This window comes from Streptomyces sp. NA02950 (assembly GCF_013364155.1).
GTDB lineage: Bacteria > Actinomycetota > Actinomycetes > Streptomycetales > Streptomycetaceae > Streptomyces.
In genome coordinates this window covers 9218362-9276032 of sequence record NZ_CP054916.1, presented here as the reverse complement: position 1 = coordinate 9276032, position 57671 = coordinate 9218362, and the positions used below count along the sequence as shown (strand labels likewise).

At 67.8% G+C, this 57671-nt stretch carries 47 protein-coding genes and 1 pseudogene; 30 read left to right on the top strand and 18 right to left on the bottom strand.

Annotation, left to right across the window (positions count from 1 at the left end; genetic code table 11):
* Positions 1–864 precede the first annotated feature (864 nt).
* Positions 865–1431, bottom strand: coding sequence for an Lrp/AsnC family transcriptional regulator (locus tag HUT19_RS39880; RefSeq protein ID WP_176186022.1), 567 nt, complete (start codon positions 1429–1431; stop codon positions 865–867).
* 131 nt (positions 1432–1562) lie between these two features.
* Here HUT19_RS39880 and hppD point away from each other — a divergent pair, with 131 nt between their 5' ends.
* Genes hppD through HUT19_RS39850 form a run of 6 tightly spaced genes read left to right on the top strand, consistent with a single transcriptional unit; the run spans position 1563 to position 7529 of the window.
* Complete coding sequence (gene hppD / locus HUT19_RS39875) at positions 1563–2720, top strand: 4-hydroxyphenylpyruvate dioxygenase (protein WP_176186020.1); 1158 nt, start codon at positions 1563–1565, stop codon at positions 2718–2720.
* 10 nt (positions 2721–2730) lie between these two features.
* Positions 2731–3927, top strand: coding sequence for a homogentisate 1,2-dioxygenase (locus HUT19_RS39870; protein ID WP_176186018.1), 1197 nt, complete (start codon positions 2731–2733; stop codon positions 3925–3927).
* Positions 3924–4820: a hypothetical protein gene (locus HUT19_RS39865; RefSeq protein ID WP_176186016.1), complete on the top strand. Its 897-nt coding sequence runs from the start codon at positions 3924–3926 to the stop codon at positions 4818–4820. Before HUT19_RS39870 ends, HUT19_RS39865 begins: the two co-directional genes overlap by 4 nt.
* Positions 4817–6043 carry a fumarylacetoacetase gene (fahA, locus tag HUT19_RS39860; RefSeq protein WP_176186014.1) on the top strand — a complete coding sequence of 409 codons (1227 nt, stop codon included), beginning with the start codon at positions 4817–4819 and terminating at the stop codon, positions 6041–6043. The genes HUT19_RS39865 and fahA overlap by 4 nt, the downstream gene beginning before the upstream one ends.
* 47 nt (positions 6044–6090) lie before the next feature.
* Complete coding sequence (locus HUT19_RS39855; RefSeq protein ID WP_176186012.1) at positions 6091–6885, top strand: CoA transferase subunit A; 795 nt, start codon at positions 6091–6093, stop codon at positions 6883–6885.
* Entirely contained in the window at positions 6885–7529 is a 645-nt protein-coding gene (locus tag HUT19_RS39850) for a 3-oxoacid CoA-transferase subunit B (RefSeq protein WP_176186010.1), read from the top strand. Before HUT19_RS39855 ends, HUT19_RS39850 begins: the two co-directional genes overlap by 1 nt.
* Positions 7530–7671: 142 nt before the next feature.
* Here the strand turns inward: HUT19_RS39850 and HUT19_RS39845 are convergent, their stop codons facing one another.
* The 5 genes from HUT19_RS39845 to HUT19_RS39825 form a co-directional block, all read right to left on the bottom strand.
* The gene (locus HUT19_RS39845) at positions 7672–8637 is read right to left on the bottom strand and encodes a hypothetical protein (protein WP_254886069.1); all 966 of its coding nucleotides are present in this window, start codon (positions 8635–8637) and stop codon (positions 7672–7674) included.
* A 96-nt stretch (positions 8638–8733) separates the two neighbouring features.
* Entirely contained in the window at positions 8734–9651 is a 918-nt protein-coding gene (locus HUT19_RS39840; protein ID WP_254886068.1) for a GNAT family N-acetyltransferase, read from the bottom strand.
* Positions 9648–11201 (bottom strand): APC family permease, encoded by a 1554-nt coding sequence (locus tag HUT19_RS39835; protein ID WP_254886067.1) that lies wholly within the window; start codon positions 11199–11201, stop codon positions 9648–9650. The genes HUT19_RS39840 and HUT19_RS39835 overlap by 4 nt, the downstream gene beginning before the upstream one ends.
* The gene (locus tag HUT19_RS39830; protein ID WP_176186006.1) at positions 11167–12165 is read right to left on the bottom strand and encodes a fumarylacetoacetate hydrolase family protein; all 999 of its coding nucleotides are present in this window, start codon (positions 12163–12165) and stop codon (positions 11167–11169) included. The genes HUT19_RS39835 and HUT19_RS39830 overlap by 35 nt, the downstream gene beginning before the upstream one ends.
* Before the next feature lie 4 nt (positions 12166–12169).
* Positions 12170–13126, bottom strand: coding sequence for an MBL fold metallo-hydrolase (locus HUT19_RS39825; RefSeq protein WP_176186004.1), 957 nt, complete (start codon positions 13124–13126; stop codon positions 12170–12172).
* Between the two features lie 209 nt (positions 13127–13335).
* On the opposite strand from HUT19_RS39825, the gene HUT19_RS39820 reads away from it, so the two are divergent.
* From HUT19_RS39820 to hisC, 3 genes are read left to right on the top strand one after another with little or no spacing between them, the layout of a single operon-like run.
* Positions 13336–14310 carry a GAF domain-containing protein gene (locus HUT19_RS39820; protein WP_176186002.1) on the top strand — a complete coding sequence of 325 codons (975 nt, stop codon included), beginning with the start codon at positions 13336–13338 and terminating at the stop codon, positions 14308–14310.
* Positions 14311–14338: 28 nt separating this feature from the next.
* Positions 14339–15571 (top strand): amidohydrolase family protein, encoded by a 1233-nt coding sequence (locus tag HUT19_RS39815; RefSeq protein ID WP_176186000.1) that lies wholly within the window; start codon positions 14339–14341, stop codon positions 15569–15571.
* Positions 15568–16695: a histidinol-phosphate transaminase gene (gene hisC, locus HUT19_RS39810; RefSeq protein WP_176185998.1), complete on the top strand. Its 1128-nt coding sequence runs from the start codon at positions 15568–15570 to the stop codon at positions 16693–16695. Before HUT19_RS39815 ends, hisC begins: the two co-directional genes overlap by 4 nt.
* 502 nt (positions 16696–17197) lie before the next feature.
* Here the strand turns inward: hisC and HUT19_RS39805 are convergent.
* The 7 genes from HUT19_RS39805 to HUT19_RS39775 form a co-directional block, all read right to left on the bottom strand.
* Positions 17198–18055: an ABC transporter substrate-binding protein gene (locus tag HUT19_RS39805; RefSeq protein WP_176185996.1), complete on the bottom strand. Its 858-nt coding sequence runs from the start codon at positions 18053–18055 to the stop codon at positions 17198–17200.
* A gap of 36 nt (positions 18056–18091) precedes the next feature.
* Entirely contained in the window at positions 18092–18787 is a 696-nt protein-coding gene (locus HUT19_RS39800) for an amino acid ABC transporter permease (RefSeq protein ID WP_176185994.1), read from the bottom strand.
* Positions 18787–19410: an amino acid ABC transporter permease gene (locus tag HUT19_RS39795; RefSeq protein ID WP_176185992.1), complete on the bottom strand. Its 624-nt coding sequence runs from the start codon at positions 19408–19410 to the stop codon at positions 18787–18789. Before HUT19_RS39795 ends, HUT19_RS39800 begins: the two co-directional genes overlap by 1 nt.
* Positions 19403–20191 (bottom strand): amino acid ABC transporter ATP-binding protein, encoded by a 789-nt coding sequence (locus tag HUT19_RS39790; protein ID WP_254886295.1) that lies wholly within the window; start codon positions 20189–20191, stop codon positions 19403–19405. Before HUT19_RS39790 ends, HUT19_RS39795 begins: the two co-directional genes overlap by 8 nt.
* Before the next feature lie 247 nt (positions 20192–20438).
* Complete coding sequence (locus tag HUT19_RS39785; protein WP_176185990.1) at positions 20439–21635, bottom strand: NAD(P)/FAD-dependent oxidoreductase; 1197 nt, start codon at positions 21633–21635, stop codon at positions 20439–20441.
* Entirely contained in the window at positions 21632–21976 is a 345-nt protein-coding gene (locus HUT19_RS39780) for a bifunctional 3-phenylpropionate/cinnamic acid dioxygenase ferredoxin subunit (protein ID WP_254886066.1), read from the bottom strand. Before HUT19_RS39780 ends, HUT19_RS39785 begins: the two co-directional genes overlap by 4 nt.
* On the bottom strand, positions 21973–23106 hold the full coding sequence (locus HUT19_RS39775) for an aromatic ring-hydroxylating dioxygenase subunit alpha (protein ID WP_176185988.1): 1134 nt from the start codon (positions 23104–23106) through the stop codon (positions 21973–21975). The genes HUT19_RS39780 and HUT19_RS39775 overlap by 4 nt, the downstream gene beginning before the upstream one ends.
* Before the next feature lie 300 nt (positions 23107–23406).
* Between HUT19_RS39775 and HUT19_RS39770 the strand changes: the two genes are divergently transcribed.
* Positions 23407–24636 (top strand): CdaR family transcriptional regulator, encoded by a 1230-nt coding sequence (locus tag HUT19_RS39770; protein WP_176185986.1) that lies wholly within the window; start codon positions 23407–23409, stop codon positions 24634–24636.
* A 142-nt stretch (positions 24637–24778) separates the two neighbouring features.
* Positions 24779–25957, top strand: a complete 1179-nt coding sequence (locus HUT19_RS39765; RefSeq protein ID WP_176185984.1) for an FAD-dependent oxidoreductase — start codon at positions 24779–24781, stop codon at positions 25955–25957.
* Positions 25958–25965: 8 nt separating this feature from the next.
* Here the strand turns inward: HUT19_RS39765 and HUT19_RS39760 are convergent, their stop codons facing one another.
* Genes HUT19_RS39760 through HUT19_RS39750 form a run of 3 tightly spaced genes read right to left on the bottom strand, consistent with a single transcriptional unit; the run spans position 25966 to position 28204 of the window.
* Complete coding sequence (locus HUT19_RS39760) at positions 25966–26820, bottom strand: PaaX family transcriptional regulator C-terminal domain-containing protein (protein ID WP_176185982.1); 855 nt, start codon at positions 26818–26820, stop codon at positions 25966–25968.
* Between the two features lie 54 nt (positions 26821–26874).
* The gene (locus HUT19_RS39755; protein ID WP_176185980.1) at positions 26875–27765 is read right to left on the bottom strand and encodes a fumarylacetoacetate hydrolase family protein; all 891 of its coding nucleotides are present in this window, start codon (positions 27763–27765) and stop codon (positions 26875–26877) included.
* Positions 27766–27784: 19 nt separating this feature from the next.
* A complete protein-coding gene (locus tag HUT19_RS39750; RefSeq protein WP_176185978.1) occupies positions 27785–28204 on the bottom strand; it encodes a RidA family protein in 420 nt (139 codons plus the stop codon).
* A gap of 124 nt (positions 28205–28328) precedes the next feature.
* On the opposite strand from HUT19_RS39750, the gene HUT19_RS39745 reads away from it, so the two are divergent.
* The 7 genes from HUT19_RS39745 to HUT19_RS39715 all read left to right on the top strand — a co-directional run bounded on the left by HUT19_RS39745 (position 28329) and on the right by HUT19_RS39715 (position 36173).
* Entirely contained in the window at positions 28329–28814 is a 486-nt protein-coding gene (locus HUT19_RS39745) for a cupin domain-containing protein (protein WP_176185976.1), read from the top strand.
* Complete coding sequence (locus HUT19_RS39740) at positions 28811–29713, top strand: acyl-CoA thioesterase II (protein WP_176185974.1); 903 nt, start codon at positions 28811–28813, stop codon at positions 29711–29713. The genes HUT19_RS39745 and HUT19_RS39740 overlap by 4 nt, the downstream gene beginning before the upstream one ends.
* 41 nt (positions 29714–29754) lie before the next feature.
* Positions 29755–31425 (top strand): AMP-binding protein, encoded by a 1671-nt coding sequence (locus HUT19_RS39735; RefSeq protein WP_176185972.1) that lies wholly within the window; start codon positions 29755–29757, stop codon positions 31423–31425.
* A gap of 11 nt (positions 31426–31436) precedes the next feature.
* Positions 31437–33818: a bifunctional salicylyl-CoA 5-hydroxylase/oxidoreductase gene (locus tag HUT19_RS39730; RefSeq protein WP_176185970.1), complete on the top strand. Its 2382-nt coding sequence runs from the start codon at positions 31437–31439 to the stop codon at positions 33816–33818.
* On the top strand, positions 33796–34296 hold the full coding sequence (locus HUT19_RS39725; RefSeq protein ID WP_176185968.1) for a thioesterase family protein: 501 nt from the start codon (positions 33796–33798) through the stop codon (positions 34294–34296). The genes HUT19_RS39730 and HUT19_RS39725 overlap by 23 nt, the downstream gene beginning before the upstream one ends.
* Positions 34266–35072, top strand: coding sequence for an electron transfer flavoprotein subunit beta/FixA family protein (locus HUT19_RS39720; protein WP_176185966.1), 807 nt, complete (start codon positions 34266–34268; stop codon positions 35070–35072). Before HUT19_RS39725 ends, HUT19_RS39720 begins: the two co-directional genes overlap by 31 nt.
* 138 nt (positions 35073–35210) lie before the next feature.
* Positions 35211–36173 carry an electron transfer flavoprotein subunit alpha/FixB family protein gene (locus HUT19_RS39715; RefSeq protein ID WP_176185964.1) on the top strand — a complete coding sequence of 321 codons (963 nt, stop codon included), beginning with the start codon at positions 35211–35213 and terminating at the stop codon, positions 36171–36173.
* A gap of 191 nt (positions 36174–36364) precedes the next feature.
* Here the strand turns inward: HUT19_RS39715 and HUT19_RS39710 are convergent, their stop codons facing one another.
* Positions 36365–38986 carry a SpoIIE family protein phosphatase/ATP-binding protein gene (locus HUT19_RS39710; RefSeq protein ID WP_254886064.1) on the bottom strand — a complete coding sequence of 874 codons (2622 nt, stop codon included), beginning with the start codon at positions 38984–38986 and terminating at the stop codon, positions 36365–36367.
* Between the two features lie 705 nt (positions 38987–39691).
* Here HUT19_RS39710 and HUT19_RS39705 point away from each other — a divergent pair.
* The 11 genes and pseudogenes from HUT19_RS39705 to HUT19_RS39655 form a co-directional block, all read left to right on the top strand.
* Entirely contained in the window at positions 39692–40996 is a 1305-nt protein-coding gene (locus HUT19_RS39705; RefSeq protein ID WP_176185959.1) for an FAD-binding oxidoreductase, read from the top strand.
* Positions 40997–41046: 50 nt separating this feature from the next.
* Positions 41047–41916 (top strand): tryptophan 2,3-dioxygenase, encoded by an 870-nt coding sequence (locus tag HUT19_RS39700; RefSeq protein WP_176185957.1) that lies wholly within the window; start codon positions 41047–41049, stop codon positions 41914–41916.
* Positions 41917–41983: 67 nt separating this feature from the next.
* On the top strand, positions 41984–42346 hold the full coding sequence (locus HUT19_RS39695) for a cupin domain-containing protein (RefSeq protein ID WP_176185955.1): 363 nt from the start codon (positions 41984–41986) through the stop codon (positions 42344–42346).
* A 41-nt stretch (positions 42347–42387) separates the two neighbouring features.
* The gene (locus tag HUT19_RS39690; protein WP_176187887.1) at positions 42388–43476 is read left to right on the top strand and encodes an S-(hydroxymethyl)mycothiol dehydrogenase; all 1089 of its coding nucleotides are present in this window, start codon (positions 42388–42390) and stop codon (positions 43474–43476) included.
* Positions 43476–44099 carry an MBL fold metallo-hydrolase gene (locus tag HUT19_RS39685; protein ID WP_176185953.1) on the top strand — a complete coding sequence of 208 codons (624 nt, stop codon included), beginning with the start codon at positions 43476–43478 and terminating at the stop codon, positions 44097–44099. The genes HUT19_RS39690 and HUT19_RS39685 overlap by 1 nt, the downstream gene beginning before the upstream one ends.
* The gene (gene kynU, locus HUT19_RS39680; RefSeq protein WP_176185951.1) at positions 44096–45325 is read left to right on the top strand and encodes a kynureninase; all 1230 of its coding nucleotides are present in this window, start codon (positions 44096–44098) and stop codon (positions 45323–45325) included. Before HUT19_RS39685 ends, kynU begins: the two co-directional genes overlap by 4 nt.
* Before the next feature lie 458 nt (positions 45326–45783).
* Positions 45784–48075, top strand: a complete 2292-nt coding sequence (locus HUT19_RS39675; RefSeq protein ID WP_254886294.1) for an FdhF/YdeP family oxidoreductase — start codon at positions 45784–45786, stop codon at positions 48073–48075.
* 1509 nt (positions 48076–49584) lie between these two features.
* Positions 49585–51774, top strand: a complete 2190-nt coding sequence (locus HUT19_RS39670; RefSeq protein ID WP_176185949.1) for an MMPL family transporter — start codon at positions 49585–49587, stop codon at positions 51772–51774.
* Positions 51775–51893: 119 nt separating this feature from the next.
* Positions 51894–53132, top strand: coding sequence for a sensor histidine kinase (locus tag HUT19_RS39665; RefSeq protein ID WP_176185947.1), 1239 nt, complete (start codon positions 51894–51896; stop codon positions 53130–53132).
* Positions 53129–53809 carry a response regulator transcription factor gene (locus HUT19_RS39660; RefSeq protein ID WP_176185945.1) on the top strand — a complete coding sequence of 227 codons (681 nt, stop codon included), beginning with the start codon at positions 53129–53131 and terminating at the stop codon, positions 53807–53809. Before HUT19_RS39665 ends, HUT19_RS39660 begins: the two co-directional genes overlap by 4 nt.
* A gap of 242 nt (positions 53810–54051) precedes the next feature.
* Positions 54052–54536: pseudogene (locus tag HUT19_RS39655) on the top strand (transposase); the annotation flags it as partial.
* Between the two features lie 619 nt (positions 54537–55155).
* On the opposite strand, the gene HUT19_RS39650 reads toward HUT19_RS39655, so the two are convergent.
* Positions 55156–56499 carry an MFS transporter gene (locus HUT19_RS39650; RefSeq protein WP_176185943.1) on the bottom strand — a complete coding sequence of 448 codons (1344 nt, stop codon included), beginning with the start codon at positions 56497–56499 and terminating at the stop codon, positions 55156–55158.
* Between the two features lie 47 nt (positions 56500–56546).
* Here HUT19_RS39650 and HUT19_RS39645 point away from each other — a divergent pair, with 47 nt between their 5' ends.
* On the top strand, positions 56547–57587 hold the full coding sequence (locus tag HUT19_RS39645) for an asparaginase (RefSeq protein WP_217712338.1): 1041 nt from the start codon (positions 56547–56549) through the stop codon (positions 57585–57587).
* Positions 57588–57671: the final 84 nt, after the last annotated feature.

Below are 57671 nucleotides of genomic sequence, written 5' to 3'. Positions count from 1 at the left end.
GACATGATTCTCCTCGCACTCTCGTAGTGGGGACTGTCTCGGCCACAGTGGAGACAGAAGCTGAAACCGATGTACCGATCATGCGGTGAGCGCGCTCAGAGCTAACTCGCAGAGAACACGCGCCCCGCTCCCCCGGCGGTCCCAGCACGCTGCCCCTCTATCTGACCGGCCGAGCCCCCCGGGCGCACGGTAGTCCGACGCTCTCGCGCTCACCGGCCTCACCGATGGCCGACGGGCCGACGGCGGGATTCCCACGGCTTCCAGCAAGAGGCCGACCACCCGCGGCGTGCTGTCGGCGTTCCCCTTCGGCTGGCACCGCCACCGGATCCGGCGCGCCAATGTTGGTCACACAGCGGATCCCCCGTAGCCCCCGTAGCCCCCGTAGCCCCCGTACGGCATCTCGCAGCTCGGCGGCTCGCTCGCCTTGGCTCTTGCTCGTCGGGGCCTGCACGCCAGTGCATACCTGGAAGCTACTGACGACTTTGCCGTCGTTGTGATCATTCCTCGCCCTCAAGGACCGACGACCACACAGCCACAAGATCAGTAAACTCCCAGCACATTGCCCTGCCATCGGTTCACCATGATCGCCGTACGGTCGATGGCCGCTCCCCTTCGATGGCGGATGGCCTCGGGTGTGGCCGCGTGTGAGAGCGCCTGACGGACGGCGTCGCCTCGCTGGCTGGCCGACAGGATCCATGTCTGGGTGCCACACACATGCTCTGAAGAGCAGTTCTGCAGCGTAGGAACGGTGACGATCCAGCGCGCCAGGGGCTCGACGGACGGAGCAGGCGTCCAGCGTGCAATGCTTCGATCTTCCACTTTCCTCACCCGTTCTCCAATGCTGACCGACCCCCCATATCGGCCTCATGTATCCGAATATCGTCCTTCACGCTCATCATTGCTCCGATTTCCGGGAGCGTCAAGAGACGATTTCGGGACACGGGTCGGCCGTGGTCGTTGCACAGCCTCGAGGAGGGACAGGTATCGGGGAGCTACGACCTCGGACAGGGCCATCACGCTGGTGGACCGCACGACCGCCGGAATCTCGTTGATGCGCAGCAGGGTGCGTTGGAGCCCCTCGTGCGAGGTCGCAGCAACCCGGCACAGCACGTCGCTTGCACCGGTAGTGCCGTAGGCCTCGAGCACGTCGGGGATGCGCGCGAGTTCCGTGGCGATCTGCGCCAGGTCGCCCTGGGCGATCTGAAGACTGACGAAGGCGAGGACGGGATAGCCGGCCGCGGGCAGGTCGATGTTCGGGCCATGCCCGGTGATCACCCCAGATGCCTCAAGGCGCTGCACCCGCGATTGCACGGTGGCCCGGGAGACCCCCGTGACCCGGGAGAGCTCAAGGAAGCCTGTGCGCGGGTTTTCCGCGAGTGCCTTGATGAGCAAGACGTCGAGCTGATCCAGCTTCCTAGGCGCTTCTGCCATCTGAAGACCCCTGATCTTAGTTGAGCTAGGCAGATTGCATAGCTCATGTGACGGAGCTTGTCAGATCATGATGCTAGTGCTTCTACTGCTGCGCACCAACCAATCAGGGCAGATGAAGGGATCAAGGCCTCATGACTCAGTCCCTGCAAAACGACGACGACCTGATCGGCGCGGTCGAGCACGACGATGCAGCCGACCCGTTTCCGGTCATCGGCATGGACCATGTGCGCTTCTACGTCGGCAACGCCAAGCAGGCCGCGCACTACTACTCTTCGGCCTTCGGCATGACCTGCGTCGCCTACCGCGGCCCGGAGACCGGCAGCCGCGATGTTGTCGAGTACGTGCTGACCTCCGGAAAGGCTCGCTTCCGCATCACCGGCGAGGTACATGCAGGCACCCGGGTCGGTGCTTCGGTCTCTGCTCACGGAGACGGCGTCGTCGACCTGGCGATCGAGGTCCCGGACGTTGACAAGGCTGTGGAATACGCGCGCGCCCAGGGAGCTACGGTGCTGGCGGATCCGTACGACATGGGCGACAGGCATGGCACCGTTCGGCTCGCCGCGCTTGCCACCTACGGCGACACACGCCACACGCTGGTGGACCGCAGCCGTTACAACGGCCCGTTCCTGCCGGGGTTCACGGCTTCCAAGCCCCTGTTCCACGGCAAGCCGGCCTGCCACCCGAAGCGCTACTTCCAAGCCATCGACCACTGCGTCGGCAACGTGGAACGCATGGACGAATGGGTCGGTTTCTACAACCGCGTCATGGGTTTCACGAACATGAAGGAATTCATCGGTGACGACATCGCCACCGAGTACTCCGCCCTGATGTCGAAGGTGGTCGCGAGCGGCAACCACCGCGTCAAGTTCCCGATCAACGAACCGGCCATCTCCAAGAAGAAGTCGCAGATCGACGAGTACCTGGAGTTCTATGGCGGACCCGGGGTGCAGCACCTGGCGCTGGCCACGAATGACATCGTGGCCAGCGTGCGGGCCATGCGAGAGATGGGCGTGGAGTTCCTCGACACGCCGGATGCCTACTACGACACGCTCGGCGAGTGGGTGGGTGACACCCGTGTTCCGGTCGACACTCTGCGGGAACTGAAGATCCTCGCGGACCGCGACGAGGACGGCTACCTCCTGCAGATCTTCACCAAACCGCTGCAGGACCGGCCCACGGTCTTCTTCGAACTCATCGAGCGCCACGGCTCTCTCGGTTTCGGCAAGGGCAACTTCAAGGCTCTCTTCGAAGCCATCGAGCGCGAGCAGGCCCGACGCGGGAACCTGTGAGGAGGCCGCCATGGCGTACTACCGGCAGGCGGGTGACGTCCCGCCCAAACGTCATACGCAACACCGTGATCGTCATGGTGCGCTGTACTACGAAGAGCTCATGGGCGAGGAAGGCTTCGCCAGTGACTCATCCCTGCTCTACCACCGGCATATCCCTTCCGCGATCACCAGCGCGACGCCGTGGCAGCTTCACGATCAGTCGCTGAGACCGAACCATCCCCTGCTCCCACGGCACGTCCGCTTGCATGACCTCTTCGGTGTTCAGTGGACCAGTTCCGACCCTGTCACTGCGCGACGACTCGTGGTCGGCAACCCGGATGTGCGCATCTCCTACGTCGTGGCGGGCCGGCCGTCGCCGCTGTACCGCAACGCGCTCGGCGACGAGTGCGTGTACATCGAATCCGGCGCCGCCGTGGTGGAGACGGTCTTCGGGTCGCTACAGGCTCGCCAGGGCGACTACGTGCTCATCCCGAGAGCCACCACGCACCGGTGGCTTCCCGCACCTGGGCAACCGCTCAGGGCCTATGCCATCGAGGCGGCCTCGCACATCCTCCCGGCCCGTCGATATCTGTCCAAGCACGGCCAGCTGCTGGAACACGCGCCCTTCTGCGAACGGGACCTGCGCGGGCCTGAAGGTCCACTGCTCACTGACGGCGCCGACGTCGAGGTGCTGGTCAAGCACCGCGGCCCTGAGGGTGTGACCGGCACCCGGTACGCCTACCGCCATCATCCGTTCGACGTGGTGGGCTGGGACGGCTGTTTGTACCCCTACACCTTCAACATCGAGGATTTCGAGCCGATCACCGGCCGCATTCACCAGCCTCCGCCAGCCCACCAGGTCTTCGAGGGCGAGAACTTCGTCATCTGCAACTTCGTGCCCCGCAAGGTCGATTACCACCCGCGGGCCATCCCGGTGCCGTACTACCACTCGAACGTGGACAGCGACGAGGTCATGTTCTATTGCGGGGGCGACTACGAGGCGCGCAGTGGCTCGGGCGTTGGTCAGGGATCGTTGTCCCTGCATCCGGGCGGGCACGCCCACGGCCCGCAGCCAGGGTCCTACGAGCGCAGCATCGGAGCGGAGTTCTTCAACGAACTGGCCGTCATGGTCGACACCTTTCGGCCACTCGAGCTCGGTGCGGCCGTGTTCAGCAGTGAGGACCCCGACTATGCGTGGAGTTGGGTCACCGAGGAGGCCTCATCGTGACCGGCTGCACGCTGCCACCTCTGTTTGCCGCCCTGTGCGATGACGCGGCGATGTTCCCGCCGGGCAGCTGGCCTGCGACCGAGGCAGTCTCCACCCACCGGTGGCACCACGGCGCCGCCCACGCCCACCTGGTCGGCCCTTTTGTCGTCGATGCCGGGCACATGGGCGCCGTAGCTGAGCAGGCTCGCTTGACGGCCACGGAAGGCCCCTTGCGTGTGGTTCTCGTGGCAACCGGCGCCCCGGACGGCCTGCTGCGCTCCGTCCAAGCTGCCCTGTCCGCAACGGAACTACAGCTCGTGGGAGTCGAGGTCACTCCAGACCCGAACACCTCCGCAAGGAAGGCAGTGCTGGAGACGGTGGCGGCGCTGGACGCGGCGGTTCCCCGAACCATTCCTGCCGCGATGGAAATCCCACGAGGCATCGAGCCAGGCACCGTGTTGGACATCCTCGCCGCCAGCAGGTACAGCGCCAAGTTCCGCACCGGCGGAACAACCTCTCAGGCCTTCCCCAGCGAGGCTGAGCTGGCTCGAGTTGTGACCGCCTGCGTGAACCGGAGCCTGCCGTTCAAGTGCACCGCCGGTCTGCATCATGCCGTGCGGCACACCGACCCGGAGACCGGCTTCGAACACCATGGCTTCCTCAACGTCCTGGCGGCCACTCATGTGGCTGGCCGTGGCGGCGACACGACCTCGGTCACCGAGATACTCAGGGAACGCTCCGGTCACGTTCTGACATCCATCGCACGGCAGTGGACAGCCGCCGACGCGCAGGCCGTCCGTGGGGCCTTCACCTCCTACGGCACATGCAGCATCGCGGAGCCCCTGGCCGACCTGGTCAGTCTCGGGCTCCTTCCCGCCGCGTGTGCCGACCCAGTGCTGAGGGAGACCGCATGACCTTGCGCAGCTGGCTTGCTGGTGCCGACGACTCCGCGTTCAGCGTGCACAACCTGCCCTACGGTATCTTCACCACCGCAGACCGTCCTGGTGAGCGCAGGATCGGGGTGGCCATAGGCGACCACGTACTTGACGCCGGTGCAGCCGCGCGCGCCGTCGGCGTGTCGTGCGCCGTGCTGGAGGCGCCCACACTCGGCCCCTTGATGGCGGCGGGACGGCCCACGTGGAGGTCCGTACGCCATGCGCTGACCTCCTGGCTCACACAAAGCGGGTACGCCAAGGCGGTTGCTGCTCGTCTCGTGCCGCGCTCGGAGGCAACACTGCATATGCCTTTCGACGTCGCCGACTACGTCGACTTCTACGCCTCGGAGCACCATGCAACCAATCTCGGTCGCCTCTTCCGCCCGGGGCAGGAACCGCTCACGCCCAACTGGAAACACCTTCCGATCGGGTATCACGGACGGGCCGGCACGATCGTGGTCTCCGGGACTCCGATCGTACGTCCCGCGGGACAGCGCAGGCCAACGGATGCGGCCGAACCGGTATTCGGGGCATCGCATCGCCTCGACATCGAGGCAGAGGTCGGTTTCGTAGTCGGCACACCGTCGGCACTGGGTACCCCCGTGGGACTCAAGGGGTTCACCGAACATGTCTTCGGCGTCTGCCTCGTCAATGACTGGTCCGCTCGCGACCTTCAGGCATGGGAGTACGTGCCACTGGGCCCCTTCTTGGGAAAATCCTTCGCCACGTCCGTCTCACCGTGGATCGTGCCGCTTGAAGCCCTCGAATACGCGCGGACTGCTCCGCCGCCCAGAGACGTCGAACCCCTGCCCTACCTTGACGATCGCGGCGAGGAGCCCTGGGGGTTGGACATCACTTTGGAGATACGGCTCAACGGGCAGCCCGTGTCCATGCCCCCCTTTGCCGCGATGTACTGGACAGCCGCGCAGCAGCTGGCGCATCTCACGGCCAATGGCGCAAGCCTGCGCACCGGGGATTTCTTCGCATCGGGCACGGTAAGTGGCCCTGGTCCTGGTAGCCGCGGCTCGCTGATCGAACTGACGTGGAACGGACAGCACCCGGTCAAGATGGCTGACGGCAGCGAGCGCACCTTCCTGCAGGACGGCGACGAAGTGCTGATCACGGCCACAGCCCCGGGCCCCTGCGGAAGCCGCATCGGCCTTGGAGAAGTGATCGGCCGAATCAGCCCGGCACAGGACTGAGCCATGTCATCGATACCCAGTTGACTGCAGGTGAGAAGGGCAAACGCATGGACAAGGTGGTCAATTCCGCGGCTGAAGCCGTCGCGGACATCAGGGACGGCGCCAGCCTGGCCGTCGGGGGGTTCGGGCTGTGCGGGATCCCCGCCGTCCTGATCCAGGCCCTCCTGGAACAGGGCGCGGGAGAGCTGCACGTGGTGTCAAACAATTGCGGAGTGGACGGCTGGGGTCTCGGGCTCCTGCTCGACGCAGGGCGCATCGCACGTGCTACCAGCAGCTACGTCGGCGAGAACAAGGAGTTCGCCCGGCAGTATCTGTCCGGAGAGATCGAGCTGGAGCTGACACCGCAGGGCACGCTCTCCGAGCGGTTGCGCGCCGGCGGATGCGGCATACCTGCCTTCTACACGCCTGCCGGGGTGGGGACGCAGGTGGCCGAGGGAGGGCTTCCCTGGCGATACGCCCGCGGAGGCGGCGTGGCGGTGGCATCCCCCGCCAAGGAAGTGCGTCGTTTCGGAAAGGTGGATTACGTCCTGGAGAGGGGGATCACCACTGAGTACGCGCTCGTCCGCGCGGCCCTCGGAGACCGGCACGGCAATCTTGTGTTCGACGCCTCGGCACGCAATTTCAATCCGTTGGCCGCGATGGCAGGCCGCATCACGGTCGCTGAAGTCGAGGAGTTGGTGCCGGCCGGCGCGATACGGCCCGAAGACGTGCACCTGCCAGGAGTGTTTGTACAGCGCGTAGTGGAGCTGACACCGCGGCAGGCCGCTGACAAGCGCATCGAACGCCGCACCGTCACTACGTCGGGCGCGCAGGGGACGGGACAACCGGAAGGAGCGGCGTAATGGCCTGGACTCGAGAGCACATGGCGGCCCGGGCGGCGGCCGAACTGCCCGACGGGGCATACGTCAACCTGGGCATTGGTCTGCCGACACTGATTCCCAACCACATTCCACGTGGCGTGCACGTCGTGCTGCAGTCGGAGAACGGCCTGCTCGGCGTGGGTCCCTATCCGGATGACGAGAAGGTCAACGCAGACCTGATCAACGCCGGCAAGGAGACGGTGACCGTCCTGCCGGGGGCCTCCTTCTTCGACTCGTCCCTGTCCTTCGGGATGATCCGCGGCGGGCACATCGACGCGGCAGTGCTCGGCGCGATGCAAGTTTCAGCCGGGGGTGACCTGGCGAACTGGACGGTGCCCGGCAAGATGATCAAAGGCATGGGCGGCGCCATGGACCTGGTCCACGGAGCCCGCCGGGTCATCGTGCTGATGGAGCACACAACCAAGGACGGCAACCCGAAAATCCTGCCGGAGTGCACCTTGCCGCTCACGGGACGTGCGTGTGTGGAGCGCATCATCACCGACCTTGGCGTATTCGACATCACCGGCGCAGGGATCCGGTGTGCGGAAATCGCGTCGGGCGTGGCCTGGGAGGAAATCCGCGCGCACACGGCAGTGCCCGTCCTGCCATCTGCAGCAGTGCGCTGACCCGCACAGAGCTGCTCCGACGGCGCGGGTTCATCGTGTCCCACCCGCAGCGCCGGAGCTCCGGCGGCGCTCACTCCAGCCCATGTGCGGAGAGGTGCCACCGGCTGAGGCCCGGCCCGGTCAACTGACCGGGCCGGGCTTGTCATGGGTGGTTGGGCAGTCCCCGGTCTGGCACCACGAACTGATCCCGCCATCGTGCGAAGAGGGCTGCGGGTTCTCCGCAGTACGCCCAGGGAAGGCGCGTCGGCCGGTTCCCGAGGTGTCGGAAGACCTCGCGCGCCCCACTGGTCATGTCCGCGAAGACCAACCCGTGAGCCAGCAGGTTGAGATCAGCCACGTCCTGGGCGTATTCCACATCCCGCACCTGGATCCAGCGGCGCAGCGCGGTGCTCAGATCGTACTGCGCACCCTCGTTGCTCCAGTGGTAGGTCAGTCCCACCGCCAGTCTCCCTTTCGCCTCGGCGAGATCGCGGTAATGTTCCACTCTCGCGGCCTGAGGAAGCACGATCAGGGGTGAGCCGTCCGGTGCGCCGACGGCGCTTTCCTGCGCGAACTCGTACATGGTTCCGTGGCTGCCGTGCCAGCGCGCCGATAGATACCGCAGGATCTGATGGTGCCCTTCGCGGTTGTACGGGTCCCGGGCTCTGAGCTCGTCCCACCAGCGCTGGGTGTGGCGGTGCCCATGGGCGTACAGGCGGGCGAGGCTGACGAGGGAGACCCACGGTACGGGGTCCGCCGAAACGGTGTGCGCGGCTCGAATGCACAGCTCGATCGCACGGTCGAGCATTTCCCGCGGCAGGCTGTCGTGCCCGGGGCGCGGTTCCTGACCGCGGCGTGCTGACTCGGCGAGAGCGGCAAACAGCCTCATCACCTCCGTTTCGGCGCGCAGGACCTGCGCGTCGGGGGTGCGTGGCTGGGCGATCAGCCAGCTTTCGGCGCTCTTGTTGCCAGCGGCTACCTCGGCCAGCAGCCGCATGCGATGCGTGCGGTGGTCCCAGTCGTTGCCGGTGGCCCGGAGGAGATCCCGGGCCCCCTGCCAGCGGCCGATCACAAGATCCCTGCGTGCGGCAGCGAGGTCCGCATCACCGAACGTCGGGTCGTATACCACGTGGGAGTATCGAGGGGGCATGATGTCTTTCGATCACGAAGGTCCCCGCCGCGTTGAGCGGCGGGGACCTTGGCGGATTCAGTGAAAGGGCAAAGCTCAGCGTGCCCGTTGCAGGGGCACTTCCCAGACCGCGTAGCGGAATGTGCGTTCGAAACCGCACCGCGTGTACACCTCAGCGGCACGGGTGGAGCTGCCTGCGTCGACCATCAGCAACGCCCGGTGCAGGCCTTGCTGGGAGAAGCGGTCCAGGGCCGAGCGAACAAGGACCTCGGCGATGCCGCGACGGCGATGGGAGGGGCGTGTGCCCACCACCTCGATGAAGCCGGCTGGGCTGCTCCGGCCGTCGTCACGCTCACTTACGTGGCCCAGGATGACCCCGGCGGGCTCCGAGTGTTGACGGGCCATCAGCTCGAGGCCCACTGGACCACGTGATGCGAGACGTTCCCGCCACCTTTCCAGAGTCCAGGGCAGATAGCCACCCCAGTGCTCAGCGAACGACTCGTTGATCACCTGCACCCACGCGTCATCGGTGATGGTGCGCGTGCTGTAGTCCACGACGTCGACGTCCCCACGTGAGGGGGTTGGTCGTGGCATGGTCAGGTCGCAGTCCATGCGCCAGATTTCCCGGACCTTGCTGAAGTGGGCCGGCCCGGCGACGCCACGGCCGCGCAGCGTGCGCAGCGATCGGAAGGAGGGCAGTCGTTCGGCTGTGGCGATGGCCCAATCGACCAGGGGGGCCTGAAGCTGTTCGTCGTCGGTGACGATGTCCAGGAGAGCCGCCTGCGTGGACGGCGGTGCGACCAACCCCATGGCTCCCACCGCGACGAATCCTGCGATGCGCCCCGCGACTCGAGCCACACGCGCGTCGCCGGCTTGCTGACCCAGCACGGCAGCCAGCCGCTCCATGGAAGGGGTCGTATCGAACTGGCCCCGCTCCCGCGCGGCGGACAGCAACGCATGGATCTCGCTCAGGTCTTCCGCCAGGGCGGGTTCGAGCATCATCGTCACCGTCACAGTGCGCGTCCCTGTTCTGCCAGACCGTCCGCGGCCGGGGCTATTCGCGGGCCTTCATCACCCACGGGCGCACCGCCCGTGCCGATCGCGTCGATCGACTCCGGCCGGCGACGCCGCAGGTAGACAAAATAGCCGATTCCGCAGCCGAGCCAGGCCACGACAATCCAGGGGGCGAGGTTGAGCGGCCAGGCCAGTGGAGCGATGCCCAGGCCGGCGAAGTCGATGCCCATAGCGGCGATGAACACCGGCACGAGGATGGCGATGCCCAGCAGCGGGCACACCACATGGACGAGCGGACGGAGTTCGCCGCGCTGCTTGCGCAGGTAGTACACGGCGCAACTGGCGCAGGTTCCTATGTAGACGAGGATCAGCATCAGGGTCAGAACGGTGCCCAGCAGCGCGAAGGCGAGTAGCGGTGATCCGAACACCACGGGCAGCACGATGCCCAGGACGATGGAGAAGCCGCCGAGGCTGAGGAGCGCCACAGAAGGGGTCTGGTGCACCGGGTGCACTCGGTCGAAAGGCCCCGGAAGGAGCCGGGCACGCGCCAAGGCGTACAGCACACGTGAGGGCGGGTTGATCGAGGCGTTGACGTTGGCGGCCTGCCCGCTCCAGACCGCCAGCGAGGACAGGATGGCCGCGCCGCCCCAGACGAGTGCTGTCAGGCCGCCCCAGGGATCACCGCCGCCGAGCTCGGCGAAGGTGCTGCCGCCGAACGCCTTGGGGCCGAAGTACACCGTGGCCGCGTAGTAACACAGGATGTAGAAGGCACCCGCGACGAGACAGGATCCGATGACTGCCTTGGGGATGGTCTTACGGGGCAGGTCAGCTTCTTCGGCAAGGGCGACCGACGACTCGAAACCGATGAAGTTCAGCACGATGAAGATCATCGCCGGGAGGACTCCCAGGTCATGCGGCACGAAGACGGATGCGGTGTTCGCGGACCCCGCTTCGAAGATCATGGTCACGGCGATGGCGCCGAAGACGACGATCTCGAACAACCCGAGCACGATGCCCACCCGGCTGGACTGCCGGATGCTGCGGTAGGCGAGGCTGACGGCAAGTACTGTGCTGCCCACCACGATCGGCAGCCAGGTCCAGGATGGAAGGCCGAAGCGGTGCTGGAGATAGCCGCCGAGTCCGTAGCCGAAGATCAACGCGGCGATGGTGGGCAACAGCAGGTAGGCCAGCAGGTAGATCCATCCCACCAGGAAGCCAGCCGCACGACCCAGGCCGGCGACGTTATAGGTGTAGAGGCCTCCGGCCGATGGCAGGTGACGTGCCAGCTGACCGATGCTGGTGGCCACCATCAAGCAGGCCACGAGGCTGAGGACAACGGCGAACGGCGTGCTGCCCTTGCCGTAGGGGGCCACCAGCAGCATCCCGGCGAACAGGCTTGCCGCCGGTGCGATCGTGGCGAGGGAGACGAAGGCGACAGGGATGACGCCGACGGCTCCTCTTCGCAGACCGTGTCTGGGAGCGTGGGGAGGTTGGTCCGACATGGCATTGCCCTTCTCAACTGTCTTGACCGTGCTGCGCGGCCGCGGCACTTTTCCTGGCGTGTGGGTTCCATGCGGGTTCGGGCCGGCCAACGGTCCGAAGAGGGTGGGGGCTGCGGCCCGGAAGGATCGTCTGGCTGGTGGCGCCCAGCACCTGGACGTCGAGGGAGACCACGTCTCCGGGCTTGAGCCAGCCTCGGAAGGTGTCGGGGTGCTGGATGTAGGACTCCAGGAGGCACCCTGAGGGGACGGTGCCGGAACCGATCATCTCGCCCGGGTACAAGGTCGTTCCGCGTGACGCGTACGCGATCATGTCGCCGAACGTCCAGTCCATGCTGTCGAGCCAGCCGTGGCTTGTGCGCTCACCGTTGACGCCGGCGGTCATCTCCAGACGGTAGGAGTCGCCTGAGCGCCATGGTTCGAGTTCGTCGGGAGTCACGAAGTACGGCCCCAGCGTGTTGGCGCCGTCTTTGCCCTTGGCCGGTCCCAGTCCCAGGCCCATTTCGCGCAGCTGGAGATCGCGGGCGCTCCAGTCGCAGAAGAGGACGTAGCCGGCGATGTGGCGATAGGCGTCCTCTGGACGGACGTCGCTTGCCGGGCGTCCGATGATCGCCCCGACCTCCAGCTCGTAGTCGAACTGGTGACTGCCAGGGAAGACGGCGATGTCGGTGTAGGGGCCAGTGACGGCCGCGGGGTTGGAGAAGTAGAACGGCGGAAACTGGGTGAAGTTATCGTTGATGGTGCTTGTGGGACTGGTGTTGCGCACATGCTGCAGGAATCCGACGCTTTCACGGATCGAGGGAGGTCGCAGCGGGGGGCCGATGCGGTCCCGGGTGAAGGGGACAACGTCGGCTGGGTCGGCCGTCGCACGCTCGGCAGCTGCGTGCAGCCGCTCTCCGTCGTCGCCCAGGAGTTCTACGACACTGGCGGTATCGGGCAGGAGGTGGACACGGTCGCCGATCAGGAGGCCCGCCCGGGGGCCTGTGGAGGGAAAGTGGTAGGTCACCCAGCGCATCGCCTCAGGACTCCTCGGGTACGAAGTCCGCTTCGAAGTCGCCCATACGTTTCATGACGTCGATGTGGGACAGGCGGGGGAACGCAGGGTCCAGGTGCTGGTACACGTTGGCGACGTTCTGTACGAGCCGTCCGGGCTCGCTCCAGACACCGAAGCGCCCCAGCGGGATTCCGGCGACCGCCTCCTCGAAGGGTCGCCCCTGGTTGAAGCACTCCGTTGCCGCGCGTTCGACGTAGGCCAAATAAGCCTGGGTCTCCTGGACCCCTGCCTTGTCGGTTACCGGTCCGTGCCCGGGTACGACGGTCTCGACGTCGAGGTCGAGGATGCGGTCGCATGCCTTGACCCAGCCGGAGATCGGCCCGGCCCAGGCAACCGGCGTTGCGCCTATGAACAGCAGGTCACCGGCGTAGACCGTGCGCGCGGAGGGGACGTACACGATGATGTCCCCGTCGGTGTGCGCCGGTCCGACGGTGATGCAGTGAACCTCAACGCCGCCGATGTCGAGCCTGATCTCACCTTCGAAGGTACGCGTCGGCGGGGTGATGGTGATGCCGTCGAAGTCGAACCCGCCGAACAAGCGGCGCACGTTGTCGCCGTGCACGCCCGGTGCCTGGAGGTCGGCTCGCAGGGATTCCACGTCGGACTGGGACATGTGAGCCGCCGCGTTGACCGACGCAATGATCTCGGCATGGCCCAGCAACTGATTGCCGAAGTAGTGATCGCCGTTGGCGTGGGTGTTGACCACCGTGCTGATGGGGCTGTCGCGGGTGACAGAGGCCATCTCAGCCAGCATCGCAGCAGTGAGGTTCAGGTCGAACAGAGTGTCCACCAGGAGCGAACTGGACTCCCCGACGATGAGGCCGGCGTTGCTGTAGCCCCATCCCGCTTCGTGCGCCACCCAGGCGTAGCAGGCGTTGCCAAGCTCGTGCAGGCGACCGTGACCGCAAGGTCCTTGCCTCATACTATCTCCCGATTTTCGGAGCGGACTGTCCGAATCTCGTCCGCCCTCCCGGACGCTAGGTCCGCTTAACGGCGGAGTCAAGGGAAGGTGTCGGGAAAGTTGCCACTGCTTGCTGCTTGCCGTTCCTGATATCGGCGCCTACGATCCGAAATCAGGGAACAACTCATCACGGATGTCCGATAATCGGCGGAAGGAGGTAAGCTCACATCATGTTGGACAACATCGACCGTGAGATCGTGCGCCTCCTCGAGCAGGACGCTCGGATGAGCAACGTAGCTCTCGCACGCGAGCTCGGCGTTTCGGAAAAGACCGTTCGCACAAGAATCGCCCGGCTGCTCAACAGTAAGGCAGTGCGGCTCAAAGTGGTGGTCGCGGAGAACGACCGCCCCAGCCGCATGCTCTACCTCGTGCATGCCGAACCAGGACACCGATTCGACGTGGCCCGGACGCTTGCCCGCAAGAGCGACGTCGACAGCGTGCACCTGTCCACCGGCGCCTACGACCTAACGGTTCTGGCCTCGTTCCCCGACGATGCGACTGCGCTGGAATTCTTCGTGCGGGAGGTAGAAGGAAACCCCGACGTTCGGACCGCCCAGTCGTGCCACCTCATCTCCGAGGTCCCGGCCCAAGGGCATGACACAGCCGCAGCAGAGACTCCTGCCATCGCCACGGAGGAGATCACCTCCTTCCTCTTGCGGCGCCCCGCCTTTGCCAGTGCCGAGGAGCTCCTCGACGAAGCCTGCCGTCTGGCAACCGAGGGCCTGGCTGCCGACCGCGCGCTCGCTTCCATCCTCGACCCGTCCGGCAAGGAACTACAGTGCACCCGCGCTCGCGGCTTGTCCCAGGCCTACGTGCAGTCCACGATCAGCCGTGCCCGGGAACACCGTGGTCTGCCCGTCGTCCAGAAGGTCATCGAGACTCGCCAGCACGTGCTCGTAGCCGACGCCCGCACCGGCCGTCTCATGTCCTGGGCCCATGACCTGGTGCGCGCCGAAGGGTATGTCACCTTCCTGACCCTGCCGATGCTGTCGGGCGAGCGAGTGGTGGGTGTTCTGTCGCTCTACCTGGACCAGCCCACGGCTATCAGCGACGAGTACGTAGCCACCGCTCAAGCGCTGGCTGATCACCTGGGCATGGCGTGGAGTCGCCTGGCCCCGGCCCCACTCCAGGCCCCGGACGCCTGAGCTCTCCACCTACCGAAAGGCCGTATACATGCGCACAGTCATCCATGGGGGTACCGTCTTCGACGGCTCCGGGTCACCGCCGTCCCCCGCCGACATCGTCATCGATGACGGGCTGATCATCGACGTTACGCCGGTCGGCGAAGGCGACGGTGACACCGGTTTCGACGCCACCGGCCTGACTGTGCTGCCCGGACTCATCGACGCTCATGTCCATGTCATGCTCTCCGGCACCGATGTACTGGAGCGGCTGGAGGAGCCTTTCTCCTACCAGTTCTACACGGCGCAGCGGAACCTGGAACGGACGCTGGACTGCGGCATCACCACGGTGCGGGATGCGGGAGGCGCCGACCTAGGGGTCAAGCGCGCCGCCGCCGAAGGCCTGATATCCGGTCCCGACCTGCACATCGCCGTGAGCATGCTGGGGCAGACCGGCGGCCACACCGACGGCTGGCTTGTCGGCGGTCACTGCCTTCCCCTGTTCGCGGCGCACCCCGGCCGTCCGGAGATGATCGTCGACGGCCCGGAGGAGATGCGCCGCCGCGTGCGCGAACTGGTGCGCGCCGGCGCAGACGTGATCAAGGTATGTGCCACAGGCGGTGTTCTCTCCCCTCGCGACGACCCCCGGCATCCGCAGTTCAGCGCCGAGGAACTGTCCATGTGCGTGACCGAGGCGGCTGCAGCCGGCCTGTCGGTCATGGCACATGCGCAGGGGGCGGCGGGGATCAAAAACGCGTTGCGGGCCGGCGTGCGATCCATCGAGCACGGTGTGTTCCTCGACGACGAATGCATCGAACTGCTGCTTGACAAACGGGCCTGGCTGGTCCCCACGCTTCTGGTGGCCACTTCTCTCGTCGAGGCGATCGACGCGGGCGCGCGGATGCCGGCCGCGGTGGAAGACAAGGCCAGAACGCTCCAAGAGGTGCACCGGCAGTCCGTCCGGCGTGCCATCGCTGCGGGCGTGCGTATTGCCATGGGCACCGACAGCGGTGTGGTGGCGCACGGAGACAACGTGCGCGAACTGGCGTTGCTGCAGCAAGCAGGGCTTGCGCCCCACCGAGTCCTTCACGCGGCAACCGCATCCGCCGCCCAGCTGCTCGGCCTGGACGGTGAGCGGGGATCCATCACTGAGCGCAGGCGGGCAGACCTGACCCTGATAACGGGCGACCCTTACGACTTCAACGAGTACAAAGAGCGCATCGCAGCCACCTTCAAAGCCGGTGTTCCGGTGCGCACCCCCGCTTTGGAAGAGAGCGCACGATGACCAACGCAATCCCGGTCCCCAGACTCCGCACCGCCTTGCGCACCGTGCCCGCCTACCGGGCCGGTAAGCCCGCCGCCAGCAGTGATGCACCCACGTACAAGCTGTCCTCCAACGAAAATCCCTACCCGCCCCTGCCCGGCGTGCTCGAGGCCGCGACGGCCGCAGCTGCGTCGCTCAACCGCTATCCCGACGTGGCCTGCGCCGGACTCGTCGCCGAACTCGCCAAGCAGCTCGCCGTTCCGGAAGCGCACATCGCCACCGGAACGGGATCGGTCGGCGTGGCCCAGCAGCTCATCCAGGCGGTCGCGGATCCCGGCGACGAAGTCATCTACGCCTGGCGCTCCTTCGAGGCATACCCGATCATCACCCGGATCAACGGAGCGGTGCCTGTCGAGATCCCCCTCACCCACGGCGAAACCCACGACCTGGACGCCATGGCCGGAGCAGTCACCGACCGCACTCGCGCCATCATCATCTGCAATCCCAACAATCCGACCGGGACCATTGTGCGCCAAGAAGGACTGGAGCGGCTCCTCGACCGCGTCCCCGATGACATACTCGTCGTCCTGGACGAGGCCTACCGCGAATTCGTGCGCGACACCGATGCACCCGACGGCATCCGAATGTATCGGGACAGGCCCAATGTCGCCGTGCTGCGGACCTTCTCGAAGGCCTATGGACTGGCCGGAATGAGAGTCGGCTTCGCAGTGGCTCACACACCCGTCGCAGCAGCTCTGAGGCAGACCGCCGTTCCTTTCGGAGTCAGCCAGGTCGCACAGCAGGCCGCCATCGCATCGCTACAGGCCTCCCAGGAGCTTCTGGCACGAGTAGACGCGCTCGTCAGCGAACGCGCCCGAGTACGGACCGCGCTCATCGCCCAAGGCTGGCCAGTGCCCGAAACGCAGGGCAACTTTGTCTGGCTCCGCCTTGGCCACCACGCCGCGGCCTTCGCCCACGCATGCGAACGCTCCGGGGTCGTGGTGCGATCATTCGCTGACGAAGGCGTACGGGCAACCATCGGCGAACCTCCCGCCAACGACATCCTGCTGGAAGTGGCAGCACGGTTCAGCACATCACTTGGTCCGGGCCCATCCCCCGATGGTGCACCTGCCGGTCTTGCGTGAGCCTGGGTCAACGCTTCCCCTCGACACTTGCTGCGACGGCACCCGGGCCTTCTGCAGGAGACCGTTGTGGGCGAGCTACGGGACGGCGTGAGCAGGCCAACGACACCCTGCTGGAAGTGGCGCCAACGTTTTGCCAGTCACTTGGTCCGGCCTCAGCGCTCGATGGTGCGCCTACCGGGCTTGCGTGAGCGGACTGATCGGCAGTCGTCTACGTGCCGATGCATAGGCCGGCCCAAGCATTGAGCGACCTCCGGTGGCCGGCTCGGCGTGCAGCGGGTCCCAAACCACCTGCCCCCTGGCCATGATCGACCAGACTTTCACCAAAACCCGGCAGGACAGAGGCATGGAACCGTCCCAAGGGGTTCTGGGGCGGCGGCTCCAGGCGCCCCCCGGCGGCGTCTCTCCCGGCAACCTTCCGTGTCAGGACCGTGGTCCGGCCCGACCGCGCACCGGTGGCAACACACTCTGTCGCAGTGTCGCCACCGGCGCCGATTCCGCCCGACTACTTGCCGTTCAGCGTCAGGTGGTCGTTCTGCTTCCACTTCGTGAGGATCTTCTTAGTGGTTCCGCCCGCCCGCAATGCCGCGATGTCGGCGTTCAACGCGCTGCCAAGGGCGGTGTTCGACTTCTTGTAGGGCATGTTGACGCCGTAGATCGGCTGTAGGTTCTTGGTGGCGGAGCTGGGTGCCAACCGGGTCGCCCTGAGCCCGGTGTACTCGGCCTTGGCCAGTTGGTACTTCGCCTCGCCGGACGCCGTCACTGCGACGTCGAGCCGCTTGTTCTGCACGTCGGCGAGGAGATCCGCGGTCGACGGGTACTCATGGACTTTGCTCGACCCGAGCCAGGTGCGCAGTGGTTGGACGTACGCCGATCCCGACAGCGCGCCGATCTGGTGGCCGCGCAGCTGGTCGACGGTGCCGAGGGAGTTGCGGGATACGACCACGGTGTACTGGTAGTAAAGAGGCTTTGTCTGCCCGACGACCCTGCCGCGCTCGGGCGTGATGTAGGCCCCCGCCGACAGCAGGTCGACCTTGCCCGAGTCCAGGCTCTGGATCGCGTCGGCGCCGCTGACGGCGACCGTGGTCACGGTCAGGCATTCCTTCGCCGCTATCGCGGCGCCGAATTCGGCATCGATTCCCTCCCACTTCCCGGAGACTGGATTGACCGAGGAGTACGGCAGCGAGGAGATCACTCCAACCGTGAGCGTCTTCGGCTTCACGGTGCCGAAGGTGTGCGCGGGCTTGCAGTCAGCGGCCACCTTGCCTGAGGAGTTCTTCGCCGAGCCGCCACATCCGGTGAGGAGCAGTGTCGAAACGGTCACGGCGACACAGGCCGCCGTGGCGGAAACGCGTGTGAGCATGGTGTATCTGCCTTTGCGTGAAGAGGGGAGCAACTGTCAGGCGGATGCTGCTTTCGAGGGCCGGACTCGCGATCGCATCGCGTCGCGAAGGCCCCGGCCACCGCGGCGTCGCTGCACGTGTGCGGCGAGGGCCAGGAACGGGATGCTGAGCGCGGCGTAGAACACTGCGGCCAGGACGATGTAGTAGGTGTAGGCGAACTGCTGGGCGCCGAGGCTCGTGGCCCGGGCGAACAGGTCGGAGGCACCGACTACGCTCGCCAGCGAGGTTCCCTGGAAAAGGATCACCGTCCAGGAGATCAACGGGGGGAGTGAGGCACGGACGGCCTGGGGCAGGACGATTCTTGTGGTCACGGTCCAGCGCGAGAGCCCCAGCGCGTCCCCTGCCTCGATGTGCTGGCGAGGCACGGTCGCGATCGCTGCGGACAGGATGGGGGCGGTGTAGGCGACGAAGGTCAGCCCGAACGCGACACAGATGCTCAAGGTGTCGTTGAGCACGATCTCGACCGCGGGAAGGCCGTAGTAGACGAAGTACAGGGTCACCAGGGCGGGCATGCCCCGGAGCACCTCGATCACGACGATCAGCGGGATGGTCAGGCACCGGCTCCGGCTGCGCAGGCCGACCGCGATCACGACGGCGAGCGGCAGTGCCATCGCGAGGGTCAGAGCGGTGAGCCAGACGGTCGTCATGAACCCCGGGAGCAGCAGGGTGACGTCGTGGAGCAACTTGTCCATCAGTGCCTCTCCAGGATCCGCTGCTCGACGTGGCGGGCAGGCACGGCCACGAGCACGCTGAGAATGACGTAGAAGGCCGACGCGATGGCGAAGACCTGGATCGGCTGGCCGAGTGCTTGGCGGTACTGGTTTGCCCGGAAGGTCAGCTCGGCAACGGAGAGCAGCGAGGCCAGCGCGCTGTCCTTGAGCAGGGAGATGGCGTACGAGGCGGTGGACGCCGCCAGCAGCGCCGCCGTGTTCGGCAGCAGCACCAGCCGGTACTTGTCCCAGCGGCTGAGGGCCAGCGCGTCGGCCGCGTCGACCTGCCCCTGGGGCACGGCCTCCAGCGCCGCCCGGTAGATCTCGGCCATGTAGGCGGCTCCGACCAGCCCCAGCGCGACCACCGCGGCCCCGAGCGGAGGCAGGGAGACCACCCCGCCGAATCCGTAGTACGCCACCAGCAGCCAGGCGACCGGCGGTACACCGCGGAGTACGGCCACGTAGACGCCGCCGATGATCCGCACCGCCTTCGCGGGGCTGCGCCGGGCGACCGTGACCAGGGCTCCGAGCACCACGGCGACGGCGAAGGCGCCCAGCGTGACCTGCACGGTCGTGACGATGCCCTGGGCCAGAAACTCAAGCATTTTCAGTACCCTCCTCCAGCGCACCGCTGACCGCGGTCAGGAAACCGCGTACGCGTTCATGCCGCGGCCGGTCCAGAACCTGCTCGGGAGGGCCGCACTCAAGAATCCTGCCGGCGTCGAAGAAGACGATCCGGTCGGCGACCTGTCGCGCGAACTGAAGTTCATGCGTGACGACGATCATCGTCATGCCCGCCGCAGCGAGTCCGCGCATCACCCGGAGAACCTCGATCCGCAGCTCGGGGTCGATGGCCGAGGTGGGTTCGTCGAACAGCATGATCTCCGGATCGAGCGCCAGTGCCCGGGCAATGGCGACCCGCTGCTGCTGTCCGCCGGAGAGGGTCTGGGGCCGGGCGTGTGCCTTGTCGGCGAGCCCCACCTTTTCCAGCAGTTCCAGGGACCGGCGCTCGGCGTCGGGACCGGTCCGGCCGAGGCTGCGGACCTGGGGCATGGTCACGTTGGCCAGCACCGACATGGTGGGGAACAGGTGGAAGCCCTGGAACACCATCCCGACCCTGCGTCGCAGATCGCGCAGCTGGCGCACGGACGGGCTGACTGCTGGGCCGGTGTCGCGGGCCTCGAAGACGGGCTTTCCGTCCAGCCTGATCGAGCCGCCGTCCGGCCGTTCCAGCAGGTTGATACATCGCAGGGCGGTGCTCTTGCCCGACCCGCTGGGGCCGATCACGGCGATCGCCTCTCCGCGGCGCACTTCGAGATCCACTCCACGCAGCACCGGCACCGCGGCGTGCCGGTGTGGGCGGAACGTCTTGGACAGCCGCGACAGGCTGAGGAGTACATCGGGCGCTGTCGTGGGCACGACAGCGCCTAGGGTTGTCGTGGCTTCCGTGCTGTCCTGCATCATGTCTCCACTCGCCCCGCCTGTGCGGGGTTGTCTGGCGCTGCCGCTGTGGTGGTGTCGCAGAATGGTCCCAACCGGGCACCGCGACGACGTCGTGCCGGTGTCGAAAGATGGCGCCCCGGGTTTCGACAGATGTCGGAGCCGGTCGCCGTGGTTGTCGTGGAGTGTCTTCTCAGCTCGCGCGCCTTCCCGCGGAGCGTGAAACGAGGCCGCGGCGGAGGTGGGCGAACGGGCGCGGGCGGTCGAGCGCCACCACCGCGGTCGTGACGACCCCTGCCGCCGTGGTGCGTTCGTACCTGCCCGCGAAGCCCACACCGGTCAGTTCGCCGTCGACGAGCGTCAGTGTGTCTCCCGGGGAAGGGCGCCCCGCAAGCTGCAAGCGGTGATTATACTGATCGGACCAGAAATACGGAGGATTGTCTCCCACCATGCCGCCCGGCAGCCCGAGCAGGGCCGCGGCTGCCACGTCCGCGTTCTCCACGGCGTTGGACCAGTGCTCGACCCGCGCGGGGCCGCCCAGGAACCGGTGCTCGGCGGACGCGACGTCGCCCACCGCGAACACCGACGGCACCGTGGTCCTGCACTGCGCGTCGCAGGCCACCGAGCCGTCCGGGGCCAGCGCCACGCCGGACCCGCGCAGCCAGCCGGTTTCCGGGACCGCGCCCACTGCCAGTAGCACCACATCGGCTGCCAACTCACGCCCGTCCCCAAGAACCACGCCGGTCGGTCGGTCCGATCCCCGGATCGCCGTGACGCCGACGCCACACTCCACGCGGATCCCCTGCTCGCGGTGCAGCCGCATGAGGCCGTCGGCCACCTCGGGCCCGAGGGCCCCGGCCAGGGGCTTCAGCGCCGCCTCCACGATCGTCACGTCGAGCCCCAGCCCGCGACTGGTCGCGGCGACCTCGCAGCCGATGAACCCGCCGCCGATCACGACCAGTCGGGCGCCGGGCCGGAGGTCCGCCGCGAGACGGCGCGCGTCGTCCAGGGACCGCAGGACATGCACACCCCGGCCGGGTGACGGCAGCGGGATGGTCCGTGGCCGCGCACCAGTCGCGACGACCACCGCGTCCGCGGTGACGGATGACTCGTCGTCCAGCAGCACGGTCCGGTCGCCGGGCCGCAGCCCGGTCGCGCGGCGGCCAAGGATCATCCGCACGCGGAGGTCCTCGTCAGCACTGACCAGTGCGAGGTCGGCAGCCTCTGCCCGCCCGGCGAGCAGTGCCTTGGACAGTGGTGGCCGGTCGTAGGGCTCGTGCTCCTCCGCGCCGATCACTGTGATCTCACCGTCGAACCCGTGGCCGCGCAGCGCCCGGGCGGTGCTGACACCGGCCAGGGAGGCGCCGATGACGACGACCGAACCGGTCATGGCGCCGCCCCCGTCGCCGAGACGAACACCGAACCATTGCGTACGATCACCGGGTGGGTCCGGACGGGGCGCACCGCCGGGGGACCCGACGGGCGGCCTGTCCGCAGGTCGAAGCACGAGGCGTGCAGCGGGCACTCGACCATGCAGCTGTCCTCGACGAAGCCGTCCGAGAGGTGAGCCTCCTGGTGGGTGCAGCGGTCGTCGATCGCGAAGAACTCGCCGTTCACCCGGAACACCGCGACGCGGACATCCAGCTCGACGACGGTCACGTCCCCATCGGCCATGTCGTCGACGCATGCGACGAACACCTCGGTGTGCCGCCTGTCCGTCGTCCCGCTCACGCCGCGTCTCCGAGCGAGGACAGGTACCACTGGTAGAAGACGCCGATCTGGGTCTGCTCACTGGGCACGAGCACCCCGCCCTCCCGGTACGCCCGGGAGGACATGTTCGGCTGGCACCACTCGGCCGCGGCGAAGTCCTGCTCGTTGACCTTGCTGAACAGCGCGACCGCGTCGTCCACCTGGTAGTCACCGGAGTCGACCACATCCGCCGGGAAGAGCCACTCGCAGACCGCCCTGGTCCGGTCAGGCGCGACCGGCTCGAAGCGGTGGACGATCACATGGTCCGACACCAGGGAGATGAAGCAGTTGGGTCGGACGACCATGCCGTAGTAGAGCCGGTCGTCCTCGGGCAGCAGGTGGGGCAGCCGGGGCAGCACCGTGCGGCCGGTCAGCGAGAAGGACTCCAGGTCGCCGGCGATGGCGTAACCGGTGGGGTCGTAGCCTCCGGTGCCCATCGCCGGGGACTGGAACTCGGGAATGGTCCGCACCAGCTCGGGGTGGATCGTGCCGCAGTGGTAGCACTCCTGGAAGTTTTCGTAGATCAGCTTCCAGTTCGCCACCACCTCGTACTCCACGCGGCCGCCGACCTTCAGGTCGCCGAGGCGGTACCGCTCGAACTTGGAGTAGTCGGCGAGCCGGGCCTCGATCTGGGGACGGAGCTGGTCGATGAGCGGGGTGGGGCTTGGGGCCAGGTTCACCCACAGCAGGCCCTCCCACTGCTCCACATGCACGGTGTGCAGTCCGTACTCCTCGCGATCCATGCTCTCCATCGCTTCCCAGTTCGGCGCGGCGAGCAGCTTGCCGTCCAGGCCGTAGGTCCAGGCGTGGTACGGGCACCGGATCGCCTTGCCCACGTCACCGGTGTCGGTGAGGCAGAGCTGGGCGCCGCGGTGCCGGCAGACGTTGAGGAAGCCGCGGACGACCTGGTCGCGTCCGCGCACCAGGATCACTGACTCGCGGCCGACCTGCCGGCGCAAGATACGGCCAGGGGCCGGGATGTCGTCGGCGCGGCCGACGTAGTACCACTGGCGCTCAAAGATGTGTTGGTTCTCTGCCTCGAAGACAGCACTGTCGGTGTAATAGCGGCTGCTCAACGTGGGGGCAAGGACGGAATCCTGGGTGGCGGTCACTGAGACTCCCGCATCTCCGAGTGGGCTGGTGACAACCCGAGACGCTAGTCAGAGGGGAATATCACCGGCGTCCAGCAGAAGTCGGGAGTTGTCCGGCGCCCGTATCGACAGATGTAGGAGCGGCACGAGTCACACGCTTCTCGGCGCCCCAGGTTCTCGCAGGAAAATGATCAGGTAGGGAAACCCTCACCAAGTTGGCGAGCGAGTTACGCGATGGTTATCTCCCGCGTCTCGGCGTGCCACACGACGACACCTATCGTGGCCTCAACGGACGTAGGAGTGGTGGTTGAGGAGCGTTCGATGGTGGAAGATCGCCTGCAGTTCATCGTCGAGCAACTCGCCGAGCGCCTGGAACGGTCGGTCGTCATCGACGATTCGGCACTGCGCCTCCTGGCTGTCAGCGCCCAGCTGGGACGGGTCGACCAGTCGCGGATCGACGCGGTGCTCCAGCGGCGCACGAGCCACAGGATCCGCGCGTTCATCACCGCGCAGGGGGTCCAGCGCGCGCGTGGACCGGTCCGTATCCCGCGCAACGACGAGCTGGGCACGCTGCCCCGGCTGGTGATCCCGCTGCTGGACCAGGGGCTGCACCTCGGCTCCCTGTGGCTCATCGACGATCCCGTCCTCACCCCGGACCAGGTCGGCGTAGCACTGGCACACGCGGAAGAGGCGAGCCGCCTGCTGAGCGACCGTGTCGCGCAGGACTCCCAGGAGATGGAAGGGGTGCGACGGCTGGTCGACAACCTGCTGCGGCCGGACCCCCGGGTGCACGAGCGCGCCGCGGAGAGCATCCGCGAGCTGGACGTGATCGAGGACGCCCCGTCGTATGTGGTCGCCGTGGTCCGCGCCCGCCGGACGCACCCGGTCAGGGCGGGGGGCCCCAGTGCTCTGACCGACCTGCGCCGGCTTGCGGGCGAGGTGCGCCGCCGCGCCCCGCGCCGAGCCGTCCTGTGTGGCACCCCACGTGACGTGGAACTCGTGCTGATCGCCTCCGGGACACAGCGCGAGTCCGTCCTCGGCGCTCTGCGGCGGAGCGCCCGCGAGCACATCGTCGGCACGCGCAGTGGCGTCGACTGCCTCGAACGGGTGCGGGAGGCCCGCGAGGACGCGCGGTACGCCGCGGATGTCTGCGGTGTCGCGGCCGGTTCCGCCGGGATGTCCGACTGGTGCGAACTCGGCGCCTACTCGGCGTTCCAGCACCTCGATCGAAGCCTGAGCGGGCTGGAACGGCTGTGTCCGGGCATCTCGGCGCTCTGGGACTCCGGCAACGAGATGTACGAATGCACGGTCCGCTCCTACCTCGGCCACGGAGGCAACGTTCAGAAGACAGCGGCCGACCTGCACATCCACCGCACGACGCTCTACTGGCGGCTGACGAACGTCGAACGGGCGCTGGGCGTCGACCTGTCCAGCGGCGACGACCGCCTCCGCCTGCACATGGCTCTGCTCTTCGCCGAACTCGTCCCGCAGGTGGCCCGCATCAAGCCGGCCACTCCCCACCCCGTGGCCGCCGCGAGCACGACCGTGTGAACCCCGGACTACGACAGCTGTAGGAAGCCCTCCCCCGCAGGTCTCGACGGTCGCCCGAGTCGGCGCCGTCGTCATGAGCCATACCGTCGACGCACCGTGCGGGCCCCGCGCCCGTCGGCTCGCGAGGAGATATGGAGTGCTCATGACGACAGTGGACGCACAGACCGTCGTTGTCGGTGCGGGAGCGATCGGCAGCGCGACCGCCTACTGGCTCGCAGAACGGGGACAAACGGACGTGGTCGTCCTGGAGCAGTACGACCTCGGTCATGGAAACGGCGCCTCGCAGGACCATTCACGGGCGATCCGGCACAGCTACCACGACAACGCCTACGGACGGCTCACCCAGGCCGCCTTCGACAACTGGGACCGGCTCGCCAAGGAGAGCGGCCAGCAGGTGCTCCTGCGTACCGGCGGCGTCGAGATCGGTCTGAAGGGAACTCCCGGCGAGGAGATGATCGCCCGGTACCGCAAGGTTCTCGACGATCAGGGGCACGCCTACGAGCGCTGGGACAACGCCCGGCTCGCCGAGCACTATCCGCAGTGGCGCGTCGAGGAGCCCGCCGAGGTGACCTTCACACGCGACATGGGTCTGGTCGATATCGGCAAGGCCGGGCAGACTCACCGTGCGCTCGCCGCGGCTCTGGGCGTGACGTTCCGGCCCCGCACACGGGCGGTCCGCATCGAGACGCTCACGGACGCGGTGCGCGTACACACCGACGACGGCGGGTCCGTGGTCGCCCGTGATGTGGTGGTCGCCGCCGGCGCGTGGTCCGACGACATCCTGGCCGAGGTGGGCCAGACCTGGCGCACCACGATCAGCCAGGAACAGGTCGCCTACTTCGTCCCCAAGGTCCTGCGGGACTTCACTCCCGAGGCCTTCCCGGTGTGGGGCTGGTACGGCCCGACGCTCTTCTACGGCTTCCCGGTGTACGGCGAAGTCGCGGTCAAGATCGCCCGGGACATGTCCGGCCGGTTCGTCACCCACCAGACCCGCTCGCTGGAGCCGGTCGCCGAGGAGACGGAGTTGCTGGAAACGTTCCTGCGCGAACGCCTTCCGGAGGCCGCGGGATTCGAGCTGTACAGCAAGACGTGCATCTACGACATGCCGCCGGACCGCAACTTCGTCATCGACGCGATGCCCGGGAATCCCAGGGTCGTCGTCGGTATCGGTGCCGGCCACGCGGCCAAGTTCGCCGGGCTGTTCGGTGAGATCCTGTCCCAACTGGTCGTCGAGGGCAGGTCCCGGTACCCGATCGAGCCGTTCAGGGCCGACCGGCCGGCCCTCAAAGACCCGTCCTTCAGGTCGGTCTTCGGCTTGTGAGTCCCACCTCAGCGCTGTGCGCGGACCACCCCTGCGGCGTGCGCTGCCGCGGGGGTGCTCAACAGGGTGTTGAGCCGGTCGAACAGTTCGCCTGCGGCCACACCGTTCCACTGCGACGGAAGCAGTTCCAGGGGGAGTCCCGGGTCGCGGTAGGGCATGCGCCGCCACTGGGTCAGTATCGGCACGTAGGTCCGGAACGCCTCCAGCGGCTGTGGCTCGCGCCGTGTCACCGCGTCCAGGACGGGGCGGAACTGGCGCAGGAAGTCCGCGTACATGGCGGTGAGTTCATCAAGGTCCCACCAGGAGCGGGCCTTCTCCCGCAGGTCCCCGAAGGCGAAGTGGTCGCCGGTGAAGATGTCGACGTACTCGGACAGTTCCCGGCGTTCCAGGGTTCGCCGCGTCTCGGCCGCCACGTGTGCGGGAGCGACCCAGACACCCGGCGCGGCGGTGCCGAAGCCCAGCTGGGTCAGGGCCGTGCGCAGTGCGTGCCGCTTGTCGCGCTCGGCCTCGGGCACGGAGAACACGACGAGGACCCAGCCGTCCTCGCGGGACGCCCTGGTCCGCTGGAAGATGCGGACGTCCCCTTCGGCGAGTGTCTGCAGGGTCGAGTCGTCGAGTGAGTACCCGGCGACACCCTCGTGGCGCTCGCCGCGCAGCACGCCACGGCGTTTCATGCGGGAGATCGAGGACCGCACGGCCCGGCTCTCCACGCCGAGGTCCGCCATGAGGCTGATCACCGAGGCGACCGAGAGCCAGTTGTGCTCGCCCCGGGCGTAGAGGCCGAAGATCGTGAGGATGAGCGGGGCATGGCGGGTTTCACGTTCGGCTGCCGCGCCGGTGGCCGCTGTCGTCTGTGCAGTCATTCCCGGCACCTTAACGCCTGTTGGTGCCGGGAAGATCCCCTTCTCGGTCAGGACCTAGGTGAGCCGGGTCCGGCGCACCCTGTTGCGCAGTTCGCCGAGTCCGCTGACCCGGGTGACGACGACATCGCCGTCGCCCAGGAAGATCTGCGGCTCCCGGGCGTTGCCGATGCCGCTGGGGGTGCCGGTGAGGACAACGTCCCCCGCGCGCAGGGTCATGCCGTGGCTGAGTTCGGCGATGATCCGGGCGAAGGAGAATGCCATCCGGCCGCTGGAGGCGTTCTGCAGCAGGTGGCCGTTGACCTCGCACCGCACTTGCAGGGCCGCCAGGTCGTCTATCTCGTCGGCGGTGGTCAGCCAGGGCCCCAACGGCATCGTGGCGTCGACGCTCTTGCCCTTGAGCCACTGGCCACCGTGGGCACGTTGCAGGTCGCGCTGGGAGACGTCATTGGCCACGAGGTAGCCGAAGACGTGGTCCAGCGCCTTCTCCTCAGGGATCGACCGTCCGTCGCGGCCGATGACGAGGGCGATCTCGGCCTCGTAGTCCCACTGCGCGGATATCTCGGGGTCGTAGGCGATGTCATCGGTCGGACCGATGACGGTGTCCGGGCCCTTGGTGAAGAAGGTGGGATGTTCGGGCCGGCTTGCGGGGTCCTGGCCCTCGCGCCTTCCCTTCGACTCCTCGAAGTGATCCCAGTAGTTCCATCCGGTGCACAGGATGTCGCGGTTGAAGCGGTGCAGCGGGGATTCCAGGCGGACTTGGGAGAGGGAGCGCACGTCGCCGGCCTGGGCGGCCGCCGTGCGCGCCGCGGCGAGGGCCGCTCCGCCACCGCGGACGATATCGTCCACCGGGCCCAGCTCGGCGGGCAGCACCGTGACCGTCCGCTCGGTCTCGTTAACGGCGCCCGCCCGGCGCCCGCCGTCCACGGTGAGGGATGCGAGTTTCACGTCGACCGTCCTGCCTTTCCTACGGGCGAGGCGCCGCGAGTCGTTCGTTCGGTATCACGGCCACACCGAGGATCTCGATCATGGCCTCGGGCTGCCACAGCGCCGTGCAGCCGATGCCCGCCATGGCCGGGTAGACGGACCCGGCGAGCTCGCGCCAGATCTTGCCGATCTCCTTGCCGTGCGCCTGGTAGTCGGGGATGTCGGTGAGGTAGAGGGTCACGCTCACCAGGTCTTCGGGCCGACCGCCGGCCTCGCGCAGGGTGGTGAGGAGGTTGGTGAACGCCTGTCGGAACTGTTCGATGATGCCGCCCGGAACGATCTTCATGTCGGCATCGAGGGCGGTCTGTCCCCCGAGGTGGAGCGTGTTTCCGACGAGTGTTGCGTGCGAGTAGCCGCTGGGTGCCGGCAGGGCGGGCGGATTCACGGGGACGGGGGACATGTGGCCTCCGGCTCGGTTGGGTTCCATCCTGCCCCACGGCCGGGGCAGGTGTATTGACTTTAAATGACGACCGTGAAAAATACGAGACATCGGATCCTTGTCCCGACCGAACGGAGCCGAACCCATGGAGCCCGACCTCAGCAAGTACCGCCTGGACGGCGACAACTCGATGTACCGGCTGCCCAGTGGCATCGTCGCCCCCGTGGTGACGCGCGGCGGGCTGGAGGACGCGAATACCGCCGACTCGGGTGGTGCCGTTCGCGCCTCGGGCGTGAGCATCCAGCACACTCCGGCCACGCGCCTGTGGTACGGCAAGGTCCGCAACGAGCCCGGCTACCGCTCGGTCTCCCACCACCACGGGGAGGCTGAGACCGGCGGGTACGTCCTGTCAGGCCGGGCGCGCATCTACTTCGGCGAGAAGTTCGAGGACTACGTCGACATGGAGGAGGGCGACTGGGTGTTCGTGCCGCCTTTCATGCCGCACATCGAGTGCAACCTCTCCCGCACCAAGCCGCTGACGTGGTTGACGACCCGGACGCCGGAAAACATCGTCGTCAACCTTCCCGACGTGGCCGACGCCGACCTGTGCGACTGGCTGGACCGCCGATGACCGGAACGCCCCCCACCTCCGCCGTCTTCACCGCCGCCGTCACCCTGAAGCCCGCTCAGCCCGAGCACTTCGACCTCGCCTTCACCGCCACGACCCAGCCCTGCCCCTGGCCCAAGGCCTATGGAGGCGACCTGGTCGCCCAGGCCGCGGCGGCGGCCATGCGGTCGGTGACCGACGGCAAGTCGCTCCATTCGATGCACAGCTACTTCCTGCGCCCCGCCGACATCGGGACAGAGGTCCGCTACGAGGTGGAGGTGGTACGCGACGGCCGCGGCTACAGCACCCGGCAGGTGCGCGGCTACCAGAACGGCAAGCCGCTGTACGTCTGTCTGGCCGGCTTCGCGGCGGGCGAAGCCGGCCCGGCCTTCCACGCCACGTTCACCGAGGACGTTCCCGACCCGGAGAGCCTGCCCGGCTCGGCGGAGTACCTCGCGGAGCGCAGCGGCGGCTCGATGACCGAGGAGACCAGGGCCTACTGGTCCGGTGGCCGCAGCTTCGACATGCGGCACGTCCCGGGCCCGGTCTACCTCACCGTCGACGGGGAACGCCTTGCGCACCAGGCGGTCTGGCTCAAGCCCTTCGACCCGCTCCGCCCGGTCGACGGGCTGACCGACGCCCAACGGGACCTGGCCGCCCTCGCGTACGTCTGCGACTACACGATCCTCGAACCCGTCCTGCGGGTGCTCGACCTGCCCTGGGCCAGGCCCGGGCTGGTCACCGCGAGCCTCGACCACGCCATGTGGTTCCACCGGCCGGGGCCGGTGGGCGACTGGCTCCTCTACGTCCAGGAAGCCGTAGCCGCCGACGCGGGCCGCGGTCTGGGCACGGGCCGCTTCTTCACGCGCGATCACCGTCACCTGGCCACCGTCGTCCAGGAGGGCCTGATCCGCCCCACCTGACCGCCGCTCTCTTCTCGGCGGGTTCCGGAAGGACACTTCCGTTGACTCTTCCCCTCTCCCTCTCACCCTCGGCGCACGTCGACACCTTCACCCGCGATCACCTTCCCCCCGCGCACCTGTGGCCGACGATCGAGTTCACGACGCCTGAACTGCGCTACCCGGACCGGCTCAACGCGGCGACCGAACTCATCGACATACCCGCCTCGCTGTACGGCCTCGACCGCCCCGCCCTGCGCACCCCGGCCGGCGAGCTGTGGACGTACGGTGAACTGCGCACCCGCGCCAACCAGATCGCCCAGGTGCTCACCGAGGACCTGGGCCTGGTGCCGGGGCATCGCGTCCTGCTGCGTTCGCCCAACAATCCCTGGACCGTCGCGGCCTGGCTCGGCGTCCTGAAGGCCGGCGGCGTCCTGGTGACCACGATGGCCGCCCTGCGCGCCCGGGAAATCACCCCGATCGCCGAACGCACCCAGCCGTCCATCGCCCTCGTCGACCACCGGTTCGCCGACGAGGTCCGCACGATCCGGGACGCCGTGCTGCCCGGTCTGACGGTGGTCGAATACGGCGGCACCGGCCCGGAGGATCTCGTGGCCAGGGCCGCCGCCAAGTCCGGGGTGTTCACCGACGTGGCCACCGCCGCCGACGACGTGGCGCTCCTCGGCCCCACCTCCGGAAGCACCGGCATCCCCAAGATCACCATGCACTTCCACCGGGACATCCTGTCCATCGACAACACCTTCGGCCGCCACACCCTGGGTCTGGGCACGGACGATCTGGTCGCCTGCACCGCGCCCCTGGCCTTCACCTTCGGACTCGGCATGCTGGTCGTCTTCCCCCTGCGGGCCGGCGCCTGCGCCCTGCTCACGGAGTCCGCCACCCCCCTGCAACTCGCGGAGATCGTGCGGCGGCACGGCGTCACCGTCCTGGCGACCGCGCCCACCGCCTACCGGGCGATCGTGCGCGAGGGGAAGGAACAGCGGCTGGCCGGGGTGCGGATCGCCGTTTCGGCGGGCGAACACATACCCCGCACCACCTGGGAGCAGCTGTACGAAAATATCGGTCTGAAGGTCGTCGACGGCATCGGTGCCACCGAACTGCTGCACATCTTCCTCTCCGCCACCGGTGACGACATCCGGCCCGGCGCCACGGGGAAGGCGGTCCCCGGTTACCGCGCCACCATCCTCGGCCCCGACGGCTCGGAACTCGGCCCGGGTGAGCCGGGCAGACTCGGCGTCATCGGCCCGGTCGGCTGCCGTTACCTCGACGACGAACGGCAGCAGGATTACGTCCTGGAGGGCTGGAACGTCACCGGTGACATCTTCCACCGGGACGAGGACGGCTACTTCCATTACCACGCCCGCAGCGACGGCATGATCGTCTCCTCCGGGTACAACATCGGCGGACCCGAGGTCGAGGCCGCCATCGACACCCACCCGGACGTCGTCGAATCCGCCGTCGTCGCCCGCCCCGACCCTGAGCGCGGCTCGATCGTGTGCGCCTTCGTGGTGCTGCGCGACGGCGTGCCGGGGGACGCGGCCAAGGCGAAGGAGATCCAGGACCACGTCAAGCAGGTCCTGGCTCCTTACAAGTACCCGCGGGAGGTGCGCTTCCACGACGCACTGCCACGCAACACCAGTGGCAAACTGCAGCGCTTCGCGCTCCGCAAGATCATCGAAGATGAGCAGGCCACCGAGCCCGTCGCCAAGAAGTGAGAGGATTCCCCGTGAAAATCGCCATCATCGGCGGTGGTCCCGGCGGGCTGTACTTCGCAGCCCTGATGAAGCAGCTCGACCCCGCCCACCAGATCACCGTCTGGGAACGCAACGCCCCCGACGACACCTTCGGTTTCGGCGTCGTCTTCTCCGACGAGACGCTCGGCGGCGTCCAGAACGCCGACACCGTCATCGCCGAGGCCATGGCCCGGCGCTTTGCCCGCTGGACCGACATCGACATCCACTACCGGGGCGAGAGCCACACCGTCGGCGGCCAGGGCTTCGCCGCCATGAGCCGCAAGGAACTGCTCCGCCTGCTCCAGGAGCGCTGCCGCGACCTCGGCGTCACCCTTCACTTCTCGACCCTCGCCCCGGACACCGGACGACTGCGCGCGTCGTACGACCTCGTGGTCGGCGCCGACGGCGCCAACTCCCTCCTACGGGCGGCCCACGCGGACGTCTTCCGCCCGTCCCTGGACCGTCGGCACAACAAGTACATGTGGCTCGGTACGGACCTGGTCTTCGAGGCCTTCCAGTTCTTCGTCAAGCAGACGAAATGGGGGGTCATGCAGGTGCACGGCTACCCCTACTCCGACACCGGCTCCACCTTCATCGTCGAGATGCACGAGGACGTCTGGCGGCGGGCCGGCTTCGACGCCACCGAGGGGACCGACTTCCCGCCGGGCGTCTCCGACGATCAGGCCGTCGCCCGTGTCCGCGAGCTCTTCGCCGACGAACTCGACGGCCATCAGGTGTTCGCCAACAACTCCAAGTGGCTGAACTTCACGACCGTACGCAACGAACGCTGGCACCACGGAAACCTTGTCCTCATCGGAGACGCCGCCCACACCGCCCACTTCTCCATCGGCTCGGGCACCAAGCTGGCGATGGAGGACGCGCTCGCCCTCGCGGCCTGTCTGCACGAACACCCGGACACTGAGGCGGCGTTGACCGCTTACGAAACCGAGCGGCGCCCGGTCGTGGAGTCCACCCAGCGGGCGGCGCAGGCCTCGCTGGAGTGGTTCGAGAACATCGGCATGTACGTCCACCAGGAGCCGACCCAGTTCTGCTTCAACCTGCTGACCCGCTCGCGCCGCATCACGTACGACAACCTGCGCACCCGCGACCCGGAGTTCGCCGACCAAGTCGACGTCTCCTTCGCAGCCGCGCAGGGCCTCGACGGCGTGGCACCGGCGATGTTCCAGCCCTACCGACTGGGACGTCTGGAGCTCAAGAACAGGGTGATCGTCTCGCCGATGGACATGTACTCCGCGGTCGACGGCGTTCCCGGCGACTTCCACCTGGTCCACCTCGGCTCCAAGGCCATGGGCGGCGCCGGCCTGGTGATGACCGAGATGGTCTGCGTCTCGCCCCAGGGTCGCATCACACCCGGCTGCACCGGCCTATGGAACGACGAGCAGCGCGACTCCTGGCAGCGGATCATCTCCTACGTCCATGAGCAAAGCACCGCCCGCATCGGTCTCCAGCTCGGCCACTCGGGCCGCAAGGGCTCGACCCGGCTGATGTGGGAGGGTATGGACGACCCGTTGCCGGAGGGTGACTGGGAGATCGTCGGCCCGTCCCCGCTGCCGTACGGCCCCGGCTCCACGGTTCCGCGCGAGGTCACCCGCGCCGACATGGACCGGATCACCGCGGACTTTGTCGCCGCCGCCCGCCGGGGGGCCGAGGCCGGCTTCGACCTGCTCGAACTCCACTGCGCCCACGGCTACCTGTTGTCCTCCTTCCTCTCGCCGGTCGCCAACCACCGCACCGACGCGTACGGCGGCCCGCTGGAGAACCGGCTGCGTTTCCCGCTGGAGGTCTTCGACGCCGTGCGGGAGGCATGGCCTGCGGAGAGGCCGATGATCGTGCGCATCTCCGCGACCGACTGGGTGCCGGAAGGCAACACCGAACACGACGCCGTCGAGGTCGCCCGCGCGTTCATCGCACATGGGGCGGACGCCATCGACGTCTCCTCCGGCCAGGTCACCAAGGACGAGCGGCCCGCCTTCGGCCGCTCCTACCAGACCCCGTTCGCCGACCGCATCCGCCACGAGGTCGCCGCCGCCACGGGTACCGCGGTCATCGCGGTGGGCGCGATCGCCTCGTACGACGACGTCAACTCCCTACTTCTGGCAGGCCGCGCCGACCTGTGCGCCGTAGGACGCACCCACCTGTACGACCCGCACTGGACTCTGCACGCGGCCGCCGAGCAGGAGTACCGGGGCCCGGGCGCCGAATGGCCGGTACAGTTCCGCGCGGGCCGCCGCAAGCCCCCGACCTCGCGCACCGACGCCATACGCCCTCGTCTGTCACTGCTCCGGTCCGAACTCGCCGACCAGACCGTCCACCTCCGCTGGATCCCGACCCGTGAACCGGCCCCCGTCTCCTGACGCGGTGGACGACACCGGCGGCTTCGCCCGTGTCGTCCACCGGTCCCGCGTGCAGTGGTCGGACACCGACGCCGGCGGTCATCACCACAACACGGCGATCGTGCGGTTCGTGGAGGCGGCCGAGGCGGCGTTGATGCGCGAGCGTGGCGTCGCCGGCTATTTCGGTGCCGCACCGCGGGTGCGCCATGAGGTCAACTTCGTGTCCCCGCTCTGGTTCGGGCAGGAGGTGACGACGGACCTCAGCGTGGAGCACATCGGCACGTCGTCGATGACCTTCCGGTTCGCGGTCTGGGGCGAGGAGACCGACCGCCAACCGCGCCGGCTCGCAGCGTCGGGCCGGTACATCGTGGTGCACGTCCTACCTGGCGGTGAGCCCACCAGTGCTCCCTGGCCCAAGGAGTGGATGACCGCACTCAGAAATCACACCCAGTCCGAGTCCACTTGCCGATGCCACTCAACTCAACAGGAGAGAACTTGAGGATCGTTGTCACTGTGAAGTACGTGCCCGACGCCACTGGCGACCGGCACTTCGCCGATGACCTGACCATCGACCGGGACGACGTGGACGGCCTGCTCTCCGAGCTGGACGAGTACGCGGTCGAGCAGGCACTACAGATTGCAGAGGACGCGGATGACGCCGAAGTCACCGCGTTGACGGTGGGTCCTGAGGACGCGAAGGAGGCGCTGCGCAAGGCGCTGTCGATGGGTGCCGACAAGGCGATCCACGTCGAGGATGCCGATCTGCACGGCACGGACGCGATCGGCACCTCGTTGGTACTCGCCAGGGCGATCACCAAGGCCGGCTACGACCTGGTGATCTGCGGCATGGCGTCGACGGACGGCAGCATGGGCGTCGTTCCGGCGCTGCTGGCGGAGCGCCTGGGCGTCCCGCAGGTGACCCTCCTGTCGGAGGTGTCCGTCGAGGCAGGCAAGGTCAGGGGCCGCCGCGACGGGGACGTGGCCTCCGAGCAACTCCAGGCGTCCCTGCCGGCCGTGGTGTCGGTGACTGACCAGTCGGGTGAGGCGCGTTATCCGTCGTTCAAGGGCATCACCGCGGCCAAGAAGAAGCCGGTGGAGTCCTGGGACCTGTCCGACCTGGACATCGAGGCGGAGGAAGTCGGTCTCGAGGGTGCCTACACCACGATGGACTCCGCCACGGATTCTCCGGCTCGCGCCGTGGGCACCATCGTCAAGGACGAGGGCGAGGGCGGAAGGGAACTCGCTTCCTTCCTCGCGGAGCGCAGGTTCATATAGCCGTCTCGCGAGCCGGAAGTCCATCTGAGGGATGGGCGGCCTATTCGAAGGCTCCTTTTCTTTTCCGTCTCCTTTCGAAACTTCTTTTACCCTATCCGTTCCTTAAGGATTCGCAATTCCGCTGGGAGAACCATTCCTATGGCTGAAGTTCTCGTCCATGTCGACCACGTGGACGGCTCCGTCCGCAAACCCACCCTGGAGCTTCTCACACTGGCCCGCCGCCTCGGCGAACCTGTCGCCGTCGCCCTGGGCGCCGGTGCGGCCGACACCGCCGCCGTCCTCATCGAGCACGGCGCGGCCAAGGTGCTGACCCACGACGCTCCCGAGTACGCCGAGTATCTGGTCGTGCCGAAGGTTGACGCGTTGCAGGCCGCCTACGAGGCCGTCTGCCCGGCTGCCGTCCTCGTCCCGTCCTGCGCGGAGGGCAAGGAGATCGCCGCCCGTCTGGCCCTGCGCATCGGCGCGGGCATCATCACCGACGCCATCGATGTGGAAATCGGCGAGGAGGGCCCGGTGGCGTCCCAGTCGGTGTTCGCTGCCTCCTTCACCACGAAGACCCGGGTGTCCAAGGGTACGCCGGTCATCACCGTCAAGCCGAACTCGGCCGCGATAGAGGCCGCTCCGGCTGCGGGCGTGGTCGAGGCACTGTCCGTGTCCTTCTCCGAGAAGGCGACCGGCACGAAGATCACCGGCCGGACGGCGCGTGAGTCCACGGGCCGTCCAGAGCTGGCCGAGGCCGCGATCGTCGTCTCCGGTGGCCGTGGCGTGGGCAGCGCGGAGAACTTCGCGATCATCGAGGCGCTCGCCGACTCCCTCGGCGCGGCCGTGGGTGCCTCGCGTGCCGCGGTCGACGTGGGGTGGTATCCGCACACCAACCAGGTCGGCCAGACCGGCAAGTCCGTCTCGCCGCAGCTCTACATCGCCAACGGCATCTCCGGGGCGATCCAGCACCGCGCCGGCATGCAGACCTCCAGGACGATCGTGGCGGTCAACAAGGACCCGGAGGCCCCGATCTTCGATCTGGTCGACTACGGCGTCGTCGGCGACCTGTTCGACGTCGTCCCCCAGCTGACCGAGGAGATCAACGCCCGCAAGGATTGACCGCGGCGGAGGCGGTGGGACCCCTCACTGATGCGCCGGGTCCGTGCCCACCGATGGCTTCACCAAGACGACCGAAGCCGCGCGTGCAGGCGTTTCCCCCGTCGGGGGACACCCGAACGTGTTTCCGGCGGTGCGGCGTGGGCAGCTGTCGATTGAACCATCCCCGGCGTATCGAGGATCGGGCCCTGCGTTCAGACGCGCCCTTCGAGCTCACTGTCCCAGAGCGGTTGTTCGGTCCAGATGACCTTGCCGCGCGCCGTGTAGCGGGTGCCCCAGCGTTCGGCCAGCTGGGCGACGAGGAACAGGCCGCGGCCACCCTCGTCGGTAGTGGCCGCACGCCGTAGATGCGGCGAGGTACTGCTGCCGTCGGAGACCTCGCAGATGAGCTTGCGGTCGTAGATCAGGCGGACCCTGATGGGTTGGGTGCCGTAGCGGATGGCGTTGGTGATCAGTTCACTGACAATGAGCTCCGTGACATACCCGATCTCCTCCAGCCCCCAACCGTCCAGTGCGCGAGCGCACGCGGATCGGACGGGAGACACGGCCGCCGGCTCGGGGGAGACGTCCCACTCGGCGACCCGGTCCGGATCCAGTACCCGGGTACGGGCCACCAGCAGCGCGATGTCGTCGCTGGGACGAGCAGGCAGCGCGGCGTCCAACACGGCAGCGCAGGTCTCCTGCGGGTCGCGGTCCGCACCGGTGCCCAGAGCGGAACGCAGCAGCTCCAGGCCCGTGTCGATGTCGCGGTCGCGGTCCTCGATAAGCCCGTCGGTGAACAGCACCAGCTTCGACCCCTCCGGCAGATGGAGCTCGGCCGCTTCCACCGGCAGGCTGCCGCCCAGGCCCAACGGCGGGGAGACGGGCACGTCCGGGAAGGAGACGGTGCCGTCCGGGAGCACAAGGGCCGGTCCGAAGTGGCCCGCCGTTGCCACCGTAGCCTGCCTCGCGACCGGGTCGTAGACGGCGTACAGGCAGGTGGCCCCTGTGACGTTGTCGCCCTGCCCATCGCCGTCGCCACCGCTACCGGCGGCCGCGTCACTGTCGCTCCGGGCGGCCAGTTCGTCAAGGTGGGCCAGGAGCTCGTCGGGGGACAGGTCGAGGGCCGAGAAATTGTGAATCGCGGTGCGCAGACGGCCCATCGTTGCGGCCGCGTGCAGCCCGTGGCCGACCACATCGCCTACGGTCAACGCCACCCGCGCACCAGGCAGCGGGATCACATCGAACCAGTCACCACCCACCCCGGCCTGCGCGGGCAGATAGCAGTGAGCCACGTCGAGGGCGGACTGCTCGGGCAGCTCGCGGGGCAGCAGGCTGCGCTGCAAGGTGACGGCCATCGTGTGCTCGCGGGTGTAACGGCGGGCGTTGTCGACAGCCACCGCGGTCCGGCCCACCAGCTCCTCGGCGATCGAAACATCCTGCTGCTCGAACGGCGGGGCCTGCCCTGACCGAAAGAAGCTGGCCACGCCCATCAGCACACCGCGCGCACGCAGCGGCACGACGATCATCGAGTGGATGCCGAAGCCGACGAGCCGCCGGGCTCTGTCGGGATCATGCTTCTGCCATCCAGTGAAAGAGGGCATGTCGGCCTCGAGTACCGGCTCCCCGGTGCCGAAGCCGACCGCCTGAGGAGTTCCTGGACCGAACTCGATCACCTTGCCCACCGGGAAAAGAGGATGCTCCTCCTGGATGCCGCTGACAGCCGCTCGACGCATTGCCGTGCCCACCGGGTCACCACCCTGGAGAACCGGTTCGACAAGATCAACGGTGGCGTAGTCGGCGAACCTGGGGACCGCGAACCGCGTCAGCTCCTCGGCGGTCCGTACCACGTCAAGGCTTGTGCCGATCTTCGTCCCGGCGTCGCACAGCAGCCCCAGGCGGCGCTGTGCCGCTGCGGCCTTGCCGGACAGGGCCTGCAGTTCCGTCGTGTCGCGGAGCGTCACCATGCTCCCGCCCGGACCGCCGTAAGGTGCGGTCCTCCGGGCGTTCACCGCCACCATGCGGTCACCCGCCGGGAAGATCTCGTCGTTGGCCACCCGACCGGACACCAGCAGTTCGGCGATGGGTGGGTCCAGACCCAGGTCGGCGACGTTGCGCATCTCAGCGTCCGTGGGCAGGGCGAGCAGGCGCCGCGCCTCGTCGTTGGCCAGCAGCAGCAGCCCGTCATCCGCGACGATCAACACACCTTCCCGCGCGGCGTGCAGCACCGCGTCGTGGTGCTCGTACATTCTCCTCAGCTCGGCGGGCTCCAGGCCGTGCGTCTGCCGCTGCAGCCGACGACCCACCAACGTCGCCCCGGCCGAGACCAGCACCAGTGCGCCAGCAGCAGAACCAAGCAGAAGCGGCAGTTGCTCACTCACCCGCGCGTTCACGTTCGTGACATTGATTCCGGCCGACACCAGCCCGACCATCCTGCCCTTGGAGTTGAAGACAGGAACGGTCGTATCCACCACTGGTCCCACCGGTGTGATGTACATGGACCTCTGCGTATGCCCGGCATACGCCTCGTCGGCGTGACCAATCACGTGCTTGCCGATCAGACTCGGGTCGGGGTGAGTCCAGCGGATACCGGCTGGATTGTACGCAACGATGTAGTCGAGTCCCGAGGCCTTCCGCGCCTGCTCGGCACGCGGTTGCAGCAAGGCACTGGGATGGGCGGACTTCATCGCGGCCAGCGTTCCCGGGGCGTGAGCGAAGGTCTCAGCGCCGACGAGTGAACGTGCCCGCGCCTCATGCATGGTTTCGTTGCGGGCCTGCAGCACGAGGGCAGCCGCCGCCGCCAGCCCCAGCAGCAATACGAGCACCAGCTGCAACATGAACACCTGACCCGCGACGCTGCGCGGACTCAGTGGGAATCGGTGCGGGGGCCCTGTCGGCGAAGCCTTGGCTCCGACGTGGTTTGCCCGGCCCCGTGAAAGGCAGAAAAGCCGCCTCATGTGACATTTCTACCATGGGTCACCCCGTGGGTGAACAGCTTTTCGGTTGCACTCCGTGTCCGGAGCGCTTCGGTAAGCCGCGCCTCGACACGTTCAGGCTGGGCATACCTGGTCTCGGTCGGCCCCTCGTCCCGAAATGGATCTTCGCGGCGCCTGCCTTGCGCTCAGCATGCTCGCAGAGCGGGGAGGAAGGGCGGGGGAGAGTCCGCCCGGCCCAGCCCGGCGTGCCGCAGGCGATGGGCAACGGATCGCCGCCGCCGGTCTCAGCCCTGCCGACCAGCACAACGACGAAGAGAGCAGGCCCGGACACATCCGGGATTGACGCTGGTCCGCCTGACCGGCACCTTCCGCACCGCGCTTCCGACAGATGTAGAACATCGCCGGGAAGAAGCCTCGACAACCGTTGATTCTATTCCGTTATGAGCGTGAGCATACTCATCACTCAGAGGCGTGTTCGTAGAGCATCACGCGGTCGTAATAAAGCAGCCCGGACTGCTTGGTGGCGTCACCGTCTGATTGCGGAATCCACAGAGACCCTATTTTCGGCGGTTTTTTACCCGTCCTCGTCTTTCCGAAAGGAACGCGATGTCCGATCAGAGCTTCGATGCAGTGGTGATCGGAGCAGGCGTCATGGGCTGCTCCATCGCGTATGCCTTGGCAGCCGGTGGGCGGCACGTCTGCGTGGTGGAACGGGGGCCGTCGGCCGGAAGCGGGTCCACCAGCGCGTCCTCGGCCGTCATCCGGTTCAACTACTCCACCTGGGCGGGGGTCGCCAGCGCCTGGGAGTCCAAGCACGCCTGGGAACAGTGGAGTGATCACCTCGGCGGTGGCGACGAGGCGGGGCTCGCCCGGTTCATCAGAACCGGCGGACTGCTCCTGGACTCCCCCGGCCAGGACCGCGCCACGGTGTACGAACTGTTCGACCGGGCGGGCGTGCCGTACGAGGACTGGGACGCGACGACGCTGGCAGAGCGCTTGCCGCTGCTGGACATCGGCCGTTACTACCCGCCCAAGGCCATCACTGACGAGGCCTTCTTCGACGAGCCGGCCGGCGAGCTGACCGGTTGCTGGACCCCTGACTGCGGTTTCGTGGACGACCCGCAGCTGGCGGCCCGCAACCTGATGACCGCAGCCGTGGGCCACGGAGCCACCTTCCGATTCCGTTCCGAGGTGACGGGCATCACGGCCCGGGACCGCGTCACCGGCGTCGACCTCGGCGACGGTACCCGGTTGTCGGCACCGGTCGTGATCAATGCGGCAGGGCCGCATTCCGGAGCGGTCAACGCGCTCGCCGGAGTGGGCGAGGACTTCGCCGTCTCCACCCGGCCGCTGCGCCAGGAGGTCCACGAGGTACGTGCACCCGACGGCTTCGGCCAGGATGGCAGGGGGCTCCTCGTCGCCGACCCGGACCTGGGCACATACTTCCGGAGCACCCCGAGCGGCGGTCTCATCGTGGGCGGCACCGAACCGGAATGCGATCCGCTGGAGTGGCTCGATGATCCCGACAGCTACAACCCGCATCCGACGACGGCGGTCTACGACGCTCAGCTCTACCGCGCCGCCTGCCGTATCCCCAGCCTCACCGTGCCCCACACACCCCGCGGGATCGCCGGCGTGTACGACGTCTCGCAGGACTGGATCCCGATCTACGACAAGACGGCGCTGCGCGGGTACTACGTGGCGATCGGCACAAGCGGAAACCAGTTCAAGAACGCTCCCGTGGTCGGGCTCTTCCTGACGGCCATCATCGACGCCTGCGAGAACGGCCAGGACCACGACGCCGAACCCGTCGTGGTCAAGCTGCCCCGCACCGGCCATGAGGTGGATCTGTCGCACTACAGCCGTCGTCGTCAGATCAACCAGGACAGCAGCTTCAGCGTCATGGGGTGACCTGTCGTAAGGGTGTCCCTCCACCGCACAACGAAAGCGAAGACGCATCCATGAGCCAGCGGTCCGAGCCGGCTTCACGGCACAACACCCGAGAGATCGAGCAGGGCATCTACACCAACCTGCACAAGGAGACCACGTACGGTGGCTACCTGCGACTCGACCGGTTGCTGTCCGCGCAGCAGCCCTTGAGCAATCCGCCGCACCACGACGAACTCCTGTTCATCATCCAGCACCAGACCTCGGAGCTGTGGTTCAAGCTCGTGATCCATGAGCTGCGCCAGGCCATGCGCCGGCTGGCTTCCGACGATCTACGGCCCGCGCTGAAGTCCCTCGCCCGCGTCAAGCACATCCAACGGCAGCTCGTCGAACAATGGGCCGTGCTGGCCACTCTCACGCCGAGTGAGTACGCCCAGTTCCGCGGCGCACTAGGGCATGCCTCCGGCTTCCAGTCCGCGCAGTACCGGATCGTGGAGTTCCTTCTCGGCAACAAGAACGGGCAGATGAACCAGGTCTTCGCGCACGACCCGGAGGCGTGCGACGCGCTGGAGGAATCCTTGCGTCTGCCCAGCCTGTACGACGAGTTCCTCCGCTACCTCGCCCGCGCCGGGCACCCGGTCCCCGAGGAGCTGTTGGAACGGGACGTCACCCGTGCACATGGGTTCCACGACGGTCTGCTCCCCGTGCTGAAGGAGATCTACGACAACCCCGAGGCCCACTGGGAAGCCTACGAGGCCTGCGAGGAACTCGTCGACATCGAGGAGAGCTTCCAGCTCTGGCGCTTCCGCCATCTGAAGGTGGTAACGCGGATCATCGGCTTCAAGCGGGGTACCGGTGGGTCCAGCGGGGTGGCCTTTCTGAAGGCCGCGCTCGATCTGACCTTCTTCCCCGAAGTACTCGCCGTGCGCACCGAGGTCGGCTGACGCGTCGGCGTGTTGCCGTCCATTCGAGCCATCCTCCCGCTCGTCTCCTGACTGAAAGGACCCTCCTGTGACTGTCACCTTCCGTTGTCTCGACATCCCCTCGGCCGAGTTGGACGAGAGCGTGCTCGCGCCTCCGAGCGCGGAGCCGCTCTCCGGCGAGATCACCGTGCGCAGCCGCGTGTTCTTCACGGACCAGACGAAGGGGATCATCTCTGGCACCTGGGAGTCCGAGCCAGGGACCTCTCGGTGGGAGTTCAGCACCCGCGGTGAGGTCATCACCGTTGTCCACGGCCGGATGACCGTCGTCCGCGATGGAGAGGAGCCCGTCGAGCTCACCGCGGGTGACACCGCTTACTTCCCGCTCGGATGGCGCGGGATCTGGACCATACACGAGCGTCTGCGCAAGGTCTTCGTCGTGTACACGGCCTGACACGGTGGCGGACAAGTCAAATCAGTAAAGGAATTGAGGTTATGGCACAGGAAGTACGCGCGGTCATCGCCCGCGCCAAAGGTTCGCCGGTACAGACCGAGACAATCGTGGTTCCGGATCCGGGTCCGGGCGAGGCCGTCGTCAGAGTGCAGGCCTGCGGGGTGTGTCACACGGACTTGCACTACCGGGAAGGCGGCATCAGCGACGACTTCCCGTTCCTACTCGGCCACGAGGCCGCCGGCGTGGTGGAGTCGGTCGGCGAAGGCGTCACCGAGGTCGCGCCCGGGGACTTCGTGATCCTCAACTGGCGGGCGGTCTGCGGGCAGTGCCGCGCCTGTCTGCGTGGGCGTCCCTGGTACTGCTTCAACACGCACAACGCTCGGCAGAAAATGACCCTCGCCGCCACCGGTCAGGAACTGTCGCCGGCCCTGGGCATCGGCGCCTTTGCCGAGAAGACCCTGGTCGCTGCTGGGCAGTGCACCAAGGTCGACCCGCAGGCATCACCGGCCGTGGCCGGGCTGCTGGGCTGCGGAGTGATGGCCGGTATCGGCGCCGCGATCAACACCGGTGGCGTCGGCCGCGGAGACACGGTCGCCGTGATCGGCTGCGGCGGCGTTGGCGACGCGGCGATTGCCGGGGCGAAGCTCGCGGGAGCGTCGAAGATCATCGCGGTTGACATCGACGACCGCAAGCTCGCGACGGCCCAGAGCATCGGCGCCACCCATACGGTGAACTCGAAGGCCGTCGACATGACGGAGGCGGTCCGTGACCTGACCGGCGGTTTCGGCGCGGATGTGGTGATCGAGGCGGTCGGCCGCCCGGAGACGTACCAGCAGGCCTTCTACGCCCGCGACCTGGCCGGCACGGTCGTGCTGGTCGGCGTACCCACCCCGGAGATGAAACTCGAACTACCGCTGCTGGATGTCTTCGGGCGAGGCGGCACGCTGAAGTCGTCGTGGTACGGCGACTGCCTTCCCTCCCGGGACTTCCCGATGCTGATCGACCTGTACTTGCAGGGCCGTTTGGACCTGGACGCCTTCGTCACCGAGACCATCGCGCTGGACGAAGTCGACAAGGCCTTCGAGCGTATGCACAGCGGCGACGTGCTCCGCTCGGTGGTGGTCTTCTGATGCCGACCCAAGTCGAGCATCTGGTCACCTCCGGCACGTTCAGCCTGGACGGCGGCACCTGGGACGTCGAGAACAACGTGTGGATCATCGGCGACGACACCGACGTGATCGTCATCGATCCGGCCCATGACGCGGCCGCCATCGCCGCCGCCGTCGGCGAACGCCGCCTCACCGCGATCATCTGCACCCATGCCCACGACGACCACATCAACGCCGCGCCCGCGCTCGCCGACCTCACCGGCGCGCCGGTCCTCCTCCACCCGGACGACCTGCCCCTGTGGAAGCTCACCCACCCCGGCCTCGCCCCGGACGGTGAACTGGCCCACGGCCAGGTGATCGCAGCCGGCGGCACCGAGCTCACCGTCCTGCACACCCCCGGCCACGCTCCCGGCGCGGTGTGCCTGTACGTCCCGCAACTGGGAGTCGTCTTCAGCGGCGACACGCTCTTCCAGGGCGGCCCCGGCGCGACCGGCCGTTCCTACTCCGACTACCGCACCATCATCGCCTCCATCCGCAACCGGCTCCTGGTCCTGCCGGGGCAGACCGTCGTGCACACCGGCCACGGCGACTCCACGACCATCGGCGCGGAGAAGGCGCGACTGCCGGAAAAGGTGACCCCATGACGACCTCCCTCGACGACGCCCGCCGCCTCGATGAGAAGGACCCTCTCGCCCCCTTCCGCGACCGGTTCATCACTCCTGCCGACGATGGACTGATCGCCTACCTCGACGGCAACTCCCTGGGCCGCCCGCCGAAGGCCACCCAGGAGCGCCTGAACTCACTGCTCACCCAGGAGTGGGGCACCCGGCTCATCCGCTCCTGGTCCGAAGGCTGGATGGAACTGCCCGAGCGCATCGGCGACGCCCTCGGGGAAGCCGCCCTCGGCGCGGCCCCCGGCCAGGTTGTCGTCGCCGACTCCACCAGCGTCTGTCTCTACAAACTGCTCCGGGGCGCCCTCGCCCTGCGCCCAGGACGCACCGAGATCATCAGTGACCGGCACAACTTCCCCACCGACAGCTACCTCGTCCAGGGCATCGCCGACGAACTGGGCATGACCGTACGGTGGATCGACTCCGACCCGGACGCGGGGGTGACGGCGGAGGAACTCGCCGCCGAGCTGAACGCGAACACGGCCGTCGTCACCCTCTCCCACGTCGCCTACCGCTCGGCCTGGATCGCCGACATGGCCGCGCTCACCGCCCTGACCCATGAGCACGGCGCGCTGACCGTCTGGGACCTCTGCCACAGCGTGGGCTCCATCCCGGTCCAACTCGACACCGCAGGGGTCGACTTCGCCGTCGGCTGCACCTACAAGTACCTCAACGCCGGGCCCGGGGCCCCCGCCTTCGCCTACGTGAGAACCGCCCACCAGGAGTCCTTCCGCCAGCCCATATGGGGATGGATGGGCGCAGCCGCACCGTTCGCCATGGAACACGCCTACCGCCCGGCTCCCGGGGTGCGCCGCGCCCTGTCCGGCACCCCGCCGATCACCGCCATGATCGGCGTCGAGGAGAGCGTGACGCTGACCGCCGAGGCCGGCATCGACCGCATACGCGCCAAAGGCATGGCACTGACCGAGATGGTCACCGAACTCGCCCAGGACTGGCTCGTACCGCACGGGGTGCGCATCGCGTCGCCGCGCGACCCCGACCGGCGCGGCAGCCACGTCACCCTCGCCCGTGCCGACGCGGCAGAACTGTCACAGCGCCTGATCGAGGCAGGTGTGATCATCGACTTCCGTCCACCGGACGGCATCCGCGTCGGATTGTCTCCCCTCACCACCGGCTTCGCCGAGACCTGGCGGGCCATGGACGTGATCCGCGGCCTTACGGCCACCGGCGGGACATGAGTGCCGGGTGCGGTGTCTCCCGCACCCGTGACTCCGGACCTGCACCGTCCTACGCACCCACAACACGACCGCTGGATTGCGCGACGTCCCGGGATCTGGCCGGGTTCGAACAGTAGCGCGGTCCGCCCAGGTCCCTCGTACGCAGGTCTCGATCGCCACCCGAGCGGCGCGGAATCTCATCTGAGCCCGCCAACGAACTTCACATAGTCGACCTGCGGGGCGCCGTGCTGAGGGCCGACCAGGGCCTGAAAGAGGTGACGGAAAATCCGTTTGGCGCCGCTTTGGCGTCGACGGGGCACCACCGGTGCGGCCGCACAGCGATGCTGTCGCGGCCGTGGTGGTCGCCGTACGCGACGCGCTTCAGGGCCCACCGGCCTCCCCATTGCGCTGCAGGTCCAACGCCGAGCGGTCTCTTCGGCAGGGCCGCCCCCGCAACCGCCGATACGAAAGAACGAGCCGTGAGCAGCCCGAACGATTCCACCGATGACGACCTGACGGTCACCTCGCCCAAGACCTGGGCGACTGGGGTGCCGGCGGTCACTCACGCCCTGCGGTACTCGCTGCAGCAGACCTCGCCCCGCCGGGCGGCGACCAGCCTGCTCACCATCAACCAGGCCAACGGCACCGACTGCCCTGGCTGCGCGTGGCCCGAACCGGCCCCCGGCCAGCGGCACCGCAATGAGTACTGCGAGAACGGCGCCAAGCACATCAACGACGAGGCGACCACCCGGCGGATTGGGCGCGACTTCTTCAGGCAGTACACGATCGACGAACTGAATCGCATGTCGGACCTCTGGCTCAACCAGCGCGGCCGGCTGACCGAACCGATGGTCAAGCGCCCCGGGGCGAGTCATTACGAGCCCATCGGCTGGGACGAGGCGTTCTCCCTGATGTCGCAGGAGCTCCGCGGGCTCGACTCGCCGGACGAGGCGGCCTTCTACACCTCCGGCCGGCTCGGCAACGAAGCCGCGTTCCTCCTCCAGCTCTTCGCCCGCGCGTTCGGCACCAACAACCTGCCCGACTGCAGCAACATGTGCCACGAATCCAGCGGTCGCGCGCTGACGGAGACGCTCGGCATCGGCAAAGGCAGTGTCAGTCTGGACGACATCCACCACGCCGACCTGATCTTCGTGGTGGGACAGAACCCAGGCACCAACCACCCGCGCATGCTCTCGGCCCTGGAGGAGACCAAACGCAACGGCGGCCACATCATCGCCGTCAACACACTCCCCGAGGCCGGACTGCTCCGCTTCAAACACCCCCAAAAAGCCCGTGGCGTACTCGGACGAGGCACCCGCATCGCCGACCAGTTCCTGCACATCCGGGCCGGCGGAGACCTGGCACTCTTCCAAGCCCTCAACCTGCTGCTGCTCCAGGCCGAGGACGCCTGCCCGGGCGGAGTCCTGGACCACGACTTCATCCACGCCCACACCACCGGCTTCGAAGACTTCGCCCAGCACATCCGCGCGACCACCTGGCACAACGTCCTGGAGGCCACCGGCCTGACCCGCGAGGAGATCGAGCACGTCCACCACCGCGTTCTGAACAGCCGGAGCATCATTGTCTGCTGGGCCATGGGCATCACCCAGCACAAACACGGCGTGCCCACCATCCGCGAGATCGTCAACTTCCTGATGCTGCGCGGCAACGTTGGCCGACCCGGCGCTGGAGTGTGCCCGGTGCGCGGCCACAGCAACGTCCAGGGCGACCGCACCATGGGCATCTGGGAGCAGATGCCGCAGAGCTTCCTGGACGCGCTCGGCCGGGAATTCGCCTTTGCCCCGCCCACCAAGCACGGCTACGACTCCGTCGATGCCATCCGCGCCATGCGCGACGGGAAAGTGAAGGTCTTCCTCGGCGTGGCAGGCAACTTCGTCCGGGCCGCGCCCGACAGCGAACTCACCGAACAGGCGATGCGCCGCTGTCGCCTGACCGCGCACATCTCCACCAAACTCAACCGCTCCCACGCCGTTTGCGGCCAGACGGCCCTGATCCTGCCCACCTTGGGCCGCAGCGACCGCGACATCCAAGCCGGCGGGGAACAGTTCGTCACCGTCGAGGACTCCATGAGCATGGTCCACTCCTCCCGCGGCCGTCTGACCCCCGCCTCCGAGACGCTGCTCAGCGAGGTGGCGATCATTTCCCGGCTGGCCCGGGCCACTCTCGGAACCTCCCCGGACATCCCCTGGGAGCAGTTCGAAGCCGACTACGACACCATCCGCGACCGCATCGCCCGCGTCGTCCCCGGCTTCGCGGACTTCAACGCGCGCCTCGCCGACCCCGCCGGCTTCCAGCTCCGCAACCCGGTCAACGACCACACCTACAACACGCCCAGCGGCAAGGCAGTCTTTACCCGCAACGCCTTCGAGATGCTGCACGCGCCAGAAGGACACCTCATCCTGCAGACCATGCGGTCGCATGACCAATGGAACACCATCCCCTACGCCATGAACGACCGCTACCGCGGCATCCACCACGGCCGCCGCGTCGTTCTGGTCAACCCCGACGACATGAAGGCCCTCGGCCTGACCGAGCTGCAGAAGGTAGACCTCGTCAGCCTATGGCACGACGGCGTCAAACGCCGCGCCGAGGGTTTCCGCGTGGTGCCCTACCCCACTACCCGTGGATCGGCGGCCGCCTACTACCCGGAAACCAATGTCCTGGTCCCCCTGGACAGCGTCGCCGACTTCAGCAACACCCCCACTTCAAAAGGCGTGGTAGTCCGCCTCGAACCCGCCTCGCCACAGTGAACCGTCGACTTGTAGAGCAGCAGCGGAACGTGGTCGGATTGACCGCTCTTACGTGCCGTAGGACGCCGCGCCCGCGCCCCGAGCCGATTCAGGACATCTGTCCTCGCACCGGATACCGTGCGTAGCGACACGCTGAGACGAAACAAGATGACTGCTGTGCACACCTCACCGCAGTGCATGACTCCTTGAAGGTATTGAGCAGTGCGCTGAACGGTAAGGCGAGCCGGGTGGCGCCCCGGCCTCTTGCGTCTGTCCGGCCCGGAAGACCCGCCGACCATCGCTGCCGTCCTGGACGCCCTGGGGGAGGCCTCGCTCCCGTTGATCGCTCCTGAAAAGGGCACCGGGCAGGAAGAACCACGCTGACATTCTCATCGACGTCCCTGCCGACGGCACCACGTCCGTCGTGATCTCGGGCGCGGACGAGCTGCGTTCCCCGTTGGGCTCGATCCGGATGCCCTGGATATCCTCGGCGCCCAGTGCAAAACGCCCGTCGACCTGGCCCCTGTGCTCCGCCTGACCGGCCTGTCCGAACTCACCCTTGACTCACCGGGTCTCATCCACGCCGAGACCGGGCAGCTGACTGCCCTGCGCAACCTGCGCACCCTGGTGCTGACGGACCCTGACAGGGACGAGGAGGGCGGAATCTGCCGGAGACGCCGCGGCCTTGCCGCAAGGCGCCGCGGCGGCGATGCCGTGACCGCGTATGTAACCCTGCGGATCTTCGAAGGGGCGCCCTTCGCGCCCGGCAGCACGGAGGGCCTGCCCGTCCCCGTTCGACTGCCCGAGGGCTCACCATGGCCGCTGGTCGGCGAGCCGGACTTCCCGCAGACCTCCGACGCCAAGCTGTTCGGCACCATTCTGATCGCCCTCGATCTCGCCGGTCATCCCGACCGTGTGCGCGCGTACAGACCTGCGACGATGATGGCTGTCATCCGCCCACCAGCCTCCACCTGGGCTGCTTCCCAGCCGACTGACCACCGGCCTCAGGCTGCGCCCGTGCCGCCGGTCCTCCCACAAACTATGCGGCGGTCGGGAACAGGACGGGATGCCCGAAGTCCTGACCGGGAGGCACCCCCCGTCGTCGGCGCTGCCACCCTGTCCTGGTGCGCGGACAGATCATCGGCCATCAGGAGGGCGCCGCCGGGCCGCCTCCAGGCCCCGTGTCGGTGGTATCCAGCCCTGTCACGCTCTCGGCAATGAGGCAGCCCCGATGAAGCCTTTCGGCAGAATCGGCCAAGCCCCACCACAGATAAGCCGATATCAGTACGTGGCACCCAGTGGCTCGATAATCAGGGGAGGAGACCGCTGAGGCGCTCGCTTATGCGCGGTGGACAGCGGGGATGATAATACCTGGCCGGCCACGGACGCTCCGTACTTCCTGCGGAGGATCTTCGACCCGCACGTACTGCGTTTTCAGCAGTCAGGAATGTCGGCAGCCGCACGACGACGACAGGGCCCCGTCCCGGAGAGCCTGGACAACGTTCGATATCCGTCTACGGAGATCTTGTCGTGGCTACTTTTCTCTACCGAGTGGGCCGTCTGGCCTTCCGGCGGCGCTGGCGCGTCGCCTTGATCTGGGCTGCCGTGCTGGCTGCTATCGGATTGGGGGCCCTCGCGGCCCCCAAGGCCCCCACCGAACAGTTCTCCATGCCGGGCATCGAGTCCCAGAAGGCACTCGACCTGATGAAGCAACGCTTTCCCGACGCCCCGGCCGACAGCGCGTCCGCCCAGGTCGTGTTCGTCTCGCGGGGTGGCGAGAAGGTGATCGCTGCCGAGAACAAGAAGGCCATCGAGGAGGCCGTGGCCGAGCTGGGCCACGATTCCCAGGTCGCGAGTGTCCAGCCTCATGCGGTCAGCAAGGACGCCACGACGGCGTACACGACCGTCACCTTCAAGGCGCCGGCCGGGGATCTCCCCGAGGCCAGCAAGACCCATCTGAAGCAGGTCATGGACCAGGCCAGGCACGCCGGGCTGACCGTCGAAGCCGGTGGGAACGCGATGGACGGCGAAGGTGGCGCGGGCGGCGCGGCCGAAGTGATCGGCATCGCGGTCGCAGCCGTCGTGCTCCTCATCACCTTCGGGTCGCTGGCCGCCGCCGGGCTGCCGCTGCTGACCGCCGTCATCGGTGTTGGCGTGAGCATGGCCACGATCCTGGCCCTGGCCGACGCCCTCGGCCTGTCCACCACGACCGGCACCCTGGCGATGATGCTGGGCCTCGCGGTCGGCATCGACTACGCCCTGTTCGTCGTCTCTCGCTACCGTGAGGAGCGCGCCAAGGGCCACGCGCCGCAGGAGGCGACCGGTCTCGCAGTCGGCACCGCCGGGTCGGCGGTCGTGTTCGCCGGGCTCACCGTCGTGATCGCGCTGGCCGGGCTCGCGGTCGTGGGCATCCCGATGCTCACCAAGATGGGCCTGGCGGCCGCGGGCGCGGTCGCCGCTGCCGTACTCGTCGCGCTGACGCTGGTCCCGGCGTTCCTCGGCTTCTGGCCGAACGCCGTCCTTCCGCACAAGGCCCGCAAGAGCATGCGTGGGAAGCAGACTCCCAAGGACAACGGGGGTACCCGCTGGGCGCGGTTCGTTTTGCGCCGGCCCCTGTCCACGCTGTTCCTGGGCGTGGTGGGTCTTGGGGCCCTCGCGGTGCCGATGACGGATCTCCGCCTCGGCATGCCCGGGGACGAGGTCAAGCCGACGTCCACCACCGAACGCCGGGCCTACGACGCGCTCTCCGAAGGTTTCGGGCCGGGCTTCAACGGGCCGTTGACCATCGTCGTGGATGCTCAGGGCACCGACGACCCAAAGGGCGCGGTCACGACGATCTCCAAGGAGATCGGTGCCACGAAGGGAGTCGTGTCCCTCTCCCCAGCCCACTTCAACAACGCCGGTGACGCCGCTGTCTTCTCGGCCGTGCCCGCTACCGCGCCGACCGACGAGAAGACCAAGAAGCTGGTGTCGACCATCCGGGGCGAGCGTCCCGGACTCGAGTCGGCGACCGGGGCGTCCTTCGACGTCACCGGCACCACCGCGCTGAACATCGACATCTCCGGCAAGGTGCAGTCCGCGCTGGTCCCATACCTGGTCGTCGTGGTCGGCCTGGCCGTCGTCCTGCTGCTGGTGGTCTTCCGGTCGCTGCTGGTCCCCCTCAAGGCGGCCGCCGGCTTCCTGCTCTCGGTGCTGGCGTCCCTCGGCGCGGTCGTCATGGTCTTCCAGCAGGGCCACGGCGCCGAGTTCCTGGGCGTGGAGCAGACCGGCCCGATCATGAGCCTGATGCCGATCTTCTTGGTGGGCATCGTCTTCGGTCTGGCCATGGATTACGAGGTGTTCCTCGTCTCGCGGATGCGGGAGGCGTACGTCCACGGCGAAACACCCCTCCGGGCGATCACGTCCGGCTTCCGGCACAGCGCCCGCGTGGTGGTGGCCGCAGCACTGATCATGATCGCGGTATTCGCCGGATTCATCGGCCAGAACGAGCCCATGATCAAGATGATCGGGTTCGGTCTCGCCGCAGCCGTCCTGTTCGACGCCTTCATCGTACGGATGGCCATCGTGCCCGCCGTCCTGGCCCTGCTCGGCGACAAGGCATGGTGGCTGCCGAAGCGGCTGGAGCGGATACTGCCCCGCGTCGACGTGGAGGGAGAGGCCCTCAACCGCCGGCCCGAGCCGCACGCGTCTTCGGCCGAGGCGGCCACGGCGCGTACCTGATGAACAAGACGCATACCTGATAACGCATCTTGGGCGCTCGTGGCGACACGGGCGCCCAACAGCGCCGTCCCGTAACGGGAATCGTCCAGCATGGATTCAGTCCCACCGACGGAGAACCGATGAGCACCAGCCTGGAGCGGCGGTACACGCACCGTATCGAGGAATTCGCGCACCGCCGCCCCTTTTTTGTCGACCTGATGACGGCCCTGGTGCTGTGGGGCTGTGCGTCCCTCGGCGGCACGCTCAGCATGCCCGAGACGGACCCGCCGGACCAGCCAGGGACCGCCATCCTCCTCGCAGGCCTGTCCTGCCTGGTTTTGCTGAAGCACCGCAGCCATCCGCGCACGACCGCCGCTGTGGCCACCGTCTGCACGGCGGCCGAGGTCGCGCTGGGGTATCTGCCGACGCCTCTTCTGCTGGCGCCGACCATCGCCGGGCTCTACTGGCTGGGCACCCTCGCCGACCCCAGAACCACCCGGGCGTACGCGGTGTCCACCATGGTGGCGTTGGCTGCCGCGGCCGCGTTCTCCGACAGCACGCCCCACACCCCGCTGGTCTTCAGGGCCATCAATCCCGTCTTCTGGGTGCTGCTGCCGCTCGCCGCCAGCAGCATGGCCCGGACGCGGCGCGCCTACCTGCAGGCGGTTCAGGCCCGTGCCGAACACGCCGAGCGCACCCGGGAGGAGGAGGCACGCCTGCGCGTCACCGAGGAACGCATGCGGATCGCCCGCGAACTGCACGATGTCGTCGCCCACCACCTGGCCCTGGCCAACGCCCAGGCCGGTGCCGCCGCGCACCTGGCCCTCGACAACCCGCAGCAGACCAAGAAGATCCTCACCGACCTGACGGGCACCACGTCCTCCGCACTGCGTGAGCTCAAAGCCACTCTCGGGTTGCTGCGGCAGACCGACGAACACGAACCCACCCCGCCGGAGCCGACGCCCGGGCTCGCCCGCCTGCCCGAGCTGATCTCGGTGTGCGAATCCGCGGGGCTCACCGTCGCCGTCACCACCGAGGGCGGAGCGCGAACGCTCTCCCCTGGTGTGGACCTGACGGCCTTCCGGATCGTGCAGGAAGCGCTCACCAACGTCACCAAGCACGCCGCCGCACACGCCGTACACGTACGGTTTGTGTACTCCGGCTCCCAGCTGCTGATCAGCGTCAGCGACGACGGACCCACCGTGGCCTCCGTCCCGAAGGCCACGCAGGGCGGTGGCTTCGGCATCATGGGCATGCGCGAACGCGCCCACTCCGTCGGCGGCGAACTGCGTGCCGGGCCCCGCCCCGAAGGTGGCTATCAGGTCACCACATCCCTGCCACTCACGCCCCACGCCGTCGAGGGAAACGGAACGCCATGACCATCCGAGTACTGCTCGCCGACGACCAGGCGCTGCTGCGGGCCACCTTCCGGATCCTGATCGACTCCTGCGACGACATGGAGGTGGTGGGCGAGGCATCCGACGGCACGGAGGCGGTGCAGCTCACGCGAAGCCACCACCCCGACGTCGCCCTGATGGACATCCGCATGCCGGGCACCGACGGCCTGACCGCCACCTCCGCCATCTGCGCCGACCCGGAGCTGACCACCACCCGCATCCTCATCCTCACCACCTTCGAGACCGAGGACTACGTCGCCCAGGCGCTGCGCGCCGGTGCCAGCGGCTTCCTCGGCAAGGACGTCACCGCCGACACCCTCCTGGCCGGCCTACGCACCGTGGCCTCCGGCGAGGCACTCTTGTCACCCACCGCCACCCGCTCCCTCATCACCCGCTTCCTCATGTCCCCCGCCGCCGGCACTCACCTGGCATCACCGGAACGCCTGGCCGACCTCACCGTCCGCGAACGCGAGGTCATGAGCCTGGCCGCCGAGGGGAAGACCAACGACGAGGTCGCCGAGGCCCTCTTCGTCAGCCCGCTGACCGTACGCACCCACATCCACCGCGCCATGACCAAACTGGGCGCCCGCGACCGCGCCCAACTGGTCGTCATCGCCTACCAGACAGGCCTCGTACGGCCCACTCCCCCCACCCTCTGACCCGGGTTGCGTCTCCGGCTCAGAACACTGGGTCTCCCTGCTCAGTTCGATCAGCACAGCGAGACGATCGGCGGGCACGCCGGCGCCCGTGTTCGGAAGAGAACTGGCTCATCGGCACGGACCGGTCAGCCGCTGCCAGTCCCGGCTGCTCTGACCCTATTCGGCCTCGTCGTTCTTGCCGGCGATCGGCGTCAGGCCCATCATCCCGTAGGCCTGGGAGTTGGAAATCCCGTAGATGTCGGCGAGTTGACCGGCGATTGCCTGCCCTCAACGAGAAGCTCGCGGAAACCGACAAGCTCATCGAGGCCCGGTTTCGCCGCCACCGCAGCGCGGAGGTGATCACGGGCATGCCCGGCATCGGTGTCCTGCTGGGCGCCGAGTTCCTGGCCTCCACCGGCAGGGACATGGGAGCCTCCGCCAGCGCGGACCGGCTGGCCTCCTTCGCTGGCGTCTCCCCGGTGCCTCGTGACTCCGGGAAGGTGAGCGGCAACCTGCACCGCCCCACCCGCTACAGCCGGCGCCTCCGACGCGTCTTCAACACCTCCGCGCTGATCAGCATCCGTGCTGCGGCGAATCCCGCCGGTTCTACGACCGCAAGCGCGCCCAAGGCAAACGTCACAGCCAGGCCGTCATGGCGCTCGCCCGCCGCAGGGTCAACGTCCTGTGGGCCCTTTTACGTGACGGACGGTGCTACGACCTCATACCGCCCGTCACACTGGCCGCTTGACAACTCCATGAGGAATCTCCGAGGCATCAGCAAGATCCGCCAGCCACCGTGCCCCGGCATGACCGATCACCCCCCGAACCATCGGCACTGACCTTAACCTTGGGACGCAACCCGATAGCCTGCACGTGGAAAGTGCCCTCCGCCTGGACCGACAGAACCCCTCAGCAAGGTTCACCGTCCCAGGCCAGGAAGGCACTTTCGTACTTCCGCCCCAGAGCCTGCCATCCCCAAGTGAAACGGCGAGGCTCTAGCTGCTGTCTCGGGGCCGGACCGGGTCACTGATCCTGGGCAGATGCGGCTCCCGTGGCGACGATACGAAAGCCAGTCCTCGCGTCGGCGCCTTCCACGCCCCCAACGATGGGCTTGCTCTCCATGAGAAGAATGCGGTCTCTCGTGTCTTCATGCCAGCAGAGTCGAACCCTTCGCTCCCCGCGACCGATGCCGGGGGTTGAGGAGCGGTGCGCGGCGTAGGCCGGCGTCGGTCGAACTCTGGCCCAGGCCCAAAGGCCTGGGCCGTGTTCGTCGTTTCGGTGTCTCGGAGATCGCCGATCGCCGTTGACTCCCGCGCGTCATCTCGCGGAGAACCGCTCACTCTGTGAGGTGGTGAGCAGGCGATCGCTCAGGCGGTCGCCTTCTCACCAGGAGCAGGCGAGGTCGGCGCAGTCCATGATCGACCGAGGTACCCGGGGCGGATCAGCGCCATGGCGCACATGCCGACGGCGGTCGCGACACCGGCCGCAACGAATATCGAGTGGTACCCCCATCGCGCCGCCAGATATCCGGCGAGTGTGGGAGCGGCGACCGCGGCGATGTTCGCGATGAAGTGGGTGAATCCGCCGAAGGTTCCGGCGCGCGTCGGCGCGGTGTCGATGATGACGCTCCAGAAGACGGCGTTGGGCAGCGAGTTCAGCGCATTGCCGATGGCCATCAGCGTCAGAACGCCGACCGCGCTGTTCACGAGAGGGATGCTCAGGAAGCACAGTGACGTCGCGGCCATGGAGCACACCGCCACCGCATTGCGCGCCACGCGGAGGCTGCCGGTACGGCGCCGCAGCCGGTCGGATATCCGCCCACCGAGCAGGATCGTCACACATGCACCGATCCACGGCACCATGCCGAGGTACCAGAGGGAGCCGAGCGAGAAGCCGAACTCGTCCTGCAAGTACTTGGGAACCCAGGTCAGGATCGTGAAATTGACGAACATGAACGAGAAGTAGCCGACCGCGTTGAGCAGCAGGGTCCGGCTGCGGAAGAAGGCCCACGCCGGTACGCGTATGTCCGGCTGTGCGGCTGCTTCGGGGCCGGCCGGTTCACCGATGCCGCGGATGTGGCGGAGTTCCTCCGCCGTAACCTTCGGGTGGTCCTCCGGCGCGTTGCGGAACATACGGTAGAAGGCGATGAGGAGCAGCAGGCCGACTACCCCGAGGATGATGAACGTGGTCCGCCAGCTGTCGGTCAGGGTCAGCAGCCCGACCGAGACCGGCGCGGTGAGCAGTGCGCCGAGCGGAGTGCTGAGGAGTCCCAGCGAAACCGCGAAGCCGCGCTCCTTGGCCGCCGCCCAGTCCGCGATGGTCCGGTTGATGGTCGAGTAGGCCGGCCCTTCTGTGAACCCGAAGAGCACGCGCACGACCGCGAATCCGGCGAGCGCAGAGCCGGCGAAGAGCCCGATACCGATCTCACCGGCGAACGCGGAAGCGATCTCCAGCACCGACCACGCGGCACCGGCGCACAGCCATACCCGGCGTGGCCCGATCCGGTCGGCGAGCCAGCCACCCAGCAGCGCACCGAACATGTACCCGTACCCGAAGAAGCCGAGCACCTGGCCCCACGCCGGTTTGTCGAAGCCGAACTCGGCGGTGACCGGCCCGGCAGCGTACGAGATGGCGCCACGGTCGATGTAGTTGACCAACGCCACGGCGACCAACAGACAGAAGATCACATAGCGGTATCTGGGAGCCGTCATGACTGCCCTCCTTGTCGCGAGTGGGCAGACTTTATAAAGTGCACAGTATGATGTGCAAGGCTCACACCAAGACCGGGCGGCCTCTGGTCGCCGTCGCCTCCCTCGGCGGCACCATCACGATGACGACGAGCGGCGCTGCCGCGGGCGTCCGTCCGGAACTGCGCGCCGAGGACCTCCTCGGCGGACTCGCCGAGCAGCTGGACATCGACGTACGCGCCGCCACGCTGGCCACCGTTCCGGGCGCCTCACTCGACTTCGACACGCTCGGAGACTGCTACGACTGGGCGGCCGGACAGGTGGCGGCCGGCGCGGCCGGAGTGGTCGTCGTGCAGGGCACGGACACCTTGGAAGAGACCGCCTACTTCTTCGAGACCGTATGGCCGTATCAGGAGCCCCTCGTCGTCACGGGTGCCATGCGTCACCCGGCCCTGCCCGGCGCGGACGGACCGGCCAACCTCGTCGCCGCGCTGACCGTCGCGGCAGCTCCGGCCAGCCGCTCGCGGGGCTGCGTGTTGGTGATGGGCGACGAGGTGCACTTGGCGCGATGGGTGCGAAAGGCGAACTCCAGCCGTCCGGATGCCTTCTCCTCCGCGCCCACGGGCCCGGTTGCAGCCGTCACCGAAGGCGCCGTGCACTATTTCCATCCGCCGGGCATCCGGCCGCCCGCGCTGGAGCGGCCGCGGCCCCGGCCCGGCGGCACGGATTCCGTCGCCGCCCGTGTCCCCCTGGTGGAGGCCACTCTCGACGATTCCGGCGAGCTGCTCGATGCCGTCGTGGCGGCCGGTGCACCGGGCGTGGTGGTCGCCGCCACCGGCGTCGGTCATGTCTCCCAGGGGGTGGCCGACGCGATCGAGCGGGCGCTCCCGAATCTCCCCGTGGTGGTGGCCTCCCGCGCCGGCTCCGGCACGACTTTCCGCCGAACCTACGGTTTCCGCGGCTCGGAATCGGACCTTCTGGCGATGGGGGTGACGATGGCCGGATGGCTGTGCCCGCGCAAGGCCCGAGTACTGCTGTGCACACTGCTCGCCGCGGGTGCCGAGCGGGAATGGATCGAAGAAGAGTTCCGCCGGCGGGGCGATCTCGGATAGGTTCTCGAAGTGCGACGACAGTGTGGACGACCCCATGAGGGCCAGGAGAGCGACACGTGTCCCCGCGTTCCGGGAACGGAGCTG

What these genes read in the sequence shown, in the direction of transcription:
- HUT19_RS39880 (WP_176186022.1), bottom strand. Translation starts at nt 1,431, where the DNA reads ATGGCAGAAGCGCCTAGGAAGCTGGATCAGCTCGACGTCTTGCTCATC.
- hppD (WP_176186020.1), top strand. Translation starts at nt 1,563, where the DNA reads ATGACTCAGTCCCTGCAAAACGACGACGACCTGATCGGCGCGGTCGAG.
- HUT19_RS39870 (WP_176186018.1), top strand. Translation starts at nt 2,731, where the DNA reads ATGGCGTACTACCGGCAGGCGGGTGACGTCCCGCCCAAACGTCATACG.
- fahA (WP_176186014.1), top strand. Translation starts at nt 4,817, where the DNA reads ATGACCTTGCGCAGCTGGCTTGCTGGTGCCGACGACTCCGCGTTCAGC.
- HUT19_RS39855 (WP_176186012.1), top strand. Translation starts at nt 6,091, where the DNA reads ATGGACAAGGTGGTCAATTCCGCGGCTGAAGCCGTCGCGGACATCAGG.
- HUT19_RS39850 (WP_176186010.1), top strand. Translation starts at nt 6,885, where the DNA reads ATGGCCTGGACTCGAGAGCACATGGCGGCCCGGGCGGCGGCCGAACTG.
- HUT19_RS39830 (WP_176186006.1), bottom strand. Translation starts at nt 12,165, where the DNA reads ATGCGCTGGGTGACCTACCACTTTCCCTCCACAGGCCCCCGGGCGGGC.
- HUT19_RS39825 (WP_176186004.1), bottom strand. Translation starts at nt 13,126, where the DNA reads ATGAGGCAAGGACCTTGCGGTCACGGTCGCCTGCACGAGCTTGGCAAC.
- HUT19_RS39820 (WP_176186002.1), top strand. Translation starts at nt 13,336, where the DNA reads ATGTTGGACAACATCGACCGTGAGATCGTGCGCCTCCTCGAGCAGGAC.
- HUT19_RS39815 (WP_176186000.1), top strand. Translation starts at nt 14,339, where the DNA reads ATGCGCACAGTCATCCATGGGGGTACCGTCTTCGACGGCTCCGGGTCA.
- hisC (WP_176185998.1), top strand. Translation starts at nt 15,568, where the DNA reads ATGACCAACGCAATCCCGGTCCCCAGACTCCGCACCGCCTTGCGCACC.
- HUT19_RS39805 (WP_176185996.1), bottom strand. Translation starts at nt 18,055, where the DNA reads ATGCTCACACGCGTTTCCGCCACGGCGGCCTGTGTCGCCGTGACCGTT.
- HUT19_RS39800 (WP_176185994.1), bottom strand. Translation starts at nt 18,787, where the DNA reads ATGGACAAGTTGCTCCACGACGTCACCCTGCTGCTCCCGGGGTTCATG.
- HUT19_RS39795 (WP_176185992.1), bottom strand. Translation starts at nt 19,410, where the DNA reads ATGCTTGAGTTTCTGGCCCAGGGCATCGTCACGACCGTGCAGGTCACG.
- HUT19_RS39785 (WP_176185990.1), bottom strand. Translation starts at nt 21,635, where the DNA reads ATGACCGGTTCGGTCGTCGTCATCGGCGCCTCCCTGGCCGGTGTCAGC.
- HUT19_RS39770 (WP_176185986.1), top strand. Translation starts at nt 23,407, where the DNA reads ATGGTGGAAGATCGCCTGCAGTTCATCGTCGAGCAACTCGCCGAGCGC.
- HUT19_RS39765 (WP_176185984.1), top strand. Translation starts at nt 24,779, where the DNA reads ATGACGACAGTGGACGCACAGACCGTCGTTGTCGGTGCGGGAGCGATC.
- HUT19_RS39760 (WP_176185982.1), bottom strand. Translation starts at nt 26,820, where the DNA reads ATGACTGCACAGACGACAGCGGCCACCGGCGCGGCAGCCGAACGTGAA.
- HUT19_RS39750 (WP_176185978.1), bottom strand. Translation starts at nt 28,204, where the DNA reads ATGTCCCCCGTCCCCGTGAATCCGCCCGCCCTGCCGGCACCCAGCGGC.
- HUT19_RS39745 (WP_176185976.1), top strand. Translation starts at nt 28,329, where the DNA reads ATGGAGCCCGACCTCAGCAAGTACCGCCTGGACGGCGACAACTCGATG.
- HUT19_RS39740 (WP_176185974.1), top strand. Translation starts at nt 28,811, where the DNA reads ATGACCGGAACGCCCCCCACCTCCGCCGTCTTCACCGCCGCCGTCACC.
- HUT19_RS39720 (WP_176185966.1), top strand. Translation starts at nt 34,266, where the DNA reads ATGCCACTCAACTCAACAGGAGAGAACTTGAGGATCGTTGTCACTGTG.
- HUT19_RS39715 (WP_176185964.1), top strand. Translation starts at nt 35,211, where the DNA reads ATGGCTGAAGTTCTCGTCCATGTCGACCACGTGGACGGCTCCGTCCGC.
- HUT19_RS39710 (WP_254886064.1), bottom strand. Translation starts at nt 38,986, where the DNA reads ATGTTGCAGCTGGTGCTCGTATTGCTGCTGGGGCTGGCGGCGGCGGCT.
- HUT19_RS39705 (WP_176185959.1), top strand. Translation starts at nt 39,692, where the DNA reads ATGTCCGATCAGAGCTTCGATGCAGTGGTGATCGGAGCAGGCGTCATG.
- HUT19_RS39700 (WP_176185957.1), top strand. Translation starts at nt 41,047, where the DNA reads ATGAGCCAGCGGTCCGAGCCGGCTTCACGGCACAACACCCGAGAGATC.
- HUT19_RS39690 (WP_176187887.1), top strand. Translation starts at nt 42,388, where the DNA reads ATGGCACAGGAAGTACGCGCGGTCATCGCCCGCGCCAAAGGTTCGCCG.
- HUT19_RS39685 (WP_176185953.1), top strand. Translation starts at nt 43,476, where the DNA reads ATGCCGACCCAAGTCGAGCATCTGGTCACCTCCGGCACGTTCAGCCTG.
- kynU (WP_176185951.1), top strand. Translation starts at nt 44,096, where the DNA reads ATGACGACCTCCCTCGACGACGCCCGCCGCCTCGATGAGAAGGACCCT.
- HUT19_RS39665 (WP_176185947.1), top strand. Translation starts at nt 51,894, where the DNA reads ATGAGCACCAGCCTGGAGCGGCGGTACACGCACCGTATCGAGGAATTC.
- HUT19_RS39660 (WP_176185945.1), top strand. Translation starts at nt 53,129, where the DNA reads ATGACCATCCGAGTACTGCTCGCCGACGACCAGGCGCTGCTGCGGGCC.
- HUT19_RS39650 (WP_176185943.1), bottom strand. Translation starts at nt 56,499, where the DNA reads ATGACGGCTCCCAGATACCGCTATGTGATCTTCTGTCTGTTGGTCGCC.
- HUT19_RS39645 (WP_217712338.1), top strand. Translation starts at nt 56,547, where the DNA reads ATGATGTGCAAGGCTCACACCAAGACCGGGCGGCCTCTGGTCGCCGTC.